This window comes from Salibaculum halophilum (genome assembly GCF_002094885.1).
Lineage (GTDB): Bacteria > Pseudomonadota > Alphaproteobacteria > Rhodobacterales > Rhodobacteraceae > Salibaculum > Salibaculum halophilum.
Map to the genome: position 1 here is coordinate 1 of NZ_MSIT01000012.1, position 56,310 is coordinate 56,310.

Annotated in this window: 52 protein-coding genes (1 of these 52 only partly in view); 20 read left to right on the top strand and 32 right to left on the bottom strand. The window is 68.7% G+C overall.

All coding sequences use genetic code 11. The annotated features are described in order from the left end of the window. Positions 1-220 precede the first annotated feature (220 nt). From BU124_RS09415 to accC, 3 genes are all read left to right on the top strand, one after another. Positions 221-460 carry a hypothetical protein gene (locus tag BU124_RS09415; RefSeq protein ID WP_143529941.1) on the top strand — a complete coding sequence of 80 codons (240 nt, stop codon included), beginning with the start codon at positions 221-223 and terminating at the stop codon, positions 458-460. 127 nt (positions 461-587) lie between these two features. Beyond that, positions 588-1,103 carry an acetyl-CoA carboxylase biotin carboxyl carrier protein gene (gene accB, locus BU124_RS09420; RefSeq protein ID WP_084863247.1) on the top strand — a complete coding sequence of 172 codons (516 nt, stop codon included), beginning with the start codon at positions 588-590 and terminating at the stop codon, positions 1,101-1,103. A 10-nt stretch (positions 1,104-1,113) separates the two neighbouring features. Beyond that, positions 1,114-2,463 (top strand): acetyl-CoA carboxylase biotin carboxylase subunit, encoded by a 1,350-nt coding sequence (gene accC / locus BU124_RS09425; protein ID WP_084863069.1) that lies wholly within the window; start codon positions 1,114-1,116, stop codon positions 2,461-2,463. Here the strand turns inward: accC and BU124_RS09430 are convergent. Next, on the bottom strand, positions 2,421-3,164 hold the full coding sequence (locus tag BU124_RS09430) for a methyltransferase domain-containing protein (protein WP_084863071.1): 744 nt from the start codon (positions 3,162-3,164) through the stop codon (positions 2,421-2,423). The genes accC and BU124_RS09430 overlap by 43 nt on opposite strands. Positions 3,165-3,248: 84 nt before the next feature. On the opposite strand from BU124_RS09430, the gene aat reads away from it, so the two are divergent. Beyond that, positions 3,249-3,893, top strand: a complete 645-nt coding sequence (aat, locus tag BU124_RS09435; protein ID WP_084863073.1) for a leucyl/phenylalanyl-tRNA--protein transferase — start codon at positions 3,249-3,251, stop codon at positions 3,891-3,893. Here aat and BU124_RS15155 read toward each other — a convergent pair. The 5 genes from BU124_RS15155 to BU124_RS09460 form a co-directional block, all read right to left on the bottom strand. Further along, on the bottom strand, positions 3,857-4,354 hold the full coding sequence (locus BU124_RS15155; RefSeq protein ID WP_342743736.1) for a DUF2155 domain-containing protein: 498 nt from the start codon (positions 4,352-4,354) through the stop codon (positions 3,857-3,859). The genes aat and BU124_RS15155 overlap by 37 nt on opposite strands. Then, positions 4,351-4,800: an outer membrane lipid asymmetry maintenance protein MlaD gene (gene mlaD, locus BU124_RS09445; RefSeq protein ID WP_084863075.1), complete on the bottom strand. Its 450-nt coding sequence runs from the start codon at positions 4,798-4,800 to the stop codon at positions 4,351-4,353. The genes BU124_RS15155 and mlaD overlap by 4 nt, the downstream gene beginning before the upstream one ends. A 5-nt stretch (positions 4,801-4,805) precedes the next feature. Then, the gene (locus BU124_RS09450; protein WP_084863077.1) at positions 4,806-5,189 is read right to left on the bottom strand and encodes an NADH:ubiquinone oxidoreductase subunit NDUFA12; all 384 of its coding nucleotides are present in this window, start codon (positions 5,187-5,189) and stop codon (positions 4,806-4,808) included. 275 nt (positions 5,190-5,464) lie between these two features. After that, the gene (gene clpX, locus BU124_RS09455; protein ID WP_084863079.1) at positions 5,465-6,727 is read right to left on the bottom strand and encodes an ATP-dependent Clp protease ATP-binding subunit ClpX; all 1,263 of its coding nucleotides are present in this window, start codon (positions 6,725-6,727) and stop codon (positions 5,465-5,467) included. A 130-nt stretch (positions 6,728-6,857) separates the two neighbouring features. Next, the gene (locus tag BU124_RS09460; protein WP_084863081.1) at positions 6,858-7,493 is read right to left on the bottom strand and encodes an ATP-dependent Clp protease proteolytic subunit; all 636 of its coding nucleotides are present in this window, start codon (positions 7,491-7,493) and stop codon (positions 6,858-6,860) included. Positions 7,494-7,664: 171 nt separating this feature from the next. Between BU124_RS09460 and BU124_RS09465 the strand changes: the two genes are divergently transcribed. After that, the gene (locus BU124_RS09465; RefSeq protein ID WP_084863083.1) at positions 7,665-8,843 is read left to right on the top strand and encodes an FAD-binding domain-containing protein; all 1,179 of its coding nucleotides are present in this window, start codon (positions 7,665-7,667) and stop codon (positions 8,841-8,843) included. Between the two features lie 18 nt (positions 8,844-8,861). On the opposite strand, the gene BU124_RS09470 is transcribed toward BU124_RS09465, so the two are convergent. Both BU124_RS09470 and BU124_RS09475 read right to left on the bottom strand, forming a co-directional pair. After that, entirely contained in the window at positions 8,862-9,701 is an 840-nt protein-coding gene (locus tag BU124_RS09470; protein WP_084863085.1) for a YihY/virulence factor BrkB family protein, read from the bottom strand. Further along, positions 9,701-10,219 (bottom strand): hypothetical protein, encoded by a 519-nt coding sequence (locus BU124_RS09475; protein ID WP_084863087.1) that lies wholly within the window; start codon positions 10,217-10,219, stop codon positions 9,701-9,703. The genes BU124_RS09470 and BU124_RS09475 overlap by 1 nt, the downstream gene beginning before the upstream one ends. An 85-nt stretch (positions 10,220-10,304) precedes the next feature. Between BU124_RS09475 and moaA the strand changes: the two genes are divergently transcribed. After that, positions 10,305-11,309, top strand: a complete 1,005-nt coding sequence (moaA, locus tag BU124_RS09480) for a GTP 3',8-cyclase MoaA (protein ID WP_084863251.1) — start codon at positions 10,305-10,307, stop codon at positions 11,307-11,309. 7 nt (positions 11,310-11,316) lie between these two features. Here the strand turns inward: moaA and BU124_RS09485 are convergent, their stop codons facing one another. Genes BU124_RS09485 through BU124_RS09495 form a run of 3 tightly spaced genes read right to left on the bottom strand, consistent with a single transcriptional unit; the run spans position 11,317 to position 14,380 of the window. After that, positions 11,317-12,561 (bottom strand): META domain-containing protein, encoded by a 1,245-nt coding sequence (locus BU124_RS09485; protein ID WP_084863090.1) that lies wholly within the window; start codon positions 12,559-12,561, stop codon positions 11,317-11,319. Between the two features lie 59 nt (positions 12,562-12,620). Next, entirely contained in the window at positions 12,621-13,217 is a 597-nt protein-coding gene (locus BU124_RS09490) for an SAM-dependent methyltransferase (protein WP_084863092.1), read from the bottom strand. Beyond that, positions 13,217-14,380, bottom strand: a complete 1,164-nt coding sequence (locus BU124_RS09495) for a M20 aminoacylase family protein (protein ID WP_084863094.1) — start codon at positions 14,378-14,380, stop codon at positions 13,217-13,219. Before BU124_RS09495 ends, BU124_RS09490 begins: the two co-directional genes overlap by 1 nt. Before the next feature lie 482 nt (positions 14,381-14,862). Here BU124_RS09495 and BU124_RS09500 point away from each other — a divergent pair, with 482 nt between their 5' ends. Continuing rightward, positions 14,863-15,942 (top strand): YeeE/YedE family protein, encoded by a 1,080-nt coding sequence (locus BU124_RS09500; protein WP_084863096.1) that lies wholly within the window; start codon positions 14,863-14,865, stop codon positions 15,940-15,942. On the opposite strand, the gene BU124_RS09505 is transcribed toward BU124_RS09500, so the two are convergent. Continuing rightward, positions 15,878-17,161: a DUF3422 family protein gene (locus tag BU124_RS09505; RefSeq protein ID WP_084863098.1), complete on the bottom strand. Its 1,284-nt coding sequence runs from the start codon at positions 17,159-17,161 to the stop codon at positions 15,878-15,880. The genes BU124_RS09500 and BU124_RS09505 overlap by 65 nt on opposite strands. A 249-nt stretch (positions 17,162-17,410) precedes the next feature. Between BU124_RS09505 and BU124_RS09510 the strand changes: the two genes are divergently transcribed. Beyond that, entirely contained in the window at positions 17,411-17,965 is a 555-nt protein-coding gene (locus BU124_RS09510; RefSeq protein WP_084863101.1) for a pseudouridine synthase, read from the top strand. Positions 17,966-18,049: 84 nt separating this feature from the next. Here the strand turns inward: BU124_RS09510 and BU124_RS09515 are convergent, their stop codons facing one another. The 3 genes from BU124_RS09515 to BU124_RS09525 form a co-directional block, all read right to left on the bottom strand. After that, a complete protein-coding gene (locus BU124_RS09515) occupies positions 18,050-19,540 on the bottom strand; it encodes an NAD(P)(+) transhydrogenase (Re/Si-specific) subunit beta (RefSeq protein WP_084863103.1) in 1,491 nt (496 codons plus the stop codon). A gap of 13 nt (positions 19,541-19,553) precedes the next feature. Continuing rightward, positions 19,554-21,125 (bottom strand): Re/Si-specific NAD(P)(+) transhydrogenase subunit alpha, encoded by a 1,572-nt coding sequence (locus BU124_RS09520; RefSeq protein ID WP_084863105.1) that lies wholly within the window; start codon positions 21,123-21,125, stop codon positions 19,554-19,556. A 111-nt stretch (positions 21,126-21,236) separates the two neighbouring features. After that, on the bottom strand, positions 21,237-21,686 hold the full coding sequence (locus BU124_RS09525; protein ID WP_084863254.1) for a methyltransferase family protein: 450 nt from the start codon (positions 21,684-21,686) through the stop codon (positions 21,237-21,239). Between the two features lie 407 nt (positions 21,687-22,093). Between BU124_RS09525 and BU124_RS09530 the strand changes: the two genes are divergently transcribed. Then, the gene (locus tag BU124_RS09530; protein ID WP_084863107.1) at positions 22,094-25,525 is read left to right on the top strand and encodes a Hint domain-containing protein; all 3,432 of its coding nucleotides are present in this window, start codon (positions 22,094-22,096) and stop codon (positions 25,523-25,525) included. A gap of 138 nt (positions 25,526-25,663) precedes the next feature. On the opposite strand, the gene BU124_RS09535 is transcribed toward BU124_RS09530, so the two are convergent. The 3 genes from BU124_RS09535 to BU124_RS09545 all read right to left on the bottom strand — a co-directional run bounded on the left by BU124_RS09535 (position 25,664) and on the right by BU124_RS09545 (position 28,490). After that, a complete protein-coding gene (locus BU124_RS09535) occupies positions 25,664-27,178 on the bottom strand; it encodes an autotransporter outer membrane beta-barrel domain-containing protein (RefSeq protein WP_084863110.1) in 1,515 nt (504 codons plus the stop codon). Between the two features lie 30 nt (positions 27,179-27,208). Beyond that, positions 27,209-27,451 carry a hypothetical protein gene (locus BU124_RS09540; RefSeq protein ID WP_084863112.1) on the bottom strand — a complete coding sequence of 81 codons (243 nt, stop codon included), beginning with the start codon at positions 27,449-27,451 and terminating at the stop codon, positions 27,209-27,211. A gap of 265 nt (positions 27,452-27,716) precedes the next feature. Beyond that, entirely contained in the window at positions 27,717-28,490 is a 774-nt protein-coding gene (locus BU124_RS09545; RefSeq protein WP_084863115.1) for a gamma-glutamyl-gamma-aminobutyrate hydrolase family protein, read from the bottom strand. A 130-nt stretch (positions 28,491-28,620) separates the two neighbouring features. Between BU124_RS09545 and BU124_RS09550 the strand changes: the two genes are divergently transcribed. Then, on the top strand, positions 28,621-29,835 hold the full coding sequence (locus BU124_RS09550) for a cytochrome P450 (RefSeq protein ID WP_084863117.1): 1,215 nt from the start codon (positions 28,621-28,623) through the stop codon (positions 29,833-29,835). Here the strand turns inward: BU124_RS09550 and BU124_RS09555 are convergent. Next, on the bottom strand, positions 29,819-29,977 hold the full coding sequence (locus BU124_RS09555; RefSeq protein ID WP_084863119.1) for a DUF2256 domain-containing protein: 159 nt from the start codon (positions 29,975-29,977) through the stop codon (positions 29,819-29,821). The genes BU124_RS09550 and BU124_RS09555 overlap by 17 nt on opposite strands. Further along, positions 29,977-31,491 carry an FAD-binding domain-containing protein gene (locus BU124_RS09560; RefSeq protein ID WP_084863121.1) on the bottom strand — a complete coding sequence of 505 codons (1,515 nt, stop codon included), beginning with the start codon at positions 31,489-31,491 and terminating at the stop codon, positions 29,977-29,979. Before BU124_RS09560 ends, BU124_RS09555 begins: the two co-directional genes overlap by 1 nt. Positions 31,492-31,584: 93 nt before the next feature. Here BU124_RS09560 and pepN point away from each other — a divergent pair, with 93 nt between their 5' ends. The 4 genes from pepN (at position 31,585) to gatB (ending at position 37,169) form a co-directional block, all read left to right on the top strand. Further along, complete coding sequence (gene pepN / locus BU124_RS09565) at positions 31,585-34,149, top strand: aminopeptidase N (RefSeq protein WP_084863124.1); 2,565 nt, start codon at positions 31,585-31,587, stop codon at positions 34,147-34,149. After that, positions 34,146-34,595: a hypothetical protein gene (locus BU124_RS09570; protein ID WP_084863126.1), complete on the top strand. Its 450-nt coding sequence runs from the start codon at positions 34,146-34,148 to the stop codon at positions 34,593-34,595. The genes pepN and BU124_RS09570 overlap by 4 nt, the downstream gene beginning before the upstream one ends. 81 nt (positions 34,596-34,676) lie before the next feature. Further along, positions 34,677-35,537, top strand: a complete 861-nt coding sequence (locus tag BU124_RS09575) for a 1-acyl-sn-glycerol-3-phosphate acyltransferase (protein WP_084863128.1) — start codon at positions 34,677-34,679, stop codon at positions 35,535-35,537. A 108-nt stretch (positions 35,538-35,645) separates the two neighbouring features. After that, complete coding sequence (gene gatB / locus BU124_RS09580; RefSeq protein WP_084863130.1) at positions 35,646-37,169, top strand: Asp-tRNA(Asn)/Glu-tRNA(Gln) amidotransferase subunit GatB; 1,524 nt, start codon at positions 35,646-35,648, stop codon at positions 37,167-37,169. 86 nt (positions 37,170-37,255) lie between these two features. Here the strand turns inward: gatB and BU124_RS09585 are convergent, their stop codons facing one another. Beyond that, positions 37,256-37,510 (bottom strand): BolA family protein, encoded by a 255-nt coding sequence (locus BU124_RS09585; RefSeq protein WP_084863132.1) that lies wholly within the window; start codon positions 37,508-37,510, stop codon positions 37,256-37,258. Positions 37,511-37,584: 74 nt separating this feature from the next. Between BU124_RS09585 and BU124_RS09590 the strand changes: the two genes are divergently transcribed. Further along, on the top strand, positions 37,585-38,214 hold the full coding sequence (locus BU124_RS09590; protein WP_084863134.1) for a J domain-containing protein: 630 nt from the start codon (positions 37,585-37,587) through the stop codon (positions 38,212-38,214). 27 nt (positions 38,215-38,241) lie between these two features. On the opposite strand, the gene BU124_RS09595 is transcribed toward BU124_RS09590, so the two are convergent. The 5 genes from BU124_RS09595 to BU124_RS09615 all read right to left on the bottom strand — a co-directional run bounded on the left by BU124_RS09595 (position 38,242) and on the right by BU124_RS09615 (position 41,414). After that, a complete protein-coding gene (locus BU124_RS09595) occupies positions 38,242-38,721 on the bottom strand; it encodes a hypothetical protein (RefSeq protein WP_084863136.1) in 480 nt (159 codons plus the stop codon). 166 nt (positions 38,722-38,887) lie between these two features. Further along, complete coding sequence (msrB, locus tag BU124_RS09600) at positions 38,888-39,355, bottom strand: peptide-methionine (R)-S-oxide reductase MsrB (RefSeq protein WP_084863138.1); 468 nt, start codon at positions 39,353-39,355, stop codon at positions 38,888-38,890. 122 nt (positions 39,356-39,477) lie between these two features. After that, complete coding sequence (locus BU124_RS09605; RefSeq protein WP_084863140.1) at positions 39,478-40,050, bottom strand: fasciclin domain-containing protein; 573 nt, start codon at positions 40,048-40,050, stop codon at positions 39,478-39,480. A 114-nt stretch (positions 40,051-40,164) separates the two neighbouring features. Beyond that, the gene (locus BU124_RS09610) at positions 40,165-40,857 is read right to left on the bottom strand and encodes an anti-sigma factor (RefSeq protein WP_084863142.1); all 693 of its coding nucleotides are present in this window, start codon (positions 40,855-40,857) and stop codon (positions 40,165-40,167) included. Then, positions 40,854-41,414 (bottom strand): sigma-70 family RNA polymerase sigma factor, encoded by a 561-nt coding sequence (locus BU124_RS09615; RefSeq protein ID WP_084863145.1) that lies wholly within the window; start codon positions 41,412-41,414, stop codon positions 40,854-40,856. The genes BU124_RS09610 and BU124_RS09615 overlap by 4 nt, the downstream gene beginning before the upstream one ends. A 140-nt stretch (positions 41,415-41,554) precedes the next feature. Here BU124_RS09615 and cobS point away from each other — a divergent pair, with 140 nt between their 5' ends. From cobS to BU124_RS09635, 4 genes are all read left to right on the top strand, one after another. Continuing rightward, complete coding sequence (gene cobS, locus BU124_RS09620) at positions 41,555-42,541, top strand: cobaltochelatase subunit CobS (protein ID WP_084863147.1); 987 nt, start codon at positions 41,555-41,557, stop codon at positions 42,539-42,541. A 58-nt stretch (positions 42,542-42,599) separates the two neighbouring features. Further along, on the top strand, positions 42,600-44,477 hold the full coding sequence (gene cobT, locus BU124_RS09625) for a cobaltochelatase subunit CobT (protein ID WP_084863149.1): 1,878 nt from the start codon (positions 42,600-42,602) through the stop codon (positions 44,475-44,477). An 80-nt stretch (positions 44,478-44,557) separates the two neighbouring features. Continuing rightward, positions 44,558-46,357 carry an aminopeptidase P family protein gene (locus tag BU124_RS09630; protein WP_084863151.1) on the top strand — a complete coding sequence of 600 codons (1,800 nt, stop codon included), beginning with the start codon at positions 44,558-44,560 and terminating at the stop codon, positions 46,355-46,357. A gap of 96 nt (positions 46,358-46,453) precedes the next feature. Continuing rightward, complete coding sequence (locus tag BU124_RS09635) at positions 46,454-46,795, top strand: DUF427 domain-containing protein (protein WP_084863153.1); 342 nt, start codon at positions 46,454-46,456, stop codon at positions 46,793-46,795. Between the two features lie 7 nt (positions 46,796-46,802). Here the strand turns inward: BU124_RS09635 and BU124_RS09640 are convergent, their stop codons facing one another. After that, complete coding sequence (locus BU124_RS09640) at positions 46,803-48,491, bottom strand: chloride channel protein (RefSeq protein WP_084863155.1); 1,689 nt, start codon at positions 48,489-48,491, stop codon at positions 46,803-46,805. Positions 48,492-48,555: 64 nt separating this feature from the next. Here BU124_RS09640 and BU124_RS09645 point away from each other — a divergent pair, with 64 nt between their 5' ends. After that, entirely contained in the window at positions 48,556-49,929 is a 1,374-nt protein-coding gene (locus BU124_RS09645) for an FAD-binding oxidoreductase (protein WP_084863157.1), read from the top strand. Positions 49,930-49,993: 64 nt separating this feature from the next. Here the strand turns inward: BU124_RS09645 and recN are convergent, their stop codons facing one another. From recN to ftsA, 5 genes are all read right to left on the bottom strand, one after another. Continuing rightward, positions 49,994-51,646, bottom strand: a complete 1,653-nt coding sequence (gene recN / locus BU124_RS09650) for a DNA repair protein RecN (RefSeq protein WP_084863159.1) — start codon at positions 51,644-51,646, stop codon at positions 49,994-49,996. Positions 51,647-51,655: 9 nt separating this feature from the next. Continuing rightward, positions 51,656-52,510, bottom strand: a complete 855-nt coding sequence (locus BU124_RS09655) for an outer membrane protein assembly factor BamD (RefSeq protein WP_084863161.1) — start codon at positions 52,508-52,510, stop codon at positions 51,656-51,658. Positions 52,511-52,603: 93 nt separating this feature from the next. Next, entirely contained in the window at positions 52,604-53,521 is a 918-nt protein-coding gene (lpxC, locus tag BU124_RS09660; protein ID WP_084863163.1) for a UDP-3-O-acyl-N-acetylglucosamine deacetylase, read from the bottom strand. Positions 53,522-53,737: 216 nt separating this feature from the next. Further along, a complete protein-coding gene (ftsZ, locus tag BU124_RS09665; RefSeq protein ID WP_084863165.1) occupies positions 53,738-55,363 on the bottom strand; it encodes a cell division protein FtsZ in 1,626 nt (541 codons plus the stop codon). A gap of 178 nt (positions 55,364-55,541) precedes the next feature. Continuing rightward, positions 55,542-56,310: the 3' portion of a cell division protein FtsA gene (ftsA, locus tag BU124_RS09670; RefSeq protein ID WP_084863168.1), read on the bottom strand. The gene runs 566 nt beyond the window's last position; 769 of the gene's 1,335 nt are visible here — the last part of the coding sequence; the start codon falls outside the window, past its right edge; it ends in the stop codon at positions 55,542-55,544.

Consider the following 56,310-nt stretch of genomic DNA (forward strand, 5'->3'; position numbering starts at 1 on the left):
GCTGATCGCGACAAACCGATCGGCACAAGAGGGGCCGCCCCGGCCGGCGGGCGGCCCCTTTTATTTGCCTAAAATGCCATGCAGTTTACACCGGGCCGGGTGCATCATGTTGCGGATTTCGGCACGCGACTCTGGCGCAATACCTGTCGTGGGGGCTTCGTGACTAGAGCCCGAGATGGAAATCATCGCACCTCCCGGTTTTGCGCCGGCACCGCAACTTGTGCCCGATACCCGCCCGAGCGCCGATGCCGCCGCCCTGGCCCGCGACGCCACGCCCGACACCCCGCTGCCTGTCCCGCCGACGCCGACCCAGCAGGCCCTGGTCGGCCAGGCCGCCCTTGGCGCCGCCGGCCCCGCCCCGGCCGGCAACAGCGATGCGGCCGGCGCAGCGGTCGAGCGCCGGCTCAAGCCCTACGGGATCGCCATGCTGCCCGTGCGCGGCGAGGACCCGGCCCCCTGACATCGGCGCCTGCGCCAAATTCCGCGGCCCCGCTTTCCACCGCCCGTGCCATGGTGTATGGGCTATGCACTCGGGTGCGTGGGGGTGTCCCCCGGCACGCGGCGACAGGCAACCGGCTGAGGACATGATGACCAAGACCACGCAGCACGAGTCCGACGTGAGCTTCATCCAGGCGCTGGCGGAACTCCTGCGCGAGAACGACCTGACCGAACTTCAGGTCAAGCGCGACTACGGCGAGAACGACAGCCTGAACGTGCGGGTCAGCCGCCAGCCCCCCGACATGACCGCGCCCGCCCAGCAGGTCGCGGTCAACCCTACGGCCCCGGCCGCTCCGGCCCCTGCCGCCGCCCCGGCCCCGGACCCGGTCCCGGCGACCGAACCGGCAGCCGATCCGGACCCGGCCAACCACCCGGGCGCCGTCACCTCGCCCATGGTGGGCACCGCCTATCTGCAGCCCGAACCGGGGGCGCCCGCCTTCATCGCCATCGGCAGCACCGTGTCCGAGGGCGACACGCTTCTGATCGTCGAGGCCATGAAGACCATGAACCACATCCCGGCCCCGGCCTCGGGCACGGTCACCCGCATCCTCGTCACTGATGGCGACCCGGTCGAATTCGGCACCCCCCTCGTCGTGGTCGAGTGAGGGGTAGCGCATGTTCGACAAGATCCTGATCGCCAACCGGGGCGAGATCGCGTTGCGGGTCATCCGCGCCTGCCGCGAGATGGGCATATCCAGCGTCGCCGTGCATTCCACCGCCGACGCCAATGCCATGCACGTGCGCATGGCCGACGAAAGCGTCTGCATCGGCCCCGCGCCCAGCCCGCAAAGCTATCTGAACTACCCCGCGGTGATCTCGGCCGCCGAGGTGACGGGCGCGCAGGCGATCCACCCGGGCTACGGCTTTCTGTCGGAAAACGCGCAATTCGTGCAGATCGTCGAGGACCACGACCTCACCTTCATCGGCCCCACGGCCGAGCACATCCGCGTGATGGGCGACAAGATCACCGCCAAGGACACGATGAAGGCGCTGGGCGTGCCCTGCGTGCCCGGCTCCGAGGGGGGTGTCGACAGCCTCGAGGACGCGCTGCGCCTTGGCGAGGAGATCGGCTATCCGGTGATCGTCAAGGCCACCGCGGGCGGCGGCGGGCGCGGCATGAAGGTCGCGCAGAATGCCGAGGAGATGAAGAGCGCCTTTCAGACCGCACGTGCCGAGGGCAAGTCGAACTTCGGCAACGCCGATGTCTACATCGAGAAGTACCTGACCACCCCGCGGCACATCGAGGTCCAGGTCTTCGGCGACGGCAAGGGCAACGCGGTGCACCTTGGCGAGCGCGACTGTTCGTTGCAGCGCCGCCACCAGAAGGTCTTCGAGGAAGCACCCGGCCCCGCGATCAGCGCCAAGGAACGCGCCCGCATCGGCAAGATTTGCGCCGATGCCGTGGCGCGCATCAACTACATTGGCGCCGGCACGATCGAGTTTCTCTACGAGAACGGCGAGTTTTTCTTCATCGAGATGAACACCCGCCTGCAGGTCGAACACCCGGTGACCGAGGCGATCTTCCGCCAGGACCTGGTGCGCGAACAGATCCGCGTGGCCGCGGGCTTGCCGCTGTCCTTTGCCCAGGATGACTTACGCATCGACGGCCATGCCATCGAGGTGCGCATCAACGCCGAGAAACTGCCGAATTTCGCGCCCTGCCCGGGCCGGATCACCCAGTTCCATCAGCCCGGTGGGCTGGGCGTGCGCATGGACAGCGCGCTCTACGACGGCTATGCGATCCCGCCCTATTACGACAGCCTGATCGGCAAGCTGATCGTGCACGGCCGCGACCGTCCCGAGGCGCTGGCGCGTCTGGCCCGTGCCCTTGGCGAGCTGATCGTGGATGGCGTCGATACCACGGTGCCGCTGTTCCATGCCCTTCTGGAGGAGGAGGCCGTGCAGACCGGCGCCTACAACATTCACTGGCTGGAGCACTGGCTGGAGACGAACCTGTCGGGCTGAACGCCGCGCGGGCGCAGCACGCAGCTGCCGCGACGCGCGCCCTTCTGGCGAAAGTAGTCCACCACCCCGCTGCGGTCTTCCAGCGCCTCCCAGTCCGACCAGGCCAGGTCGAAGGCCAGACAGTCGGCAATAACGTCCATGGCGCGGAAACTAAGGATACCCTTGACCGCCTCCTCCTGCCCCGCGACCTGCGGCAGGGCGTTCATGGGCTTGTCCGTGCGTTCCCGCGACAACTGGATGACGGCCCCGGGGCGCTGCAGGAAGTCGCCGTCAACGATGATCAGCTTCGGTTGCAGCCGGCGCAGCTGGGTGAACAGGCGCATGTGGTCCATGATATGATAGAGCACGCCGAAAACCGCCACGACGTCGTAACACTCGCCCGCGCCGACGGCCCTGTCGACCTCGGCGTGGATGTCGCCGATGCGCATCTCGATCCGGCCGCGCAAGTCCGGGTCGGGATAGGCGGCCAGCCCGGCCGCGGACTCGGCCCGGCCCTCGATGCCGACCACATGCGCCGCCCCCGCCCCGGCAAAGGCATAGGCCCAGCGCCCGTCATGCGCGCCGAGATCCAGCACCCGGGCGCCCGCGATTTCCCGTGCGTGGGGCGCGACCAGAACCGCATGCCGCTTGTTGAGCCGCAGCGCCGCCTTGGGTGTGTCCACATAGGCATCGAGGTCGGAAACGAAGTCGAAGAATGCCATCCGGGCGGTCTCCTTGTGGTGGGGTCAGGTTTGCCGATATGGTCCGGCGGAACAAGACAGCGTGACAAGACAGTTGCCTGAGTGATGCGGCAAGGACTCTCTGCGGATACCCTCCTGGCCGCCTATGCCAGCGGTGTCTTTCCCATGGCCGAACACGAGGACGACCCCGAGCTGTTCTGGGTCGACCCGCGCCAGCGCGGAGTGCTGCCCCTGGGCGGGTTCCACATCTCGCGCTCGCTGGCGCGCAGGCTGCGGCGGAACACCTTCGCGGTGACATTCGACGCGGACTTCCCGGGCGTCGTGGCGGGCTGCGCCGATCGCGCGGAAACCTGGATCAACGCGACCCTCCGCGCGCTCTATGCCGAGTTGGCCGCGCGCGGGCACGCCCATTCCTGCGAGGTCCGCGACGAGACCGGCGCGCTGGTCGGCGGCGTCTTCGGGGTGGCCATCGGCGGGGCCTTCTTCGGCGAGAGCATGTTCTCGCACCGCACCGATGCCTCCAAGGTCGCGCTGGCCTACCTCGTCGATCGGCTGCGCGCGGGGGGCTTCATCCTCTTCGACACGCAGTTCATCACGCCGCACCTGCGCCGCCTCGGCGGTCGCGAAATCCCGCGCGCGGTCTATCGCCAAAGGCTGGCCGCGGCCCTGGAGACGCGGGCCCGCTTTGACAGCGACACCCCGGCCCCCCCGGGTCAGGAGGTGGTGCAGCGCAACGCCCAGACGTCGTAGCGCTGGTGATCAAGCGCGTTCAACGCCGGCGCGCTGGCAATCATCCAGCCGCGAAAGATCGGCTCGGGCGCGTTGTTGTAATGGATCGTGAGCAGGGCATAGGCATCCCCCGCGGGGTTGCCGCTGGGAAAGCGGCACTCGCCCAGCCGCACCGACAGGTTGCCGATCTGCGCCTTGGCCCCGTTGTCCAGCGTCAGGTCGCGGACCTCGCCGGTAATCTTGTCGAGCACGCGCAAGGTGCCGCCGGGCGCGGTCGTGGCCGCGGGCGCAAGGTCGGACTCGGTGGTCGTCCCCCGGGCCGTGCCATCGGGCCCGGGGCCAAGATCGTCGGGAACCGGCAGCATCTGGTCGGGTCCCAGGAAATCGGGATCGCCGAGGTCCAGGCCGGGCAGCTCGCCCGCGTCCTGTGCGGCGGCGGCCCCGGCCGCCAGCACGGCGGCGAGGGCGAGGGCGCGGATCATTCCGACTCCCCGCCCGAGACGAACTTGGTCAGAAGCTGGATCACGCTCACCGCGCCCTGGGTGCTCTGGAACAGCTGGCCCTCTTCGAGATAAGTGAACGACCCGCCGGGCACGATCTCGACGAAGGTACCGCCCAGCAGCCCTTCCGAGGCGACGACCGCCGAGCTGTCGTCGGGAACCCTGATGCCCCTCTCGATGCTCAACTCCGCCTCGGCGCGGTAGGTCTCGGGGTTGAGCGACAGCGCCGTGACCGCCCCGACCGACACCCCGGCCAAGCGGATGTCCGTGCCCACCGAAACGCCCTCGGCCGAGCGGAAATTCGCCGCCAGGTCATAGCTGGCCGGGCGTCCGCCGCTGCCCGTGGCCTGCGTGGCATACCACAGAAAGCCCCCGGCCACGGCCAGCACGAGGGCGCCGACAATCACCTCGGTGACGGATTCGCGCATGTCGTTTACTCCGGCGTCCAGGCCTCGTAATCCGCCCGCGGCATCGGCTCGGCCCGGCGGATCGAGCCCTTGGGCGCATAGGCCTGCGGCGTGCCCGTCAGGTTGGGCATGTGCGGCTTTTCCCAGTCCTTGTGGGCCAGCGGGCGGTCGGCGGGCGTCTCGTCCCAGGTGCGATGCAGCCAGCCGTGCCAGTCGGGGGCGACACGGCTGCCCTCGACCTCACCGTTGTAGATGACCCAGCGCCGGGTATCGTCGGCATTGCGGTAATAGACGTTGCCCTGTTCATCCTCGCCGACCCGCTCGCCGCGGCGCCAGGTGAACAGCTGCGTGCCCAGCGTCTGGCCGTCCCACCAGACGAAGATGCGCTTGATGATGTTGAGGACGCCCATGGTGCTCTCCTGACTGTTGCGCCGGGTATGCCGAAATGGCGCGCGACAGTCCAGTGTCCGCGTGCCTGGCCGGCAGGATTTCACCCGGGCGGGCGAGACACGCTTCCGCTCGGCAAATTCAATTCCCGAATCGCACAGGCGGCCGGAGGTCAGGCCGCCTTGTTCCGGGCCCGAATGATTGCCATCGCAAGCAACTGCCAATGTGTTGCGAGCCGTTGCGCGACCGGCACGGCGATGTCGCGCGTCCTGTAACGCAAATCGCGCACTGGCACGGATCACCCGGCGCTGACGTTTTCCTTGCGCGCGTCGTCATGGATCATCAGCGGCGCCGCATCGGGGCCGACCGACTCCTCGTTGACCACCACCTCGGTCACGGTCTCCATGCCGGGCAGGTCGAACATGGTGTCCAGCAGGATATCCTCCATGATCGATCGCAGACCGCGGGCGCCGGTCTTGCGGGCGATGGCCCGCTGGGCAATGGCGCGCAGGGCGTCGTCGGTGAAGGTCAGCTGCGCCTCTTCCAGTTCGAACAGGCGCTGATACTGCTTGACCAGGGCGTTCTTGGGCTCGGTCAGGATGGTGATGAGCGCGTCCTCGTCCAGGTCTTCCAGCGTCGCGACAACTGGCAGGCGACCGACGAATTCCGGGATCAGGCCAAATTTCAGCAGGTCCTCGGGTTCGAGATCGTGCAGCACCTCGCCGATGCCCTTGTCGGCCTCGTCGCGCACGTCCGCGCCAAAGCCCATGGCACTGCCCTTGCCGCGCTGGCTGATGATCTTGTCGAGCCCCGCGAAGGCCCCGCCGCAGATGAACAGGATGTTCGTGGTGTCCACCTGCAGGAATTCCTGCTGGGGATGCTTGCGCCCGCCCTGCGGCGGCACAGAAGCCACTGTGCCTTCCATCAGCTTGAGCAAGGCCTGCTGCACCCCCTCGCCCGAAACGTCGCGGGTGATGCTGGGGTTGTCGGACTTGCGGGTGATCTTGTCGACCTCGTCGATGTAGACGATGCCGCGCTGCGCCCGCTCGACGTTGTATTCGCTGGCCTGCAACAGCTTCAGGATGATGTTTTCGACATCCTCGCCGACGTACCCGGCCTCGGTCAGGGTTGTGGCGTCGGCCATGGTAAAGGGCACATCGAGGATCCGCGCCAGCGTCTGCGCCAGCAGCGTCTTACCGCAGCCCGTGGGGCCGATCAGCAGGATGTTGGACTTGTTGAGCTCGATGTCCGTCTTGTCGGCATGGTTGAGACGCTTGTAGTGATTGTGCACCGCGACCGAGAGCACGCGCTTGGCCATGGCCTGCCCGATGACGTAATCGTCCAGAACCGTGCTGATCTCCTGCGGGGTGGGCACCCCTTCGGAAGATTTCAGCGCCGAGGATTTCGTCTCTTCGCGGATGATGTCCATGCACAGCTCGACACACTCGTCGCAGATGAACACGGTGGGCCCCGCGATCAGTTTGCGCACTTCGTGCTGGCTCTTGCCGCAGAAGCTGCAGTAGAGGGTGTTCTTGCTGTCTCCGCCGGACGTGTCCGCCATGTCGTCTTTCCCTGGCCCAAGGCCGTTTTGAGTGGTTCCGGGCTGACCCGTTCTACCAACACTAGGGCAGCCCAGAGGTGTTCACAATGCCGAATCCCGGGCCGCTCGCGGCTCGGTCACCGCGGCGGCGTCACCCCTCGCCATCGCCCTCACCGGGCTTGATGCGGCTTTCGACGATGTCGTCGACCAGGCCCCAGTCCTTACTTTCCTGCGGGTCCATGAAGTTGTCGCGGTCCAGCGCCGCCTCGACCTTCTTGAGGGTCTGGCCGGTGTGCTTGACGTAGATTTCGTTGAGGCGCTTCTTGAGCTTCATCGTCTCTTCGGCGTGGATCATGATGTCCGACGCCTGGCCCTGGTAGCCGCCCGAGGGCTGGTGTACCATGATGCGGCTGTTGGGAAGCGAAAACCGCATGCCCGCCTCGCCCGCCGTCAGCAGCAGCGACCCCATCGAGGCGGCCTGCCCGACCACCAGCGTCGAGACGGCCGGCCGGATGTACTGCATCGTGTCGTAGATCGACAGGCCGGATGTCACAACGCCGCCGGGGCTGTTGATGTACATGCTGATCTCTTTTTTCGGGTTCTCGGCCTCCAGGTGGAGCAACTGGGCGACGACAAGCTGGCTCATGCCGTCGTGGACGGGGCCGTTGACGAAGATGATCCGCTCTTTCAGCAGGCGCGAGAAAATGTCGTAGGCCCGTTCGCCACGGCTGGTCTGTTCCACCACCATGGGAACGAGGTTCATGTAGGTCTCGACGGGGTCTTGCATGGGTGTCTGCCTCGGGGCTCTGGACGCGGGGGTCGTTTAAACTGATTTCCTTGCCGGAGTCTTAGTAGCGCGGCAGGGGGGCTTCAAGGGCAAGCGGCCGCGCATCCCGGCCAGAGGGCGCCGGACCGCCGCGCGCTTGAAGGCGCAGGCGCGCCCGCTACCCTACCTCCCATGGACTTTGCACCGACACGACAGGCCGGGCTTGATCGGCTCCGCGCCTTCGTGCCCCGCGCCGGGCGCGCTTATGCCGCAGGACGCAATTTTGATAAGCCCGACGCCGTGTCGGGCCTGTCGCCCTACCTGCGCCACCGGCTGGTGAGCGAGCCAGAGGTGCTGGAGGCCGTGCTGGCCCGGCATTCGCCCAGCGCGGCCGAGAAGTTCATTCAAGAGGTTTACTGGCGCACCTACTGGAAGGGCTGGCTGGAAATGCGCCCCTCGGTCTGGATGCAGTATCGCGCCAGGGTGCAAGCCGCGCTGAACCGCGTGCAGACCGAGGCCGGACTGCGCCGAGATTGGGAGGCCGCCTGCGCCGGCGAGACCGGGATCGACGCCTTCGACCACTGGGCGCGCCAGCTTGGCGAAACCGGCTATCTGCACAACCACGCGCGGATGTGGGTCGCCTCGATCTGGGTCTTCACCCTGCGCCTGCCCTGGGAACTGGGGGCGGATTTCTTCCTGCGGCACCTGCTGGACGGCGACCCGGCCTCGAACACGCTGGGCTGGCGCTGGGTGGCCGGGCTGCAGACGCCGGGCAAGACCTACCTGGCGCGGCCCGACAATATCGCGCGGTACACGCGCGGGCGCTTCCGCCCCGATGGCCTGGCAACCACGGCCCCGCCAATCGACGGGCCGCCCCCACCACCACCCATGGCGGCCCCCGTGGGCGACACCCCGCCGGTCGGGCGCGTGGGCCTGCTTTTGACCGAGGACGACCTGACGCCCGAGTGGCTGCTCGACCGGGTCGACCCGGCCGAGGTCGCCGTCTTCGACGCCACCGCGCTGCGCAGCCCGCTGCACATTAGCCCGCGGGTGCTGGGGTTCGCCGCCGGCGCGGTGCAGGACCTGGAGGCGCGCCTCGGCCCCGTCACGCGCCTGGCCACCGCCGAGGACGTGGCCGACTGGGCCGCGGGGTTTGAGGCCGTCGCCCTGCCTCACCCGCCCGTGGGGCCGGCCGCCGAGGCTCTGGCCCCCGTCTTGCCGGAGGGTCGCACGCACAAACTGCTGCGCCCGCATGACCGCCGCGCGTGGCCGCATGCGACCGCCGGATTCTTCAAGTTCAAGCCGAAGATACCGGAGCTTCTGAAGGCGCATGACAGCCAAACCGACCTGTTCGGCCCGCAAACGGCATAACGCCCGCCGGCGCCGGCGTCAGCCTGCCGCGCCATCGGCGCCGCGGAACCGCCGCAGCGCCATGTTCAGCGCCGCGCCCAGCAACACCAGGTAGGACGACAGGTAGAACCACATCAACAGCGCGATCACCGCCCCGATCGAGCCGTAGACCTCGTTGTAATTCGAGAAATTGGCCACATAGGTCGAAAACAGTGCCGACATGGCGAACCAGCAGGTGACCACGACCCCTGCCCCCGGCGTGAACCAAGCCAGACGGTCGCCGCGCATGTTTGGCCCGTAGCGATAGAGCAGCCCCAGCCCGAGGACCAGCACCGCAACGGCCACCGCCCAGCGCAGGGTGCCGAGGACCCAGGCCCAGGCCCCTATGAAGGGCAGCAATTGCAGCACGATCGGCGTGACCACCACCAGCAGAAGCGCAAGGATGGCGATCCCCACCAGCGCGGCGGTCAGCATCAGCGCCACGGCGACATGGGCCAGCCCGCCCCGGTTGGGGCGCCCGAAAATGGCATTGAGCCCGCGCATCAGGGCCGCCACCCCGGCGCGGGCCGACCACAGCGCCACGCCGATGGACAGGCCGGTGGTCCAGCCCAGGGTCTGGCCGCCCGCCGCCAGCAGCCGGTCGATCTGCGCCTCGAAGAGGGCAAAGGCCCCCGGCGGGATGAAATCGCGCATCAGCTCCAGCTGGCCCTCGACAACCTCCGGATCGGCCAGCAGACCGAAGAGAGAGATCGTCGCGGCGATGCCGGGAAAGATCGCGAAGAGCGCGTAAAACGCCACCCCGGCCGAGATCAGGCTGGCGTTCTTCTCGTCGGCATAGGCCAGCCCCTGCCGCAGCTCCGAGAGGCCCGGCCGCACCATCAGTCGGCAAACAGGATCAGCTCGGGCAGGCCGGTCAGCGGCGCCTCGAGCAGGCGCATGGCCGCCAGGCTGACCTGGCTGCCCGCGCCGGGGGCGCCACCGGCCGGGCGCAGTTCCACCGCGATGCTGGTGCCCGCCGCCGGATAGTCGGCACGGCCCTGTGTCAGGCTGTCCACCAGCGGGGTCTTGATCCAGATGCCCGGCTCGGAGGCCGCCCCGAGAGAGGCGACCGTCCGGCCCAGCCGCCGCGCCCCGGCCTCGGCCGCATCGGCCACGGCGGCGCTGCGCGCGGCGTCATCCGTGGTGTCGAAGTCCTCGACGGTGCGGGCACCAGCGGGCGGGGCCGCCGCGGCGCCGGGGGTCAGCCCCGGGGGCCGCGCAGGCGGTCGGGGCATCCCCTGGGGGGCGGGGGAAAGGGCCACCTGCCCGTCGGCCTCGGCGCCAGCGCCGGTCAGCTGCTCGACCACCGCGCAGCCCGAAAGCAGGGCCGCGCCCATCAAAAGGACGATCCGTCTCATGCCCGAACGCTACGGCCTGCGGCCACGCCGCGTCCAGCGGGAATCGCCCTTGCGCGCCCCCCCGCCGAACCCTAAGTTTCGTGGAATGACCGCGCCGCTGATCGACCCCTTCGACCGTGCCATCCGATACCTGCGGGTCTCGGTGACCGACCGCTGCGATTTCCGCTGCGTCTACTGCATGTCGGAAAATATGACCTTCCTGCCCAAGAAAGAGCTTCTCACGCTCGAGGAGCTCGACCGGCTGTGTTCCACCTTCGTCGGGCTGGGGGTGGAAAAGCTGCGCATCACCGGGGGCGAACCGCTGGTGCGGCGTGATATCATGACGTTCTTCAACGCCATGGGCCGGCACCTGGAAACCGGCGCGCTCAAGGAGTTGACGCTGACGACCAACGGCAGCCAGCTGGGCCGCTTCGCGCGCGATCTGTATTCCTCCGGGGTGCGCCGGGTGAACGTCTCGCTCGACACGCTGGACGAGGCGAAATTCGCCGAGGTGACGCGCTGGGGCCGCCTGCCGCAGGTCCTCAAGGGACTGGACGCGGCGCAAGAGGCCGGCCTGCGCGTCAAGCTCAACGCCGTCGCCCTCAAGGGTTTCAACGAGGATGAGCTTTTCGACCTGCAGGCCTTCTGCGCCGCCCGCGACATGGATCTGACCTTCATCGAGGTCATGCCCATGGGCGACATCGGCAACGAGGACAGGCTGGGGCAGTACTGGTCGCTCAAGGACCTGCGCGCGCGTCTGGAAGAGCGCTTCACCGTCACTGACCTTGCCGAACGCTCGGGCGGGCCGGCGCGCTACGTCCGGTTGGAGGAAACCGGCCAGAAGATCGGCTTCATCACGCCACTGTCGCACAATTTCTGCGAAAGCTGCAATCGCGTGCGCATCACCTGCACCGGCGAGATCTACACCTGCCTCGGGCAAGAGGGGCATTCGGACCTGCGCGCGCCCCTGCGGGCCAGCCCCGACGACGCGGTGCTAGAAGACGCGATCCGCAAGGCCATCGCGCTCAAACCCCGCGGCCACGATTTCGATTACTCGCGCCAGGGCGTCGACGGCCAGGTCAGCCGCCACATGAGCCACACCGGCGGCTGAGGCGGCCTCACTGCCCCGGCGTCGCGATAATGCGCGCGGTGTCCCCAGCCAGCAGCACCAGCGCACCCTGGTCGGTCAGGTCGAACCGGGTCACCGCCGGCAGGGCGTCAAGGAATTGGCGTTCCTGGGCCAAGACGGGCTCTGCGCAGGCCATCATGGTGCCGGCCGCGGCCCCGAAGGACAGACCCTCGCCCGTCAGGTCATACTGCCCGCGAAAGCGGTTGCAGGACCCGCTGCCGTGATAGGACCCCTCGCGGCCGAAGGTCAGCGTCGCGTCTGCGCTGTCGATCACCGCACGGCCGTCGATCCGCTGCACCTGCCAGGGCCCGCCGATCAGAAGGTGGCGCGGATCGCCGCCGCATCCGGTGTGGGTGTCGTTGTCTACGGTCAGCGTCACGGTCTCGGGGTGGGGCATCCCGGTCATGCTGTCGCGACACAGCTCGGCCCGCCGGATCACTGTCACCCTGTCGTCGCCTGCGGCCCCGCCGGCCCGCAGGACGATATCGCCGGTGTCGGTCAGCGCGGTGTCGCGCACCCGCAGGGTCACCTCCGCGGCCCCCGGGCGCGAGAGGATCATATCGCCGCCGGTCAGGGTGACGGACCAGAACGGTTCATTCCCGCGCGCCGCATAAGCCGCATCGCCGACGGGAAACACCATGCGGCAGTCGGGCAGCACCTCGCCCGCGAGGGTCACCCGCGCCGATGACCCCGTGATGTCGACGCGGGTTGCCGGATCGGCCGCGGCAACATAGCGCTGACCGGTCCCGCCTAATACGGGGCGCAGGGTCCACCGGCGCCCATCGGCGTCCAGCACGGCCCCGTCATCCACGACCCCCAGGCGAAGCTGGCGCGGCCCGCACCGAAAGGCCGAGGCGTAGCCAAGAGGCTGATGGCGCGAGAGAACCACCTCGCCCAGGTCGGCCGGGGTCGCGGGCGTGATCGTGATCGCCTTGCTCAGCCAGAGGATGCGGCCTTGCACCGCGATCCCTGCCCGCAACGTCGCCCGGTCTGCATCGGGCCGGGCGATGGCGAACGGGATCGGCACCTGACGCCCCGCCGTGGCGATCCGGGTCTCGGCCAGAACCGCGCGATCCGGGGCGCGCAGACGCACCAGAAGCTCTGCCCCCTCGGGCAGGGCCATGCGGGCCGCATAGGTCACATGGCCCGTCAAACGGCCGCTGTCCTGTGCCGCGACAGTGCCGCACATGAGGCCCGCCCAGGCCAGCGTAACGATCAGAACCAGACGAATCATGCGTCCCTCCGAGACCAGCCCGCCAAGCGTATCGCCCGGCCCGAAAGGCGCAACACCGGCTACCCCGGCTTGCGTGCCACGAAGTCGATCAGGGCCGACCGCCCCGAATGCCCGCGCCCCTCGTCGACGTCCCGGTCATAACCGGCGAGCCGCTCCACCTGCCAGCCCGGAAAGGCGTCGCGCAGCAGGCCTTCGGTATACATGTTCGCGCGGCTGGGCGGCCCGCCGGTGCCGTAGTCCACCTGCTCGGGCCGGTAGCCATGCAGCACCAACCGCCCGCCGGGCCGGACCGCTCGGGCCATGTCGGCGAACTGACCGGGTCGGTCGTCGGGGCCCACGAACTGCACGAAGATGGCGACCACCATGTCCACCTGCCGGTCCCAGTCATACCCGGCCCAGTCGCTGACCCGCGTGTCCACCGGCACGCCGGCCTGCGCCGCCAGCGCCTCGGCCCGGGCCACCGCCGTGGGCGAAAGGTCGAAGGCCGCGACCTCCAGCCCTTGCCCGGCCAGGAAGACCGCGTTGCGCCCCTCGCCGTCGGCGACACAGAGCGCGCTGCCCATCCCCTGCCAGAGCCACGGGTTCTCGGCCAGAACCGCCGCCGGCGCGCGGCCGAACAGGTAATCGCCCTCGGCGCTGTACCGCTCCTCCCACATCAGGCCACCGGCATCCGCTTTTCGGCGATCCCGGCCCACCAGGAACACCCCGCCGGGATCGTCTCGTCGTTGAAGTCGTATTCGGGGTGATGCACCATAGCCGTGTCACCGTTGCCGACAAGGATATAAGCGCCGGGGCGTTCCTGCAACATGTAGGCGAAATCCTCGCCCCCCATGACCAGCGGCGCCCGGTCACACTGCCCGGACACCCCGCGCGCCACATCCGCGGCAAACTCCGTCTGGTCCTCGGCATTGACCATCACCGGATAGCCCTTGCGATAGTCCACCTCGGCCACGGCCCCGAAGGCCTGCGCGGTTCCCTCGGCGAGCTCGATCAGCCGCGGCTCGACCAGGGCGCGCACATCGCTGTCGAGCGTGCGGACAGTCCCGCGCAGGCGCACCGACTGGGGGATCACGTTGTAGGCCGTGCTCGAGGTTTCCATCGCGGTGACCGAGACCACCGCCTGGTCCACCGGATCGACGCTGCGCGCCACGATGCTCTGCAGCGCCAGGACCGTCTGCGCGGCCACCACCGACGGATCGACCGTGTCATGCGGCTTGGCCGCGTGTCCGCCCTTGCCGGTAATGGTGATGTCGAACTCGTCGGTCGCGGCGAAAAAGCCCCCCGCCCGGATCGCGAAGCGGCCCACGGGCAGGCCCGGCCAGTTGTGCATGCCGTAGACCTCCTGAATGCCCCAGCGCTCCATCAGCCCGTCGTCGCACATCACCTTGCCGCCACCGCCGCCCTCCTCGGCGGGCTGGAAAATCACCACCACCGTGCCGTCGAAATTGCGCGTCTCGGCCAGGTAACGCGCCGCGCCCAGCAGCATCGCGGTGTGCCCGTCATGGCCGCAGGCATGCATCGTGCCGGCCACCGTGGAGGCATGCGCCGCCGCCGTCGCCTCGTCGATGGGCAGGGCGTCCATGTCGGCCCGCAGCCCCACAACGCGTCCCGACCCTGTCTCGCGGCCCCGGATCACGCCGACGACCCCGGTCCGGCCCACCCCTTCGGCTACCTCGTCACAGCCGAAGGCGCGCAGCTTGTCGGCCACGATGCCGGCGGTGCGATGGGTGTCGAACATCAGTTCGGGATTGGCGTGCAAATCGCGCCGCCAGGCGGTAATCTCGGGCAGCATCTCGGCAAAACGGTTTTTAACGGGCATCGGGCCTCTCCTTTTTCACCCGAAACCTGATGCGACCCCGGCCCGAAAACAAGCCCGGGGCCTCTTCTGGCCGAAAATATCCCGGGGTGAATGCCGCAAGGCAGAGGGGCAGCGCCCCTGACCCGCAGGCGGCGCCAGAGGCGACGCCGAGACACACCTGCGTGGCGCAGCCACCCCGCATCGTCACGCCCGGGCGCGCCCGACCAGCGATGTCCCGGCCACACCGCGACCACGGCTCGGCCGCGCACCCCGTGCTCGGTTCGGTGACCAGCCCGGTCACGCGGTGCCGAAAACGACAAGATAAGGAAACCCGTTTGCCGCGACCGCGGCGCGCGAAACCGGCGGTCCACGCGCGCCGTGCCACGCGAACAGCGCAGCCGAACACCCGCCACGCCCCGAACGCGCATTCCGGGCCTCTGCTTTGATCGAGACCGCCGAGGCGCATATTTGCGGACCCAGCCCCAACAGACCGGAGATGCCCCATGTTCGCCGACCTCGGGTTCACGACCCTCACCGCCCCGCAGGCCGCCCTCTGGTTCGGCGCGGCCCTCGGCCTGGTTTTCGGCCTCCTGGCCCAGCGCACGCGGTTCTGCCTGCGCCGCGCCATCGCCGGCGCGCCCGGCGAGCGCGGCCCCGCCGCCGGGGTCTGGCTGACAGCCCTCGCCGTGGCCCTTGCAGGTACCCAGGCCGCCGTTGCGCAGGGCTGGATAAGCTTCGCCGGCCACCGCTTTCTTGCCGCCGACCTGCCCTGGCTGGCGATCCTCGCCGGCGGGCTGCTCTTCGGCATCGGCATGGTCCTGGCCCGCGGCTGCGCCTCGCGGCTTACCGTGCTGACGGGCCAGGGCAACCTGCGCGCGCTCACGGTCCTGCTGCTCTTTGCCGTGGTGGCGCATGCCACGCTCAAGGGCGTTCTGGCCCCGCTGCGCACGGCGCTGGGCAGCGTGACCGCCCCGCTGGGCGAGGTCACCTCGCTGGCCGCCCTGCCCGGCGGCGGGCTGGTCTGGGCCGGGGCCATCGCCCTTGCCGCCCTCGCCGCGGCCCTGCGCTCGGGCGCCACGCGCCGGGCGCTTGCCGGGGCGGCGCTGTTGGGTGCGCTGGTGCCCCTGGGCTGGGTCGGCACGGGGTGGGTGCTGCAGGATGACTTCGACCCGATCGCGATGGAAAGCCTCGCCTTCACCGCGACCTGGGCGGACAGCCTCTTCTTTGCCATCGCCTCCAGCTCGATCCCGGCCAATTTCGGCGTCGGCCTCGTGGGCGGCACCATCGGCGGCGCGCTGGCCGCCGCGCTGGTCTTCCGCGAGTTCCGCTGGGAGAGCTTCACCACGCCCGCGCAGACGGGCCGCGCGCTCGCCGGCGGCGCGCTCATGGGGCTGGGTGGCGTGCTGGCGGGCGGCTGCACCGTCGGCGCGGGGCTGTCGGGCCTGCCGACCCTCGGCCTCGCGGCGATACTGGCACTGGCCGCCATCGGCGCGGGCGGGCTTCTCGGCCGGCGGCTGCTCACTCCACCGTCTTGCGAATCCGCCGCACGAGGGCCCAGACCCCGAGCAGCACCGGCGGCGTGACGGCCGCCGCCTGCAGCGGCTTGTCGAGGCCCAGCTGCAGGCCCACCGGGCCGGTCAGGTTCAACACCAGGTTCACGGCGTAATAGCTGATCGCGACGACCGACAGCCCCTCGACCGTCTGCTGCAGGCGCAGTTGCAGGTCGGCGCGCCGGTCCATGCTTTCCAGCAAGACCTTGTTCTCGCGCGACAGCTGCACGTCCACGCGGGTGCGCAGCAGGTCCGAGGCGCGCAGCGCGCGGGCCGACATCGCCTCCAGCCGGTCCTTGGTCGAGGCCACGGTGCGCATCGCCGGGTCGAACCGGCGCATCATGAATTCCGCGAAGGTCTGGCGGCCGTTGAACCGCGCCTCGCGCAGGACCTGCAGGCGCTGGTTGACGATTGTCTCGTAGGCACCGGTGGCCCCGAAGCGGAAGGCGACGCCGGTGGACAGATCCTCCAACTCGCCCGAGACCTGCAGCAGCTGGCGCAGGGTGCTTTCGGTATCGTTCGATCCCGCCCCGCTCAACTCGCTTGTCAGGGCGCTGAGCCGCTCGTCCATCCCGACCAGCTTGCCCGACAGCTCCTTCGAGCTGAAAAAACCCAGCATCGCCATGGCCTTGTAGGTCTCGATCTCGCACAGCCGCTGGATCACGCGGCCCACGCGCCGCGCTCCCGTGCCCGGCCGCGCGAAGACGGCAAAGCGCATGTGCCCGCCGGGATCGATCCGGAAATCCGCGGCCGTGACGGCGGCATCGTCCAGAACCCGGCTCACCGCCAGGCTGTCGGCGACGAACCAGTCGGCCAGTTTCTCGGGGATGCCCGCGTCGCCCTCCTGCACCTCGACCCGGATCAGGGCCGAGGTCACGCGCATACCCGGGGCAGCCGCCAGCCAGTCTTCGGGGAACACGGCGAAGGTGCGCGCATCAAAGGGCGTATCCGACACCCCGTCGCCGAAGATCGTGTAGGTGACAAACTCGGTGTGGCTTTCCCACTTGAGGTGATACTTGCCGATCTGGCCGAAGTAATGCGTCGCCCCCTCCTCGGGGTGGGGCGCGGCATACCGATCCAGCAGCGCCTTGAGGTGCGCGAGATCCTCTGCCCGGTCGCGCTGCGCCGCGTTCTTCGCGGGCTTGAGCGCCAGGAAGGCCGCCCGGCACGGCGCCTCGATCTGGGGAAAGGGCCGCGCGTGCAGCTCGTTGGCCACCGCGAAGCGCAAGGGGTGTTCCTGGATGCCGGTCATCGTCCGTCCTGTCCGTGGCCGCAGTTGTCTTTGCACCATAGGCCAGCCCCGCCCCACGGGAAAGGGCGAAATTCCTTCAAGAACAATATGTTATATGGATACAACCGTATACCGCCGGACCGGGGCCGAAGGTCTTGATATCGCCGGGGGTTTTCACGTTGCGCGCGGCCTGCCCGGTGTCAACCGCGCCGCGCGGCCGGCGCAAGGGGGGGGCAGACAGCCCCGCGTCAAGCCGCTATCACCGGGCCCATGCTGATCCTGTTCAACAAGCCGATGGGCGTGCTGTGCCAGTTCACGGATACCAGGTCGCCCACCACGCGGCCGACGCTGTCGGGCTTCGCCTTGCCGGGCGGGGTCTATCCTGCCGGGCGCCTGGATCGCGACAGCGAGGGGCTTTTACTGCTGACCGACGACGGCCGCCAGCAGGCCCGCATCGCCGACTCGCGGTCAAAGACGCCCAAGACCTACCTGGTGCAGGTCGAGGGTGCCCCGACCGAGGCCGATCTGGCGCCGCTGCGCGACGGCGTCACGCTCAAGGACGGGCCAACGCGCCCGGCGCAGGCACGGCTGATCGCCCCGCCCGCGATCTGGGCGCGCGATCCGCCGGTGCGCTTTCGCAAATCGGTGCCGGACCGCTGGATCGAGATCACCCTGACCGAGGGGCGTAACCGGCAGGTGCGGCGCATGACCGCCCATATCGGCTTTCCCACGCTGCGGCTGGTGCGCTGGCGCATCGGCCCCCATGCGGTGGACGCGCTGGCGCCGGGAACTTGGGCGCGGGCCTCCGGCGCGGCAACCGTTTAGACCTGACCCCGGCCCCCGGCGCCCTGTCAAACGAAAAGGGCCGCCCCGCAGGACGGCCCCGAGCCACTCGCGGGTTACACGCCGCTAGTCGATCAGGCCCAGCAGCTTGTCGACCGAGCCCTTGGCGTCGCCGTAGAACATGCGCGTGTTATCCTTGAAGAACAGCGGGTTCTCGATGCCCGAATACCCCGCGCCCTGGCCGCGCTTGGAGACGACAACCTGTTTCGCCTTCCAGACCTCGAGCACCGGCATGCCAGCGATGGGGCTGTTGGGGTCGTCCTGCGCGGCCGGGTTCACGATGTCGTTCGAGCCGATCACGATGACAACGTCCGTCTCCGGGAAGTCCTCGTTGATCTCGTCCATCTCCAGCACGATGTCGTAGGGCACCTTGGCCTCGGCCAGCAGCACGTTCATGTGCCCCGGCAGCCGCCCGGCGACCGGGTGGATGGCGAAACGGACCTCCTTGCCCTTGCCGCGCAGTTTTCGCGTCAGCTCGCTGACGGCGTTCTGCGCCTGCGCCACGGCCATGCCGTAGCCGGGCACGATGATCACGCTGTCGGCCTCGTCCAGGGCCGCGGCAACGCCGTCGGCCTCGATGGCGACCTGTTCGCCCTCGACCTCCATCTGCGCGCCCGCCGGGCCACCGAAGCCGCCGAGGATGACGCTGATGAAGGACCGGTTCATCGCCTTGCACATGATGTAGGACAGGATCGCGCCCGAGGAGCCCACCAGCGCGCCAACCACGATCAGCAGGTCGTTGCCGAGGCTGAAGCCGATCGCCGCCGCCGCCCAGCCGGAATAGCTGTTGAGCATCGAGACGACGACGGGCATGTCCGCGCCGCCGATGCCCATGATCAAATGGTAGCCCACGAAAAGCGCGGCGATTGTCATGATGACCAGCGCCAGAAGCCCGCCGCTGCTGAGATACCACACCAGGCAGGCCAGCGCGACCAGCGCCGCGCCCGCATTCAGGGCATGACCGCCGGGCAGTTTCTCGGCCTTCGAGGAGACCTTTCCGGCCAGCTTGCCGAAGGCCACGACCGAGCCGGTGAAGGTCACCGCCCCGATCAGGATGCCAAGGAACAGCTCGACCCGCAGGATATTGATCTCGACGGCCGTCTTCTTGGCGACGATGGCCGCAAAGCCGCGGAAGCCCTCGGCGGCCTCTTTGGCGGCGCCCGCCAGCGCCCCGTACTCGGGCTGCGGGAAGGGCAGGTCGGCGGCGGCATAGGTGGCGGCGACGCGGCCGATTTCGAGGTGCGCGTTGAACCCCACGAAGACCGCCGCGAGGCCCACCAGCGAGTGCATCGCCGCGACGAGCTGCGGCATCTCGGTCATCTGGACGCGCTGCGCGACATAGACGCCGATCGCGCCGCCCGCGGCAATCAGGACCAGCGACAGCAGCCAGAAGCCCGCCCCGGGCCCGACCAGCGTGGCCAGCACCGCGACGGCCATGCCCGCGATGCCGTACCAGACCGCGCGCTTGGCGCTTTCCTGGCCCGACAGGCCGCCGAGCGACAGGATGAAGAGAACAGCGGCGACCGCATAGGCCGCGATGGTGAATCCGAAGTCCATTGTCCGCTCCCCTTCAGGATTTCTGGAACATGGCGAGCATGCGCCGGGTGACGAGGAAACCGCCGAAGATGTTGATCCCGGCCATGAAGATCGAGACCGCCGCGAGCACGACCACCAGCCAGCTGCCCGCGCCGACCTGCATCAGCGCCCCGAGGATGATGATCGACGAGATCGCGTTGGTCACGGCCATCAGCGGCGTGTGCAGGCTGTGCGCCACGCCCCAGATCACCTGGAAGCCCACGAAGACGGCCAGCACGAAGACGATGAAGTGCTGCATGAAACTGGCCGGCGCATAAAGCCCCGCCAGCAGGATCAGCGCCCCGCCGATGCCCAGCAGCGTGACCTGGTTGCGCGTCTGCGCCTTGAAGGCGGCGACCTCGGCGGCGCGCTTTTCCTCGGCCGTGGGTTCCTTGACCTCGGGCTTCTTCTGCGCCGCGATAGCCTGCACCTTGGGCGGCGGCGGCGGATAGGTGATCTCGCCGCCGTGGGTCACAGTGGCGCCGCGGATCACGTCATCCTCCATGTCGTGCACGAGCTGGCCGTCCTTTTCGGGGGTCAGGTCGGTCAGCATGTGGCGGATGTTGGTGGCATAGAGGTTCGAGCTCTGCCGGGCCATGCGGCTGGGGTAGTCGGTGTAGCCGATGATCGTCACGTCGTTGTCGGTAACGACCTTGTCGTCTTTGACGGTTCCCTCGACGTTGCCGCCCCGCTCGGCCGCCAGGTCGACGATCACAGAGCCGGGCTTCATCGCCTTGACCATGTCCTCGGTCCAGAGCTTGGGCGCCTCGCGGCCCGGGATCAGCGCGGTGGTGATGACGATGTCCATTTGCGGGGCAAGCTCGCGGAACTTGGCCAGTTGTGCCTCGCGAAACTCCGGGCTGGAGGGGGCGGCATAGCCGCCGCTGGAGGCGCCGTCCTGCTGGTCCTCCTCGAAGTCGAGGAAGACGAACTCGGCGCCCATGCTCTCGACCTGTTCGGCCACCTCGGGGCGCACGTCAAAGGCATGCGTGACCGCGCCAAGCGAGGTCGAGGCACCGATGGCCGCGAGGCCCGCGACACCCGCCCCGACGACCAGCACCTGCGCCGGCGGCACCTTGCCGGCGGCGGTGATCTGGCCGGTGAAGAACCGCCCGAAGTTGTTGCCCGCCTCCATCACCGCGCGGTAGCCGGCGACATTGGCCATCGAGGACAGCGCGTCCATCTTCTGCGCGCGGCTGATCCGGGGTACCATTTCCATGGCGATCACGTTCGCGCCCTTGGACTTGGCCAGCTCCAGCCCGTCGGCGTTTTCGGCGGGGTTGAAGAAGGTGATCAGCGTCTGCCCGTCGCGCAGGCGCTTGAGCTCCGTCTCGGTGGGCACGCGGACCTTGGCCACGACATCGGCGGCCTTGTAAAGCGCGGCGCCGGTCTTGATGATCTCGACACCGGCCTCCTTGTAGTCCGCGTCGGAATACCCCGCGGCCGCCCCGGCCCGGGTCTCGATCACGCAGTCATAGCCCAGCTTTTGCAGATCGCGGGCCGAGGCCGGGGTCATCGCAACCCGGTTCTCGCCCTCCATGATTTCCTTCGGTGCACCGATTTTCACGGGCCAGTCCCCCTTTTCGTTTCGGCAGTCACGCGTGCCTATCGCGCGCAACAAAATTTCTCAAGCCGGTGCGACGCCGCCAGCGGCAAATGCGACCGCTCGCCCCGGGTGTCACAGCCAGCGCCGGGTCGCCTCGGTGTAGCGAAAAAAGTCCTGCCGGAACTTGCGGCGCAGGCGCTTTTCCTCGGGCAGGATGAAGCGGCGCTCGATGATCCAGACGAAAACCGGCACCAGCGGCAGCGCAACCGGCACGTCCCAGTAGAGGACCAGCCCCGCCAGCACCAGCGCGTCGCCAAGGTAGATGGGGTTGCGCGTGCGCTTGAAGATGCCCGTGCGGACCAGGTGATCGGCCTCCATGTGGGGGATGACGGTGGTGCGCTGGCGCCGCATCTCGGCCACGGCAAGGGCCATCAGCACCAGTCCCGCCCCCACCAGCAGCCCGCCGGGCAAGCCGATCCAGTCGCCTCCAAAGCTGAGGCCGAAGGGCCGCCACTGGCCCAGCCGCCAGGCCGCGGCCAGCGCCAGCGCCAGCCAGACCGGCGGCACGTCGATCCAGCGCAGCAGACTCATGCTCCGGACTTTCGCGCGGACGCCGGACGGCCCGTCTTCGCTTGGCGATGCGGTACGTTCCTGCAGCCGGGAAATCCCATGCAAACCTGAAAGGGACAAGGGTGTCGCGGCAACGCAATCCTCCTGAAGAGACTGGCAACCCGGCCATGGGCTGCGCGGACTATTCCAGTCGCGTTCTCGAATGTCGAGACTGTATCCGCGAATCGAGCCGCGCAGGGCCGCGCCATTCTGGCAACATTGCGGCGCCCTGCCCCCCGGTGCCGCAAATGCCCTCAAAACGGACCGGCCGCATCGAAATTGTGACGAATTGTTCCCTTAACTCAGTCTGCAAAACCCACCGGTAGACCGGGCGCCGTGCGGCGGCCGGGACGCGCGCGCAAGATTTCAAGGGGCTGGCAATGCCGACGAATGACGTTCTTTTCTATGATGAAGACCCGATGTCGATCCTCCCGACGGGGATCGGGGATACCTTCACCTGGACAGGTCCAGCCACCGCCGAGGGCAGCGCCACGATCACCGACACCGAAGCGGGGATCGAGGGCCAGACGCTCGACGACGATTCCAACGGCAACGAAAGCGCCACCGCCGATGTCACGGTGAACGGGCTGACCTCGATCGGGTCGGACGTCGATGCCGAACGCGCCTGGACCGTTCGCGACCAGACCACCACCGAGGAATTCCAGATCGTCGAATTCGATGTCGAGGACGGCGACGCCAGTGGCACTTACACCCTGTCCGAGAAACCGCTCGACCCGACGACCACCTACGAAGTCGTCGCCTATGACAGCAACCCGGACGTCACCGCAGGCGACCCGGCTTTCAGCTATGCCGATTTCAGCGAAGGTTTCTCGGACGGCACGGTCGAAGGCACCGGCGGAAGCGACACGATCGACGTCGCCTACACGGGCGATCCCGAGGGCGACATGGTCGACGGCTCGGACGGGCTGAACGACGTGATCGAAGCCGGGGCCGGCGACGACTCGATCCAGGGCGGCGCGGGCAACGACACGATCTACGGCGATTTCCAATCCGGCACCAGCGGCACCGCGTCCAGCGAAGTCCTGCGCTGGGCCGCAGAGGCCGCGGACGGTGCGGATCTCTCGGCCGGTTTCACGCAGAACACCGGCGAAACCGACGTGACCGTGTCCTTCAGCGACGACGGCAACAACAACGCAGCGATCGATGTCGAAACGACGGATACGGTCTATACCGAGGCCGGCGATCCTTTCGACAGCAACTCGAACGCGCGGCTTTTCGGCAATGGCGACGGGGCCACCTCGACCACGACGATCGACTTCGCGGCCGCATCGGGCAGCGTGACCGGGGCTGTCGAAAACGTCAGTTTCCGCCTGAACGACATCGACTGGGCAGGCGGAAGCCACACCGACGTCGTGACGGTCAATGCCTTCGACGCAGAAGGCAACGCGATGCCGGTGTCCTTTTCCCTCGGGGGCGGCGACACGCTGTCGGGCAACACGATCACCGCAGAGGAAGTGGTTGAGAATTTCGACGAAGCCGGCGGCTCGGCGTTGGTGGAGATCGCCGGCCCGGTTTCGAGTATCGAGGTCGTTTACGCCAACGATCAGGACAGCACGCAGGCGGTCTGGCTCAGCGACGTGCATTTCGACACCGTGCCCGCCGCCCCCGGGGACGACACGATCTCGGGCGGCGCGGGCGACGACACCATTTATGGCGGCGCCGGCGATGACACGATCGAAGGCGATGGCGCAGGCAGCACGGGCGGGACCACGGACCTGGACGTCGCCAATTCCGGGTTTGAGCAGACCAGCCACGGTGATGGCGATTATTCCGAAGGCATCCCGGGCTGGACGATAACCGACAGCGGCTCCGGTGAAGCCGGCGACTACGACCCGACAAGTTCCGAGGTCGACCCGACGACGGTCGAGGGCGAGAACGTCGCCTACCTCTACTCGGGCGGCAGTGGCGGCAGCGGCGTGACCATCTCGCAGACCCTGGCCGAAACCTATTCCGCCGGCACCACCTACGAGATGAGCGTCGATATCGGCGACGGGTCCTACAGCGACGGAGGCGATCAGCCTTACACGCTCAATATCATGGCCGGCAATACCGTCATCGGCACGGTCAGCGGCAGCACCGGGGACCTCGACACGCTGCAGTCCGTCACCGTTACCTCGACGGTTGACGATGCGGCACTGAACGGCGAGCCGATCAGTATTGAGATCGTCGACCCGGCCGGATCGGGCGAGGGTGAGTTTCTTGTCGACAACGTCTCGGTCACGGCGACCACGCCACCGGCCGCCCCCGGCAACGGCGACGACACGATTTATGGCGGCGCCGGCGATGACACGATCGTAGGCGACGGGACCGGCACCGACGGCCAGTGGACCTACGAGGTCTACGACCGCGATTTCAACTCCTCGGACGGTCAAGCCTTCGACATCGAGTCCGGAACGCTTCGGGGCAGCGGCGAGACCGACACTTTCGACTCGGCCGGGCTGGTCCACGATGCACGCGGGACCACCGGCGACCCGGACGACTTCGGCGTTATCTACACGTCACAACTCGAAGCCACCGACACCGGCACCCATACGTTCTCCACCACCTCGGACGACGGTTCGACAATCCGGATCTTCGACCAGAACGGCGACCCGCTCACCTGGGACCAGGATGGCGCGACCGGCACCTTCATGGACAACGACGGCCATCAGGCCGCGACGACCAGTTCGGGCACGGTGACGCTGCAGGCGGGGCAGGTCTACACCATCGAGGTACGGCACTGGGAAAATGCGGGCAATGAAGTGATTTCGGGCACCGTCACGCCGCCCAGCGGCCCGACAGAGGACCTTGCCGACAGTTCCCTCATCATCGGACCCGAGGCCACCGCCGGCAACGACACCCTTTACGGCGAGGCGGGTGACGACACGATCGGCGGCGGCGCCGGCGATGACGCGCTCGACGGCGGCACGGGGCTGGACGACCTGTCCGGCGGCGCGGGCGACGACACGCTGACCTTTGCCGAGGGCGACACCGTCGCCGGCGGCGGCGGCGACGACACCTTCGTGCTGGAGGACCTTGGCGAAGCCGGCACCGGCGCGGTCACCCTGGACGGCGGCGGCACCGACGAGACCCCGGGCGGCGGCGATACACTGCAACTCGGCGACCTGGCCGATATTTCGTCACTGACCATCGACAACACCTTCACCAACGCCAGCGGCAACACCAGCCAGGACGGCTCGGTCACGCTGGACGATGGCTCGGTCCTGACCTTCTCGGGCATCGAGAACATCATCTGCTTTACCCCCGGAACGCGGATCGCGACGGCACGCGGCGCCGTCCCGGTCGAACAGTTGCAAAAGGGCGACATGGTGATCACGCGCGACCACGGGCTGCAACCGGTCCGCTGGATCGAGGCGCGCACGGTCCCCGCGACGGGCGCGCTGGCGCCGGTGCGCATCGCGCCGCGGGTCCTGCCCGGCCTGCAGACGGAGCTTCTCGTCTCCCCCCAGCACCGGCTGCTTTTCCAGGGCTACCGGGCCGAGCTTCTGTTCGGCCAGTCCGAGGTGCTGGTCGCGGCCACGCACCTTGTCGATGACCTGGCCGTGACCCGGGAGGCGGGCGGCGCGGTCACCTACGTCCACTTCCTGCTGGACCAGCACGAGATCGTCTTTGCCGACGGCACCCCGACCGAGAGTTTTCACCCCGGCAGCCATGGCGTGGACGCCTTGGGCGATCCGGCGCGCGAAGAGCTGTTCACCCTGTTTCCGGCCCTGCGCAGCGACCTGACCCAATACGGCCGAACCGCCCGGCGGTGCCTCAAGGCCCATGAGGCCCGCCTGATCCGCGAGTGACACGCCCCCCGGCGCAGGGTTTTCGGACCTGATCAGCATCGCCCATGAAAAAGGGATGCCCGGCGTTCAATCCGGGGCATCCCTTTTGGACCGGGGCCGCGGGTCTGCCGACCGCGGCCCAATGCCTGGCCCGACCGCTCAGAACTTCATTTCGAAACCGGCGGTCGCGGCGTATTGCTCCGCGTGGTCGGAGTATCCGCCGTCGATGTTCACGAACACGCTGCTGTTGCCGTTGATTTCGGCTCCGGCTTTGAGGCGAACGTCGACGCGGTTGTCGTCGGCCGAGGAGATTAGGGTCGAGTCGACCCCGCCGTTCAGCGGCACGGCCTGCGTGTAGCCGTCGAGGCGATCCGTGGCCGAGATTTCGAGCGCTCCGTAAAAGCGGTTTCCGGCATGGGTGAAATCGATCTCGCTTCTCAGCCCGACCCGGGCATAGAGGGCGTCCTCGTCAAAGTCCGCGACCGTCACGCCGTTGTTGCTTTCGGTGTAGCCATCGACGCTGTGGTGCTCATACCCGATCGCGGCGAAGGGGGTCAGCTGCAGCATCGCTGCCCCCGGGCCGTCGCCGCCAAGCGGGATGGGCTTCATGCCGTAGCCGGCCTCGATTTCGGTGCCGAACGAGCGGCCGTCCGTCGTGCCGACATAAGTCGCGCCTGCGATCCGGGTGTTGGTGAAGTCGTGCCACGCGGCCTGCACGTGCCCGAGGGCATAGAGCCCCTCGTCCTGACTGTAGGCGGCATAGGCCTGCAGCGTGGTGCTCTCGGTCTCCAGTGACCCTTGCGAGGCGTCGAGGGTCGCATCGACCTTGTCGAACCCAAGCGACAGGCCGTAGCGCAGGTGGCCCCCGGCGTAATCGCGGGTCTGATCGGCGCCGAGGATGAACCCGCCGCCATCATACTCCAGCCCGACGTTCGTCGCGAAAGCCTCGAAATCGCCCCGGTATCCGGTGGCGGCAAAGTAGCCGCGCAGCCCGCCCATGTCGAAGGCCGTGCTCTGGTCCCGCGTGCTCATGCTAACCTGCGCGCTTGCGGTGTCGAAATCGACCCCAAGGCCATAGGCCATGCGCCGCACCTGCGCCCGGTGGTTGTCCATGACGGTCCTGGTGGTGTCGCGATACTGGTTGAGCGGAACGGTCTGGGTTCCGCCACCGCCGGTCGCGGCGATGGTCAGGCATTGCCGCAGCACGGCCGAAAATGCCGTTGCCGTGTCATCCCCGGCGCGCAGTTGGTTGAGGTCGGCGGTGCAGCCGTTGGGCGTGGCAAAGGCCAGGTCGATGTAGTCCGCCTCGGTGTTGCCGGCGGCGCTGGTCACACTGCCGAACGGCGCCGTGGTGAAGCCGGTGCCGTCCTGCAAGTAGGCGGTGTTGCCGTCGGTTGCGATGGCCGTTGTGTTGCTGCTGTCTTCAAGAGTCGCATTCACGACCGACACGAGGTTGACCCCGGCGTCGTTCAGGTCCTGCGAAATGCTGCCGAATGTCAGCGACGTGTCCGTATTGTCGCGGTCCTCGTCCGTGACAAGGATGATCGTCGTGCTTTCGCCGGCCGGGATATTATAGGTGTTCAGCACGAAGTCGATGGCGGCAAACCCATCCTCCGTGCCGCCGCTCAGCGAGAGGTTGCTCGTGGCCGTGCCGAAGTCCGCCGCGCTGCCCAAAAGCGCCCCGCCGACGCTGAAATCGCGTCCCTAGCCACCGACGGAGTATCCGGTCAGGCCGAAGTTCACGTCCGAAAAGCCCGCCCCGGCAAGCGCGGTGTCGACGTCGGTGGCAAAGCCGGGCAGGAAGTTGTGCTCACTCCCCATGGACCCGGATACGTCGACCGCGAAGATCAGGTTTGCAGTGGAGGCTTGCTGTGCCGCTGCACCGGTGACCAGCACACCAAGCGTGAGAGCCGACGATGTAATGAGAAGTCGTGCGAAGTTCGTCATGGTTTTTCCCCAACAAATGGACCTGTACCAATCTTTCGGGGTGGACGGAAAGGCGATCCGGGCCACCGGCGCCGGACCTGTTCAATGACGGAATCACCCCATATTACGTAGCGTCAACCATCTGCCCGCATAGCGGCCCGATCAACTGATCCGCCAACGGGGCGCCTGAAAGCAGGCCGGGTTGATGCGCTCAGGACACAGTCGGCCAGGAAAAGGGCGCCGGCCCGGTTCCCGGCTGCACCGCAGGCCAACGGCCCGCGCCCTCTCAGGCGCTTTGCACGACCGCGCGCGGCCGAACCGCCCAGCGTCGGCAGGCGGCGCCGAAGGCTGCGAAAAGCGGCTGCGAGACCGCGTCCTGATCGGCATTCCATTCCGGGTGCCACTGTACCGCCAGCGCGAAGCCGGGCGCATCGCGCACGTAGAGCGCCTCGGGCGTGCCGTCGGGGGCGTGCCCGTCGATGACGACCCTGTCGCCAGCCGCCTTGATGCCCTGCCCGTGCAGCGTGTTGGTCAGCACCTGCCGCGCGCCGAACAGCCGCGCGAAGGGGCCGGCGTCCGACAGCGTTACCGTGTGGCGCAGGGCGAATTTTTCCTCCAGCGTTCCGTCGGGGGGCATCCGGTGGTTGTCGCGCCCGGGCAGGTCGCGGATTTCGGGGTGCAGCGTGCCGCCCATGGCCACGTTGACCTCCTGAAAGCCGCGGCACAGGCCGAGGAGGGGCTGGCCCCGGTCGACGCAGGCGCGCACCAGCGGCAAGGTGATGGCGTCGCGGCCGCGGTCGAAGGGGCCATGGGCCTCGGTCTCGGGCTCGCCGTATTCCGCCGGGTGGACATTGGGCCGCCCCCCGGTCAGCAGGAAGCCGTCGCAGGCCGCGAGCAGCTCGTCCACCTGCACCAATTCGGGGTCGGGCGGGATGATCACTGGCAGGCAGTCGGCCACCCGCGACACGGCAGCCGAATTCATCGATCCGCCCGCGTGGGCCGGATATTCGTCGTTGATCAGATGCGCGTTGCCGATGATGCCGACGACCGGTCGAGCCATGTCTTTTTCCCCGTTTTCCTTTCCCCTAAATATGGAACATGCAGTAGATTGCAAAGCGGGCCGTCCCCTGCGCCTGCGCACATGTGCCTGGCCGGTGACGGGCACCCCGCGACACGAGGACGCCACGACCATGGGACCCGATCTTCACGCGCAGGAGGTTCTCAAGGACCCGGCCCCGCTGATCGAGGGGCTGCGGCAAAAGGGCCGGCTGGTGCGCCTGCGGCTGCCCATCCTCGGCCGGGTCTGGGCCACCACGACCCACGCCGACAGCCACCGGGTGCTGGGCGACGCCGAAACCTTCTGCCGCAACCCCGTCACCGCCGGCAACCCGCCGCCCGAGCGGTTCTTCTGGTGGGCGCCACGCTTCGTCCACCCGCTGTTTCGCAATGTCACCATGCTGGATGGCGCGCAACACGCCCGCCTGCGGCGGCTGGCGGCGCCGGGGTTTTCGACCATCGGCATCGACCGGGTGCGCCCGCGGCTGGAGGAGATCGTCGCCCGCCTGCTGGACGATCTGCCCCCCGACCGGCCCGTCGATCTGGTGGCGCAATACAACCGCCGCCTGCCGCTGCTGGCCATCTGCGAGGTGCTGGGTATCCCCGAGGCCGACCGCGCGCGGGTGATCCGCTGGGTCACGCCGGTGGGATCGGTGGCCAGCGTGCCCGGGTTCTTCCGCGCGGTTCCGGGGCTGTGGCGGCTGTCGCGCCACTTTCGCGCCGATTTCGAGGCGGTGCGCCGCGCGGGCGGCCGCACCGGGCTGATCGGCGATCTGGTGCGGGTCCACGACGGCGACCCCGGGACGCTGTCGGATGACGAATTGCTGGCCATGGTCGTGGCGCTGTTCATCGGCGGCTTCGACACCACCACGCATCTGATCGGCAACGCCATTTCCACCCTGCTGCAAGCGCCCGAGCTGCGCGAGGAATTGCAGGCCCGCCCCGAGGCCTGGCCGCTGTTCATCGAGGAGGTTCTGCGCTTTCATTCTCCGGTGATGTTCACCAACGCCTTTCACGTCACCCGGCCCGTCACCCTGGGCGGCCAGCCCTTGCAGCGCGGCGACCGGGTGGTGCCGCTGCTGATCGCGGCCAACCGCGACGGCGCCCAGGCCCCCTGCCCGCATGCCTTCCGGGCCGAGCGCCGGCCCAACCGGCACCTGGGCTTCGGCTATGGCACGCATGTCTGCATGGGCATGCAGCTGGCCCGCACCGAGGCGCTGATCGCCACGCGCGCGCTGTTCGACCGCTACCCCGGCGCGCGACTGGCCGAACCGGCCGCGGATCTGCCGATGCTCAAGCGGCTGGGCCTGCGCGGCAAGGCGCGCCTGCCCGTCAGGCTTGCCCCTTGACCTTGCCCGCGCGGCGGCAGCGTTGCGAGCAATAGCGCACGTTCTCCCAGTCCTTCGCCCACTTGCGCCGCCACGTGAAGGGCCGCCCGCAGCTGGCGCAGGTCTTTTGCGGCAAGTCGGACTTGCGGCGCATCCGGGCCATCACAGGTCCAGTTTCATTTGGCGAGTGTCGCCCTGCGCGCCTTTGCGCCGCGGGGCGCGGTCGTTGACGAAGCGCCCGGCGCGGTCCTTGCGGCTGGCGTGCTTGTCGACCACGCGCGCCGCCTCGTCGCGAAAACCCGCGCCACGTCGCACCGCCCAGACCTTTTCGCGCGCGGCGCGCGCCGCGGCCGCGACATCGACCACCGGGGCGGGATAGGCCAGACCGGCCGCACCGTCCCAGCGCCAGGGCTCCTGCAACAGCGCGTCGGGCACCGGGGCCAGTTCCGGCACCCAGGCCCGCGTGAAGGCGCCGGTCGGGTCCTGGTCGTGGCCCTGTTTGACGGGGTTGTAAATGCGCACCGTGTTCATGCCGGTGGTGCCGGACTGCATCTGCACCTGAGACCAGTGGATGCCCGGCTCGTAATCGGTGAACAGCCGCGCCAGGTGTTCGCCCGTCGCCCGCCAATCGAGCCAGAGGTGGTAGGAGGCGACCGCCATCACCATGGACCGCATGCGAAAATTCAGCCAGCCGGTGTGGATCAGCGACCGCATGCAGGCATCGACGAAGGGCAGGCCGGTGCGCCCCTCGGCCCAGGCGGCGCGCACCTCGGGATCATCGCCGCGCAGGCCTTCGTAGGCGGAGTGCAGGCAGTGCCACTCCAGCGCCGGTTCATCTTCGAGCTTCTGCATGAAGTGGTCGCGCCAGGCCAGCCGGCTCTGGAAGGACTTCAGCGAGCCGGCCCAGCCATCACGGCGTCCGGCCTCGCGGACCTGCGCTTGCCGCCCCGCGGTGGCCTGCACTGCCTCGCGCACACTCAGCGTGCCCAGCGCGAAATGCGGCGAGAGGCGAGAACAGGCCTCGGCCCCGTCCAGGGGTGAGGACATGGCCCGCCGATAGTCCTGCCCGCGGGTGGTCAGGAAACTGTCCAGAAGGTCCAACGCGGCCGGCCGGCCGCCCGCCTGACGCCCCGGGCAGGGATCGGGCGGCAGGCCGAGGTCGGCCGCCGTCGGCAGCGGGTCCGAGGGCATCGCGACCCCTGAGAGCTGCGTGGGCGCGGGGATCACATCGGCCCGCATCACCGCCTCGCGGCGCGCAGCCCAGCGGTCGCGCGTGTCCAGCCGCCGCACCACCGCCGAGTGCGGGAACTCGCGCCAGGGCACGCCCGCGCCGCGCGCCCAGTCGGCCACCCGGCGGTCGCGCGCAAAGGTCCATCCGTTGCCGGTTTCCTCGTGGCTGAGCAGCGCCGTGATCGGGCGCTGGCGGTGCATCTCTTCCAGCACCTTGACCACGTCGCCGGTTCGCACGCAAAGCGGCGCGCCCAGCCGCTCCAGATCGGCCCCGAGCGCGGCCAGGCATTCGGCGGTGAACTCCCATTGCCGCCCCGAGGTATCCAGCCCCGCCCAGTACTCCGGCTCGACCACGTAGAGCGGCAGCACCGGCGCCCCCGCGGGCACCGCCGCGAGCGCCGCGTGATCCTGAACGCGCAGATCCCGTTTGAACCAGGCCACATACATGGCGCGCGATATAACGCGGCAGGCCGCCCCGCCAAGGCTTGCCGCCCCGCCCCGGCGGGCCTAGGCTGCGCCCTGCCCCGAACAGGAGAGACCATGAAGGACGCCGCCCCGCAGGCCATCCGCCTGCACGACTATCGCCCCTTCGGCTATCACGTCGACGAGGTTCACCTGACCTTTCGGCTGGACCCGCACGCGACGCGGGTGATCTCGCGCATGCGGTTCCGCCCGAATCGCGACGTGCCCGGCCCCTTCTGGCTGGATGGCGAGGGGCTGGACCTGAAATGGGCGCGCATCGACGGGGCCGCGGTCCGCCCCGAGGTGACGGACACCGGGCTGAGCTGTGCCGTGCCCGACGCGCCCTTCACCTGGGAGGCCGAGGTCGAGATCGCCCCGGCCGCCAACACCGCGCTCGAAGGGCTCTACCTGTCGAACGCGATGTTCTGCACCCAGTGCGAGGCCGAAGGCTTCCGCCGCATCACCTATTACCCCGACCGGCCCGACGTCATGGCCCCCTTCACGGTGCGCATCGAAGGGTCGCCAGAGGCGACGCCGGTGCTGCTGTCCAACGGCAACCCGCAGGCGCAAGGGCCGGGCTTTGCCGAGTGGCACGACCCCTGGCCGAAGCCGGCCTATCTCTTCGCGCTGGTCGCGGGCGATCTGGTGGCGCAGTCCGACAGCTTCACGACCCGGTCGGGCCGCGACGTGGCGCTCAACCTGTGGGTCCGGCCGGGCGATGAGGGCAAATGCGACTGGGGGATGGCGGCGCTCAAGGCCGCGATGGCCTGGGATGAAACGACCTATGGCCGCGAGTATGATCTCGACGTGTTCAACATCGTCGCCGTGGACGATTTCAACATGGGCGCGATGGAAAACAAGGGGCTGAACATCTTCAATTCCTCCTGCGTTCTGGCCAGCCCCGACACCAGCACCGACGCCGATTTCGAGCGGATCGAGGCGATCATCGCGCACGAGTATTTCCACAACTGGACGGGCAACCGCATCACCTGCCGCGACTGGTTTCAGTTGTGCCTGAAAGAGGGTTTGACGGTGTTCCGCGACCAGCAGTTCACCGGCGACATGCGCTCCCACGCCGTCAAGCGGATCGACGACGTGATCGCCCTGCGCGCGCGCCAGTTCCGCGAGGATACCGGCCCGCTGGCCCACCCGGTGCGGCCCGAAAGCTATATCGAGATCAACAACTTCTACACCGCCACCGTCTATGAAAAGGGCGCCGAGGTGATCGGCATGCTCAAGCGGCTGGTCAGGGACACGGCCTACTACCACGCGCTCGACCTCTATTTCGAACGCCACGACGGGCAGGCCTGCACGATCGAGGATTGGCTGGCCGTCTTCGAGGATGCCACGGGCCGCGAACTGGCGCAGTTCAAGCGCTGGTACACGCAGGCGGGCACACCACGCCTGTCGGTGACCGAGGACTGGCGCGACGGCGTCTTTCACCTGAATTTCACCCAACACACGCCGCCGACCCCCGGCCAGCCCGACAAGGCGCCGCAGGTCATCCCCATCGCCGTGGGCCTGCTGACGCCCGAGGGCGACGAGGTTCTGCCCACCCGGGTGCTGGAGATGACTCAGGCACAGCAGAGCTTCGCCTTCGAGGGGCTCTCGGGCCGGCCCGTCGCCTCGATCCTGCGGGATTTCTCGGCCCCGGTGATCCTGTCGCAGGAGACCGACAATGCCACACGCGCCCTGCTGATGGCGCATGACACCGACCCCTTCAACAAGTGGGAGGCCGGGCGCGCCTTCGCGCGCGACCTGCTGTGCCGCATGGTCACCGAAGCGGCTGCCCCCGACACCGCCTACCTCGACGCGGTGGCGGCCATGCTGCGCGACGCCGCGCTGGATCCCGCATTCCGCGCGCTGGTGCTGGACCTGCCCAGCCAGGACGACCTGGCGCAGACCCTGTTCGACCGGGGCCGGACCCCCGACCCGATGGCCATCCACGACGCCGTCGAGACCCTGACCGGGGCCATGGCCCGGCACATGCAGGACGACCTGCCGCGCCTGCTGGCCGACACGGCCGGAACCGACCCCGACAGCGCCGATGCCGAAAACGCCGGCAAACGCAGCCTTGGCAATTCCGTGCTCGCCCTGGTCAGCCGGCTCGACGGGGGCAAAGCGGCGGCGGCGCAATTCGCCCAGGCCGACAACATGACCCGGCAGCTGGCGGCGCTGGCCTGTCTCCTGACGATCGGCAAGGGCGCGGATCAGCTGGAAACCTTCCGCGGCCAGTGGCAGCAGGACCGCTTGGTGATGAACAAGTGGTTCGGGCTACAGGTGGCCCGCGCCGCCCCCGACCGCGCCGCCTACGTGGCCGAGGCCCTGACGCGCAACCCGGATTTCACATGGCGCAATCCCAACCGGTTTCGCGCCGTTTTCGGCAGCCTGGCGGCCAATGCGGCCGGATTTCATCACCCCTCGGGCAAGGGCTACCGACTGCTGGGCGACTGGCTGGCCCGGCTCGACGCGGTCAACCCGCAGACCGCCGCGCGGATGAGCACGGCCTTCGAGACCTGGCGGCGCTATGACGCCGACCGGCAGGCGCGGATCAAGGCCGTGCTGCAGGACCTCGCCGCCAAGCCCGACCTGTCGCGCGACAGCGCCGAGATGGTTCAACGGATGCTCTCGGGGTCCGATTGACGGCCGGCGCCCCGCCCCTGGCCCGGTTCGAACGCCGCGGGCGCCGCCCGGTAAACCTTGCGCTCGCGCTGGCGATCTGGGGCGGGCTGGCGCTGGCCGTGCGGGTCATCGACCTGTCGCTTGTCTGGGCCGGGCTGATCGGGCTCTTCGCCCTGCCCGCCCTTGTCGACTGGATCACCGACCGGCCGGTGTGGCTGGCCATTTACCCGGACCGCCTGACCTGGCTGTCCGGGCGCCGAGACGGGGCAATGCCGGCCGCCGAGATCGCGCACCTGCGCCTCGACCGGCGGATGGACGCGGGGTATCGCCTGACGATCGTCGACACCGCCGGGCGACCGCACCCCCTGCCGCCGGAGCTGCCCGCCCCGGCCGACGCCCTCACGGAGGCGCTGGATCGGGCCGGGATCGCGCACGAGCGGCACCCATTTTCCTTGCGCCCCGGTTGAAATCGGGCGAAAGCGCGCCGAATTGCCGCGATATGATAGTATGTCGTGGAATCGTCACCCGTTCGTGATGAAGGTGGGGCCATGAAAGACCGTATCGACCCGCTGATCGAGGACCGCGCGCCCTGGCTATTCGCCGACCGGCCCGGCACGGCGCTGGCGCGCAAGGCGCTCGACCGCGCGCTGTCGTACCAGCGCACCGTGGATATCGCCACGGCCCTGCGCGACGCCCCCAGCGCCACCATCATGGACGAGATGTTCCACCTGCTGGGCGAGAATGTCACCGCCCGCGGCCTCGACAACATCCCCGCCAAGGGCCCGGCGCTGGTGGTGGCCAATCACCCCACGGGCATCGCGGACGGCATCATCCTGCACGGGCTGCTGTCGCGTGTGCGCCCCGACGCCTTCTATTTCGCCAACAAGGACATCCTGTCGGTCATGCCCCAGATGGAGGACATGATCGCCCCGGTCGAATGGCGCAAGGACCGCCGCAGCCACGGCAAGACGCGCGAGACCATGGCCTACATGCGCCGCGCGGTGCGCGAGGAACGGCTGGGCGTCATGTTCCCCTCGGGCCGGCTGGCCCAGCGGCGCGGGCTGCAGTTGCACGAACGCCCATGGATGCCCTCGGCGGCGATGCTGGCGCGCAAGTTCGACCTGCCGGTCATCCCGGTGAACATGCGCGCGCGCAACTCGGTGCTGTTCTACCTTTTCGACGTGCTGCATTCGTCGCTCAAGGACATCACGCTGTTCCACGAGACGCTGAACAAGGCCGACCAGCCCTACGTCGTCACCGTGGGCGAACCCATCGCCGCCAGCGCCCTGCCCGAAACCTCGGAAGAGGGCATCGAGGTGTTGCGCCGCGCGACGCTGGCGCTGGGCGAGGAAGGCAGCCAGACCGTCAGCCTGATCAAGGCGACGCGCCGGCCGCTGCTGCGATTCTAGAGCGGGCCGTGCCGCACGCGGCGCCCCCGGTCCGGGCGTCGTGCCCCTTGCCAGCCTGTCGCGGCTGACCTAAACGGACTGCGCAGCAGCTTGAAGAGGCCACCCGCGATGCTCGACCTGACCCATGACGCCCCCCGGCCCAAGACGCTCTCCGGTGCCACCGGCGACTGGGAGCTGGTGATCGGCATGGAGGTGCACGCCCAGGTCGCCACGCAGGCCAAGCTGTTCTCCGGCGCCTCGACGCAATTCGGGGCCGAACCCAATTCAAATGTCGCCTTCGTGGATGCGGGCATGCCGGGCATGCTGCCCGTCATCAACGAGGGCTGCGTCGCCCAGGCCGTGCGCACCGGGCTTGGCCTGCGCGCCGAGATCAACCTGTCCTCGGCCTTCGACCGCAAGAACTACTTCTATCCCGACCTGCCCCAGGGCTACCAGATCTCGCAGCTTTACCACCCGCTGGTGGGCGAGGGCGAGGTGCTGGTCGAAATGGGCGACGACACCGCGCGCCGGGTGCGCATCGAACGCATCCACCTGGAACAGGACGCAGGCAAGTCGATCCACGACATGGACCCGCACATGTCCTTCGTCGACCTCAACCGGACCGGCGTTGCCCTGATGGAAATCGTCAGCCGCCCCGATATTCGCGGCCCCGAGGAGGCCGCCGCCTATATCGTCAAGTTGCGCCAGATCATGCGCTATCTCGGCACCTGCGAGGGCAACATGCAGTCAGGCAACCTGCGCGCCGACGTCAACGTGTCGGTCTGCCGGCCCGGCGATTACGAGCGCTACATGGAAAGCCAGGATTTCTCGCATCTGGGCACGCGCTGCGAGATCAAGAACATGAATTCCATGCGCTTCATCCAGCAGGCGATCGACCACGAGGCGCGGCGCCAGATCGCCCTGATCGAGGACGGCCAGGAGGTCGTGCAGGAAACCCGACTTTTCGATCCCGACAAGGGCGAGACGCGCTCCATGCGCTCCAAGGAAGAGGCGCATGATTACCGCTATTTCCCCGACCCCGACCTGCTGCCGCTGGAGATTGAGCAGGCCTGGGTGGACGATATCGCCGCCCACCTACCCGAACTGCCCGACGCCAAGAAGGCGCGTTTCATCACCGATTTCGGGCTGAGCGACTACGACGCCGCCGTGCTGACCGCCGAACACGAGAACGCCGCGTATTTCGAGGCCGTGGTGGACGGCGGCGCCGGCAGCCGCGACGGCAAACTGGCCGCCAACTGGGTCATCAACGAACTCTTCGGCCGCCTCAAGAAGGACGAGCGCGCCATCACCGACAGCCCTGTCAGCCCCGCCCAGCTCGGCGGCATACTCGACCTGATCGGCAAGGGCGACATTTCCGGCAAGATCGCCAAGGACCTCTTCGAGATCGTCTACACCGAGGGCGGCGATCCCGCGCAGATCGTCGCGGACCGCGGCATGAAACAGGTCACTGACACCGGCGCGATCGAGGCGGCGGTCGACGAGGTCATCGCCGCCAACCCCGCCCAGGTGGAAAAGGCCAAGGAAAACCCCAAGCTCGCGGGCTGGTTCGTCGGCCAGGTGATGAAGGCCACGGGCGGCAAGGCCAACCCCAAGGCCGTCAACGAGATCGTCTCGGCCCGGCTCGGCCTCTGAGCCCCGCCCCCGGGGACGGCGGGCGGGGCGATCCTGCGGGCTTGCCTGGCAAGCGCGCAGGGAGCGGCGCACGACGGTCCGGCGGCTCAGCGGATGTCCAGCGACAGCGCGTGAATGCGCCCCAGGATGCCCGGCCCCAGCGCCGCGTGCACCGCCCGGTGCCGGGCCAGTCGGGGCATTTCGGCCAGGGCGGGCGCCGCGATCTCGACGCGCCAGTGGCTTTCGCCGCTGCCGTCGTCCCCGGCGTGACCCGCGTGCAGGTGGCTTTCGTTGACCACCTCCAGCCGCTCGGGATCGAACGCCTCTTGCAGGCTGCGCCGAATCTCGCCTTCAAGTGCCATAATTTTTTCCGCCCCCCTTCAATATACAGTCGTGTGGATTACACTCACCGCTCCGAGTCGGAAAGGTGGATGGTATGCGCAAGGATGATCCCTTCGGTTTCGACATCTCGGTGTCGGCGTCCAAGAAGAAGAAGCCGCGCGGCCGGCGGGGCATGTCCGGGGCTTTCGAGACCTCGACCCGGGTCTGCGAGCATCCCGGTTGCGAAGAGGCTGGCAAGTACCGCGCGCCCAAGAACCCCGACACGCTCGACGACTACTACTGGTTCTGCAAGACGCACGTGCGCGAATACAATCTGAAGTGGAACTTCTTCGAGACCTCCACCGAGGAGGACATGGAGGAACAGACCCAGAAAGACCGGGTCTGGGAACGCGGCACCCAGTCGTTCAAGAAATCCGCCGAGGAACGCGCCTGGGCCCGCCTTGGCATCGAGGACCCCCACCAGGTGCTGGGCGAAAAGGCCACTCAGAACCCCGGCAAGTCGGTGGACGGCAGCCGCCGCCTGCCTCCGACCGAACGCAAGGCGATCGAGATCCTCGAGGCCAAGGACCACTGGACGAAATCCGAGATCCGCAAGGTCTACAAGAAGCTGATCAAGGTACTACACCCGGACATGAACGGCGGCGACCGCAGCCAGGAGGAACAGCTGGCTGAAGTGGTCTGGGCCTGGGATCAGATCAAGGCCAGCCGCAGCTTCAAGGAATAGTCCGGCGCGGCGCGCCCGCGGCGCGACTCAGCCGAAACGGCCGCGTACCCGGATCGGCAGGCTATCGGGGCAGTCGGGTTGGGTGAGGCGCTTCGGCGTGAAGACCGAATCCCGCTCGCTGCGGTAGGTGACCATGCAAAGGTGCACGGCTGCCATGCAAGCCGTCCAGAACAGGACAAGCAGGGGTGAGGTCAGCAGCGTCACCACCAAGGTGAACGGCGCGAACATGGTGCCGTAGACGGGCAGCGCGAGCGTTCCCGCGATGATCGCCCCGACCAGGCTGACCCAGATCATGCCTGCGACGACCCGCGGCGTCGCCCAGGGGCCATGCTGGCCCACGCGATCGCCCGCCAGCCAAAGCGCCGAGACCCCCCCGACCCCGGCGGCAATGACAATCCATGTCTCGTACCAGTTCAGGCCTTGCGCCAGCTGCGCGCCATCGTCGAACCGCAACACCGCGAGATAGCCCATGATCATGCCGAACAGCCCGGTGATCAGAAAGGCCAACAGCCGCGCGCGTTGTCCTTCGGTCGGACCGGTCCGGATGCGTGTTCGTGCCGTCATGTGGTCGACGTCCTCGGGCTTTTCGGGCGTTTCACCCGATCATTGTGGCACCACAAGGGCGGACCGGCTCCGCGGTTGGAAAAGATCTGTTTACCGATCGGAACCGGCGTCAGGCCGGCTTGAAAACGAGGCTCACGCCGTTGAGGCAGTGCCGCTTTCCGGTCGGGTCCGGGCCGTCGTCGAAGATATGGCCGAGGTGGCTACCGCAGCGGTCGCAATGGCATTCGGTGCGCACGAACAACAGTTTGCGGTCTGGCTTGGTCGCGATGGCATCCGGCAGGGCCTGCCAGAAACTCGGCCAGCCGGTACCGCTGTCATACTTGTGCTCGCTCGAATAGAGCGCCTGGTCACAGCCGCGGCAGTGGTAGAGGCCCGGCTCGTAGACCTTGTCCAGCGGGCTGGAATAAGCCGGTTCCGTACCATCCTCGCGCATGACGCGGTATTCCATGTCGGACAGCATCGCGCGCCATTCGGCCTCGGTGCGGGTCACCTCGAAGTCGCCCTCGGCCGCCCGGGCCGAACGCGCGCCGAACAGGGCAGTGCTCAGCGCCAGGATCGAAAAGTCGCGGCGGTTCATGTCGATGCCTCCTTTAAGGGGTTTTGCACAGGATAGGGGATGCGCCACGCCGAGGGGACCTTTGATCGGCGTGGCGCACGGGGTTGTGACCGGGCGAGAGTCCGGGCCCGGCCACCGCCCCGTTACTGCTGAGGCAGCATCACGCGGTCGATGACGTGAATGACGCCGTTGGACTGGTCCACGTCGGCGATGGTCACGGTCGCCTCGCGGCCGTTTTCGTCGGTCAGGGTGATGTCACCACCCGACATTTCGGCCGTCAGCGTGCAGCCGCCCAGCGTTTCCACGGGATGGGCGCCGCCGTCGTCGGCGATCATGCCGCCGATGGCATCCGAGAAGGCCTCGGCACCGACGACGTGACAGGTCAGGATCTGCGTCAGCTGGTCCTTGGCCTCGGGCTGCAGCAGAGCGTTGAGCGACTCGTCGGTGATCATGTCGAAGGCCGCGTCGGTGGGCGCGAAGACCGTGAACGGCCCGGGCCCCTGCAGCGTCTCGACAAGGTCGGCGGCCTGCACGGCAGCGACCAGCGTCGTGTGGATCGGCGAGTTCACCGCGTTCTCGATGATGTTCATGTCGGCCATCATCGGCGCGCCGCCGACGGTCGGGTTGTCGCCCATGTCATCGGATTGAGCCCATGCCATCGGCGCAGAGGCCAGCATCAGGGCAGCGGCGGTGGAAAGAATGGATGTGTTGGACATTGTCGGTCCTCCTCGTGATGTTTTGACCCGGCAGGATCGCCGGATGTATGGCAAGCCACGCGAGGACCCGGCGACAAGTTTCAGCGATTTCGCAAAAAAGGTGCCGCGGCGCGGTCACATGGCCGTGATCGGCCCCACGGCCAGAACGTCGCCGGTGGGCGCGCCGGTGGGCGATCCACCGGGCGGTTCGTCCGAGATCGCCAGCGCCGCGCCCTCGGCCAGCTTGGGCCGCGCGGGTTGCGGCACCGACAGCGCCGCCTGGCGCTCCTCGGGCAAAACCCCCAGCGAGATCGGCGCCTCGCCTTCGGGGATCAGCCACACCTCGAGCGCCCGGTCCGGGCGCGCGCCCCCGGCGCGCCGATCGACGAGGAGTTCGCCGCGCGCGTCCAGGTAGGCGGCGGCCACGACCAGATCGCTGTCCTCGCCGACAAGATCGGCCCGGTAGTCGGGCACGGGCGGCGCCCCGGTGTCGAGGACGCCAAATTCCACCGCGATCAGCACCAGCATCGCGGCGGCCGCGGCCCCGACGATCGAGGGGATCAGGCCGATCTTCTGCCACCAGCGGCGGTCCTGCTGGCCGAAGATGTCACGGCGCAGGGCGGCGAGGACCCGCGGCGGCGGCTCGACCGGGGCGACCTCTTCGGCGATGCCCGCCAGTTCGGCCTCCCAGGCCCGGACGAGGTCGACGAACGCCTGGTCCTCGGCCATCCGGGCCTGCGCCAATTGCGCCTCGGCCCCCTCGAGCAGACCCAGCGCGTATTCCGCCGCCAGGACGGAATCGTCGTCGTATGGGGTCTGCTCACTCATCGCGACAGGCAGTCTCTCAGTTTCATCAGGCTGCGGCGCAGCCAGGTTCGCATCGTGTTGAGCGGCACGTCGAAATGGCGGGCCAGCTCGGCATAGGTGTCGCCGTCCAGATAGGCGCGGCGGACGGCAATCGCCCGGTCCTCGGGCAGTTCCTCGAAGCACCGTAGCACCTGCGCCCGCGTTTCGGCAGCCAAGGCGCTGCGCTCGGGCCCCGGCGCATCGTCAGCCAGGTCCGCCAGCAGGTCGGTGCCATCGGCACGTTGCGTGCTTTCGGTGCCGGGCTTGCGTGCCCGCAGCCTGTCGATGGCACGGTTGCGGGCGATCGTGATCATCCAGCTCATCGGGCTGGCTTGGCCGGGGCGAAAGCCCACGGCGGCATCCCAGATGCGCAGATAGACCTCCTGCAGGGTGTCCTCGGCTTCGGCTCTGTTCTTCAAGACACGCAGGCAGACGCCGAAGAGTTTCGCCGAGGTCGCATGATAGAGCGACTCGAAGGCGCCGCGGTCTCCCAGCCCAACACGCGAGAGCATGGCTTCAAGATCGGCGTGCTCCGTCATGGGCACATCAAGACCGAGCCCGCGGCCCGGTGCAACCCGTTTTCGCCGGTCGCCTGCGCGCAGACGCCGCCACCCGCGCCCCTTGCAGGCCCCGGCGATATGGTGCATCCCGCCCCCGAGTTTGGAAGGGAGACCACCCCATGGCAGACGGCACGCTCGATCCCATGAGCAAACCGACCGAGGAGGTCTCGGTCCGCGATGTGTTCGGCATCGACAGCGACATGAAGGTGCGGGGCTTCGCCGAGGGTGGCGACCGCGTGCCCGAGATCGATTCGACCTACAAGTTCGACCCCGACACCACGCTCGCGATCCTGGCGGGCTTCGGCTACAACCGCCGGGTGATGATCCAGGGCTATCACGGCACCGGCAAATCCACGCATATCGAGCAGGTTGCCGCGCGGCTGAACTGGCCCTGCGTGCGCGTGAACCTGGACAGTCACATCAGCCGGATCGACCTGATCGGCAAGGACGCCATCAAGCTGCGCGACGGCAAGCAGGTGACCGAGTTCCACGAGGGCATCCTGCCCTGGGCGCTGCGCAACCCCGTCGCCATCGTCTTCGACGAATACGACGCGGGCCGGGCCGACGTGATGTTCGTGATCCAGCGGGTGCTGGAACACGACGGCAAGCTGACCCTGCTGGACCAGAACGAGATCATCACGCCGAACCCCAATTTCCGCCTCTTCGCGACGGCCAATACCGTGGGGCTGGGCGACACCACCGGGCTTTACCACGGCACCCAGCAGATCAACCAGGCCCAGATGGACCGTTGGTCGCTGGTGGCCACGCTCAACTACCTGTCCCACGATGCCGAGGCGGCCATCGTGCTGGGCAAGTCGCCGCATTACAATTCCGAGAAGGGCCGCAAGATCGTCGGCCAGATGGTCACCGTGGCGGACCTGTCGCGCACCGCCTTCATGAACGGCGACCTGTCCACGGTCATGAGCCCGCGCACGGTGCTCAACTGGGCCGAGAACGCGCGCATCTTCGGCGATGTGGGCTACGCCTTCCGGGTGTCCTTCATGAACAAGTGCGACGAGCTGGAGCGCCAGACCGTGGCCGAGTTCTATCAGCGCTGTTTCGACGAGGAACTGCCCGAAAGCGCGGCCAGCCTGAGCCTGGGGTGAGGCCCGCGCGGAAGAATTTTCTGGAAAATTCTTGCCGCTGGCCGCACAAGGGAGCGAGATGTCCAGACCCTCCGACAACCCCGCCGACCCGTTCAAGAAGGCCCTGGCCGAGACAACCAAGGTCATGGCCGAGGACCCCGACCTGGCGGTCAGCTTCTCCGTGGACCCGCCGGGCGCCACGCGCGAGACCGTGCGCCTGCCCCAGGTCAGCCGCCGGCTGACCCGCGACGAGGTGCTTCTGGCACGCGGAACCTCGGACGCCTACGCGCTGCATCACAAGTTCCACGACCCGTCGGTCGCCGCCCGCTACATGCCGCAGGGCCAGATGGCGCGCGACCTCTACAGCGCGATGGAGAAGGCCCGGGTCGAGGCCGTGGGCGCGCACCACATGCCGGGCACCGCCGGCAACATCGACGCCTCGATCGGGCATGAGGCCGAGCGCAAGGGCTATGACCAGATCACCGACAAGGGCGAGGCGCCGCTGCCGGCCGCCGCGGGTTACCTGATCCGGCACCTTGCGACCGGGCGCGACCTGCCCGGGGGCGCGGCCAATGTGATGGACCTCTGGCGCGGCTATATCGAGGACCATTGCGGCGGCACGCTGGCGGATCTTGGGTCCTGCCTGTCCGACCAGCAGGCCTTTGCCCGGCTCGCCCGCCAGCTGATCGACGACATGGGCTATGGCGACCAGCTGGGCGAGGATCCCGACGACATCCCCCAGGATGACGAGGACGAGGAAACCGGCGAAGAGGACCAGGACCAGCCCGACAGCGCCGGCGACGAGGACAGCGACGAGCCCGACGAGGCCGAGGCCCAGCCAGAACAAAGCCAAGAGGAGACCCAGGACGCCTCGGAGGCGCAGGTCAGCCTGGACGAGGACGCCAGCGAGGAGCTGGAAGAGGACATGGAGCGCCCCGAGGGCGAGGCCCCGCTGGACCCGCCCGCGCCGCAGCCCGTGTCCGACGCCGACCCGGCCTACACCGTCTTCAGCACCGATCATGACGAGGAAATCGGCGCCGAGGACCTGGCCGAGGCGGCCGAGCTGGAGCGCCTGCGCGCCTATCTCGACCAGCAGCTCGAACCGCTCAAGGGCGCGGTGGGGCGGCTGGCCAACAAGCTGCAGCGCCGCCTGCAGGCGCAACAGAACCGGTCCTGGTCCTTCGACCAGGAGGAAGGCATCCTCGATGCCGGGCGGCTGGCGCGCGTTGTGGCCAACCCCACGACGCCGCTGTCCTTCAAGGTTGAACAGGACACCGAGTTCCGCGATACGGTGGTCACGCTGCTGCTGGACAATTCCGGCTCCATGCGGGGGCGGCCCATCTCGATCGCGGCGATCTGCGCCGACGTGCTGGCGCGCACGCTGGAACGCTGCCAGGTCAAGGTCGAGATCCTCGGGTTCACCACCCGCGCCTGGAAGGGCGGCGCCTCGCGCGAGGGCTGGCTGGCCGAGGGGCGCCCGCAGGGGCCGGGGCGGCTCAACGACCTGCGCCACATCGTCTACAAACGGGCCGACGCGCCCTGGCGGCGCACGCGCGAGAACCTCGGGCTGATGATGAAAGAGGGCCTGCTGAAGGAGAATATCGACGGCGAGGCCCTGGAATGGGCGCACCGGCGGCTGGACCGCCGCGCCGAAGCGCGCAAGATCCTGATGGTGATCTCCGACGGTGCGCCGGTGGATGACAGCACCCTGTCGGTCAATCCGGCCAACTACTTGGAAAAGCACCTGCGCGACGTCATAGCCATGGTCGAAAAGCGCCGCGCGGTGGAACTCACCGCGATCGGCATCGGCCATGACGTGACCCGCTATTACGATCGGGCCGTCACGATCACCGACGTGGAACAACTGGCCGGGGCCATGACCGAACAGCTGGCCGGGCTTTTCGACAACGACCCGCGCAAGCGCGCCCGGGTGCTGGGGATGCGCCGCGTCGCCTGAGGGCGCGCCCCGCCCCGCCGCCGGGCCCGTTTGCCGGTGGTGCGCCGACGCGCTTATTTGCCAAGATGAAGGAAAAACCGATGTTCCAGACATTCGAGGCGGCATCAACGCCCGAGCAGGGGCCGCCCAGGCTGGCCGCCCTGCGCGAGGCCATGGCCGCGCGCGGGCTGGACGGCTTTCTGGTGCCGCGCGCCGACGCGCATCAGGGCGAATATGTCGCCGACTGCGACGCGCGGCTGGCCTGGCTGACCGGCTTCACCGGCTCGGCCGGGTTCTGCGCGGTGCTGGCCGGGGTGGCCGGGGTTTTCGTCGATGGCCGCTACCGCGTGCAGGTGCGCGACCAGGTCGCGGCGGCGTTCACGCCGGTGGACTGGCCGGAAACGCGGCTGGGGCCGTGGCTCTGCGATCACCTGTCCGAGGGCACGGTGGGTTTTGACCCTTGGGTGCACACGGTGCAGGAGGTTGCCGATCTGCGCGACACCCTGCGCGGCAGCGGGCTGGCACTGACCGCGACCGACAACCTTGTCGATGCCGTCTGGACGGACCGCCCGGCGCCGCCGGACGCGGCTTTTTTCGCCCATGACGCGGACCGCTCCGGCGAGACGGCCGCCGCCAAGCGCACGCGGCTGGCCGCGGACCTGCGCGACGCGGGGCATCGCGTGGCGGTGCTGACCCTGCCCGATTCCATTGCCTGGCTGCTCAACATCCGCGGGGCGGACATCCCCCGCAACCCGGTGCCTCAGGGCTTTGCGCTGCTGATGGACGATGGCACCTGCCAGCTTTTCGCGCGCCGGGGCAAGGCTGACGCGATTGCCGACCACCTCGGGCCGGATGTGACCGTGCTGGCGCAAGAGGCGTTTCTTGCCGCACTGACCGACCTTGACGGGCCTGCGCGGATCGATCCGGCCAGCTGTCCGCAAGCCGTGGCCGATGTCCTGGCCGAGCATGATATTGAGGTCGTCCATGCCGCGGACCCCTGCGTGCAGCCCAAGGCACTCAAGACCCGGGCCGAGATCGCCGGTACCACCGAGGCGCATCTGCGCGACGGGGCGGCCATGTGCCGCTTCCTGCACTGGCTCGACGAAACCGTCCCGGCCGGGGGGCTGACCGAGATCGACGCGGTCCGCGCGCTGGAAGGGTTCCGCCGCGACACCGGGGCGCTGCGCGACATCGCCTTCGACACGATCTGTGGCGCCGGCCCGCACGGGGCGATCGTGCACTACCGGGTGACCGAGGCCACCAACAGCCCGATTACCCCCGGCGAACTTCTGCTGGTGGACTCGGGCGGGCAATACGCCGACGGGACGACCGACATCACCCGCACCCTGGCCACCGGCCCGGTAGGCGCGGAGGAGAAAGCCTGTTTTACCCGCGTGTTGCAGGGCATGATCGCCCTGAGCCGGGCGCGCTTTCCGAAGGGCGTCGCCGGGCGCGACCTGGACAGCATCGCGCGCTATCCGCTCTGGCAGGCGGGGCTGGACTACGGCCATGGCACCGGGCACGGCGTGGGGGTTTACCTGTGCGTGCACGAGGGGCCGCAGGGGTTCACCCGTGCGCCCAGCCGCGGCCACGTGCCGCTGGAGCCGGGGATGATCCTGTCCGTCGAGCCGGGCTATTACCGCGAGGGCGCCTTCGGCATCCGGCTCGAGAACCTCGTGGTCGTGCAAGAGGCCCCCGCGATGGGCGACAACCGCCCGATGCTGTGCCTGCATACCCTGACCTGGGTGCCGATCGACCGCCGCCTGATCGATGTCGACGCCCTGACGCCGGCCGAACGGGACTGGATTGATCGCTATCACGCCGATACGTTGGCGCAGATCGGCTCGCGGCTGGATGGGCCGGCGCGGGATTGGCTGGCGGCCGCCTGCGCACCGCTGTGACACGCGGGGGCCCGTAGGGCTGGCCGGCGACCGACCTCTCGGGCAGGGTAGGCCTGCGCGAACCGAGACACCAACGCGCCAACAGGGAGAGCGAGAATGGCAGACCATATCAAGATCCGGCCGGCAACGGGCACATGGGTGGTGCGCGCCGGTGGCGCCGTTCTGGGCGAGAGCACCCGGGCGCTGGAACTGACCGAAGTAAATTACCCGCCGGTCATCTACTTCCCGCCCGACGACCTTTCGATGGTCTTTCTCGACCCCTCCGAGATCAGCACCACCTGCCCACACAAGGGCGCGGCACGCTACTACGACATCGTCGCCAAGTCGGGCACGCTCAAGGACGCCGCCTGGTCCTACGAGGACCCCAAGCCGGAGGTGTCGCAGATCGCCGGCCATATCGCCTTCTACACCGCGCAGGTGACGGTCGAGCAGGTCTGAGCACGGCTCAGCTGTGCTCTTCGGCCGCCGTGGCCGAGAGCGCGCGGTTGAAGGCCCGCAGGGCATCCACCTGGAACAGCGCGCCGCGCAGCTCGGGCGGTCCCGTGCCCTTCGCGGCCCGGACCACAGGGATGAAGTTGTGGTTGGTCGCTTCGAGCATCGGCATGGCCTGGTCCAGGGTCTTGCCCTCGGCGACATAGGTGCCTTCGCGGATCAGCCGGGCGCAGGCCTCGGGATCGGCGGCACGGGGGTGGTCCGTCGACCGCATGACGGACGTCACCCGGACCGTGGACAGCAGGTAGGCCTGCGGCCCCGCGGCCAGGTGCACGCCGCGCTGTTCCAGCTGGGTCAGGAAGAACGAGTGATCCACGAGCCGCGAGGCCACCGCCGAGGCCAGCGAGACCGTCACCATGACCGCCAGCCCGGTCTGCCAGTCGCCGGTCAGTTCGAACACGATCAGCGTGGTCGAGATCGGCGCGCCCAGCACCGCCGCGGCCACGCCGCCCATGCCCGCCAGCGCATAGAGCGCGGCCGCGCCCGACACGTCGGGAAAGAGGCTCGTGGCCACCATGCCGAAGGCCAGCCCGGTCATCGCCCCCACCATGAGCGAGGGCGAGAAGACCCCGCCGCCCATGCGCCCGCCGAAGGTCAAGGCGACGGCAACGATCTTGACAAGCGTGAAGACAACGGCCTCGTGAAACAGCAGCCGCCCCGTCAGCGCGTCCGAGGTCGTCTCGTAGCCGACGCCGATGATATGCGGAAAGGGGATCGCGATCAGCCCCAGCAGCAGCCCGGCCACCGCCGGGCGCAGCACCGGGTGCAGCCCGGCCCGCGCCTGGTAGTGGCTGGCGACCCGGTCGGCCCAGAACAGCCCGCGCATGAAGATCACCGCGACCAGCCCGCACAGCAGCCCCAGCAGCAGGTAGGCGGGCAGTTCCGCGTAGAAGGCCAGCGCGGTCTGGCCGGGGATGTAGAATTCGGTGACATCGCCATAGGCCAGGCGGCTGATGACCGTGCCCGCCACCGAGGCGATGACGATGGGCGCGAAGGCATGCAGCGCGAAGTGGCGCAGCACCACCTCCAGCGCGAAGAGCGCCCCGGCGATGGGGGCGTTGAAACTGGCCGAGACGGCGGCGGCCACGGCGCAGCCCAGCAGGTCGCGCCCGGTGATCCCGTCGGCCTTGATGCGCGTGTTCACCGCCGTGGCAATCAGCGCCGCGATGTGGACGACCGGCCCCTCGCGGCCCGTGGAGCCGCCGCTCGACAGCGTGATGAGCGAGGCCAGCGCCGAACCCAGCCCGCGGCGCACCTTGAGCCGCCCGTCGTAGAGCGCCGCGCCCTCGATCACGTCCGAGACCGAATGCACCCGGTGGTCGCTGGTGGTGTAGTGCAGGATCACGCCCACCGCCAATCCGCCAAGCACGGGGATTAGAACAAGCCAGTACCAGTCCAGCCCCGCCGCGACGCTGTGCAATTGCGCGACATCCTCGGTGCCGTAGAGCGCGGCCTGCAGCCGCTCGATCCCGAAGCGGAAGGCGACGGCGGCCAGGCCCGAGGCGATGCCCACGGCCAGCGCGATGAACCAGAACCGGACCTGCCCGCCGCCCGAGGTGCGCAGCACGCCCCACCCGCGCCGGCAGGCGGCAAGGGCGTCGATGATCCCCTGCCTCAGCGGCGATGTCGGTGGCTCGGCCATCGGATATCCCGGCTTTTCCCCTGCCCGCGGCTGGCCTAGGTTGGCGCCGAGGAGGACACCAAACATGCCCCACGACGCCGCCCTGGCCGCCCTTGAAACCGTCTTAGGCGATCGGCTGTCCCGCTCCAAGCCCGATCTGGAGGCACACGGGACCTCGGAAACCCATTTTCCGCCGACCCCGCCCGACGCGGTGGCCTACCCCGAAACCACCGAGGAGGTCTCGCGGATCATGGCCATCTGCACCGACCACGGCCTGCCGGTGGTCGGCTGGGGGGCGGGAACCTCGCTCGAAGGGCACGCGCTCGCCGTCCAAGGCGGGCTCTGCGTGGATTTCGCGCGCATGGCCCGGGTGGTCGAGGTGCGCGACACCGACATGGTCGCCCGGGTGCAGCCCGGCCTGACGCGCGAGGGGTTGAACGCGGAACTGCGCGCGACGGGGCTGTTCTTTCCGGTCGATCCCGGGGCCAATGCCAGCCTAGGCGGCATGGCGTCCACCCGCGCCTCGGGGACGACGGCGGTGCGCTACGGCACCATGCGCGACGCCGTGCTGGCGCTGGAGGTGGTGCTGGCCGACGGGCGCGTGATCCGCACCGGCAGCGCGGCGCCCAAATCCAGCGCGGGCTACGACCTGACCGCGCTGATGATCGGGTCCGAGGGCACGCTGGGCCTGATCACCGAGCTGACGCTGCGCCTGCAGGGCCAGCCCGAGGCCATCGGCGCGGCCACCTGCGCCTTCGAGACGATCGATACGGCGGTCGAGGCGGTGACCGAGACGATCCAGACCGGCCTGCCGATGGCCCGGATCGAGTTCGTCGACGCGGCCACGGTCGCGGCCGTCAACGCGCATTCAAAGGCCGATTTCCCGGCCCGGCCCCACCTGATGGTGGAATTTCACGGCACCCCGGCGGGCGTGGCCGAACAGGCCGAGCGTTTCGGCGAGATCGTGGCCGAGCACGGCGGCACCGGCTTTGCCTGGGCCGACCGCCCCGAGGACCGCAGCCGCCTGTGGCGGATGCGCCACCAGGCCTACTGGGCGATCCTGGCCGCGCGCCCGGGCACCACGGCCATCGTCACGGATGTCTGCGTGCCGATCTCGGCGCTGGCCCGGGCCGTGGCCGAGACCCAAGCCGACATCGCCGCCGCGCCGATCCCGGCGCCCATCCTCGGCCATGTCGGCGACGGCAATTTCCACGCCATCCTGCTGATGGACCCCGACGCCCCGGCCGAACGCGCCGCCGCCGAGGAGCTGTCGCGCCGCATGGCCGAACGCGCCCTGCGCCTGGGTGGCACAGTAACCGGCGAACACGGCATCGGCATGGGCAAGCTGCGCTACATGGCCGCCGAACACGGCGCCGGCTGGGAGGTCATGGGCACGCTCAAGCAGGCGCTGGACCCGCAGGGCATCCTCAACCCAGGCAAGATGCTGCAGCAGGATTGACATTTCCTGCGCTCGCTCTCGTAAAACTGGGCCTTTATGCGCCCAAATTTTTCTTTTTCGAACCTCAGCCCGGCACAGCCGCCAATAGCGCCCGGGCCGCGGCGCGGGCCTCCTCCGTAACCGTCCCGCCCGCGAGCATCCGGGCGACCTCGCCCTCGCGCGCGGCCCGGTCAAGCGGCGTGACCGTCGTCAGCGTGGTCTCCTCGGCCTGGCGCTTTTCCACGCGCCAGTGATGATCACCGAGGGCCGCGACCTGCGGCGAATGGGTGACCACCAGAACCTGCCCGCCCCGCGACAGATCGGCCAGCCGGCGGCCCACGGCATCGGCCGTGGCCCCGCCGACGCCGCGGTCGATTTCGTCGAAGATCAGGGTCAGCCCTTCGGCATGGCGCGTCAGGCAGACCTTGAGCGCCAGCAGGAAGCGCGACAGTTCCCCGCCCGAGGCGATCTTGTTGAGCGGCCCGGCAGGCGCACCGGGGTTGGTGGCGACCTCGAAGGCCACGGCATCCCGGCCCTCGGGGCCGGGCTCGGCCTCGGCCAGGTTCGTGGCGAAGACCGCGCGCTCCATCTTCAGCGGGGCCAGCTCGTCGGCCATGGCCGCGTCCAACGCCTCGGCGGCCTGCGCGCGCGCCGCGCTAAGGTCCGCGGCGGCGTTGTCATAGGTGGCTTGCGCCGTGTCCACGGCCTGCTCCATCGCGGCCAGATCCCCGGCCCCCCGATCCAGTGCGGCGAGCCGGTCCCGCAGGGTGTCGGCAAAGCCGCCCAGGTCGTCGGGGGCCACGCCGTGCTTGCGCGCCAGCGCGCGGATGGCGAAGAGCCGTTCCTCGACCTCTTCCAGTTCGGCGGGGTTGAATGACAGCGCCTCAAGGCAGGTTTCGACCCCGGCCTGCGCCTCGCTCAGCTCGGTCATGGCGCGGTCCAGCGCGGCCATGGGATCATCCAGCCGCCCCTCGGCCGTGTCGGCGGCCCCGTCCAGCCAGCGCAGGGCATCGCCCATCATGCCCTCGGCGCCCTGCGGGCCGAGGGCCTCGAGCGCCCGGGAAATGTCGGCGCCGATCTTTTCGGCGGCCTGCATCAGGCGGCGGCGGGCATCCAGCGCCTCGTCCTCGCCCGCTTCGGGGGCCAGCGCATCGAGTTCGGCCACGGCATGGCGCAGGTAATCCTCTTCCTCGGACAGGGCGTCAATCCGGGCGCGCGCCTCTTGCAGGGATGTCTCGGCGGCGCGCAGATCGCGCCAGGCCCGGCGCACCGGACCCAGGTCATGCCCGCCGTGCGCATCCAGCAGGTCGCGATGGCCCCGGGGGTTCAGCAGACCCCTGTCGTCATGCTGGCCGTGCAGTTCAACCAGCGTGTCCGAGACGCGGCGCAGCACCTCGCCAGAGGCGCGGCGATCGTTGATCCAGGCGGTCTTGCGCCCGTCGCGGGTGTTGAGACGGCGCAGGATCAATTCGCCCTCGTGGGTGATCCCGGCCTCGTCGAGCACGGCGCGCGCCGGATGGCCCGCGGGCAGGTCGAAAACGGCCGTCACCTCGCCCTGTTCGGCCCCCTGGCGCACCAGATCGGCCCGCCCGCGCCAGCCCAGCACGAAGCCGAGGCTGTCCAGCAGGATGGACTTGCCGGCCCCGGTCTCGCCGGTCAGCACGTTCAGGCCCGGCTGGAACTCGAGCTCCAGCCGGTCGATGATCAGAATGTCGCGAATGTCGAGATGCCGGAGCATGCGTGGCCCCTAGAGCCACGCGCCGCGGATCATCTGGCGGTAGATGGCCGAAAGCCAGTTGTCCCCGATCGAGGCCGGTTCCAGCCCCTGCCCCGTCAGCAAGGCGTGGCTGTCCTCGTACCACTGGGTCGATTGGTAGTTGTGGCCGAGGATCGCGCCCGCGGTCTGCGCCTCGTCGGTCAGCCCCAGCGACAGGTAGGATTCGACCAGCCGGTGCAGCGCCTCGGGGGTGTGGCTGGTGGTCTGGAAATCCTCGACCACGACGCGGAAGCGGTTGATCGCGGCCGAGAAATGATCGCGCTTGAGGTAGTAGCGCCCCACTTCCATTTCCTTGGCCGCCAGGTGGTCGAAGGCCAGGTCGAACTTGAGCGTGGCCGAACGGGCGTAGTCGCTGTCGGGGTAACGCTCGATGACCTTGCGCAGCTCCTGCAGGGCATTCGTCGTCAGGCCCTGGTCACGGCCGATCTCGTCGATCTGATCGTAGTAGCTCAGCGCGAGAAGATACTGGGCATAGGCCGCGTCGCCATCCGACGGGTAGAAGTCGATGAACCGCTGGGCGCTGGCACGGGCATTCGCGTAATCGCCGTCCCGGTGATAGGCGAAGGCCTGCATGATGAGCCCGCGCTTGGCCCACTCCGAGTAGGGATAGAGGCGTTCGATTTCGCCGAAGTAATAGGCGGCGTCATCCTCGCGCCCGCGCTCGAGATCGTATTCGCCGCGCTGGAAGATTTCCTCGGGGCCGTATTGCTCCAGCGCGCCGGGCTGGCGCGGGTCAAAGCCGCCACAGCCGCCAAGAAGCGCCAGGGAAAGCACCCCGGGCACGATAACAGACCTTAGGTTGACAGCTCTGCCGCGGCCCGACATCAGGCGCCCCCGCTCACGTTTCTTCGGCCGGACCCCCGGCGCTTGGATGTGGGTCTAGCACATAAAAACCGGGGGCAAAACGCCAATTTGCCTTCAGGCCACGGCCGGCAGATCGGCCAGCGTCAGGCCGACGCCCGGCAGGTGCGCGCCGATGTCCGCGTCGCAGGTCCGCCAGGCCCAGGCGTCCGGGCGCGCAAAAAGCGCCTGCAAGAGGGCGTTGGTCACCGCGTGGCCGGCGCGCTGCCCGCTGTAGGCGCCCAGGATCGGCGCCCCGGCGGTATAGAGGTCGCCCAGGGCATCCAGCATCTTGTGGCGTACGGCCTCGTCGGCCCGGCGCAGCCCGCCCGGCGACAGGACCTGCGCACCGTCCACCACGACGGCGTTGTCGTAGCTGCCGCCAAGGGCCAGGCCCCGTTCGCGCATGGCCGTCACGTCATCCGCGCGACAGAAGGTCCGGCAATCGCAGAGTTCGCGCGCGAAGGTGCCGTTGGCGAGGTTCAGGGTCTTGCGCTGATGGCCGATCGCGGCGTCCGCGAAGGCGATCTCGAACGAGATGCTCAGGATGGGCGCGGGGTCCAGCCGCGCCTGCGCGTCGCCCATCTGCACCGTCACCGGCGCCAGAACCTCGATGACGCGCAGCGGCGCGTCGAGCCGCTGGATGCCGGTCCGCAACAGGCCGGTGACAAACCGCGCGGCCGACCCGTCGAGGATCGGCACCTCGGGGCCGTCGACATCGACCAGCAGGTTGTGAACACCGCACCCCGCCAGTGCGGCCATCAGGTGTTCGATCGTCGAGACGCTGACGCCGGCCTCGGACTGGATGCGGGTGTTGAGCGGGGCCGCGATGACACTGTCCCAGCGGGCGGGCACCCGCGGGCGGCCCGGCAGGTCCACCCGACGGAAAACGATCCCGTGATCGGCGGGGGCCGGGCGCAGGGTCACGCGGGCAGCTTGCCCGAGGTGAAGGCCGATCCCGTCGAACGTCAGGTCTGATCTCAGGGTCGTCTGCACGGGGCACCCGTCTTCGTTAACTTCCGGTTACTCCTTATGCGCTGCGGCGTCATGGCTCAATTCACTCTTTGCGACCGACTGAAACACAGTCCTCCGCGCTGAGCGGCGGCTTGCCGAGACCGCGGCGTTCAACCGCCAGCCCATTGATCTTCATATGAAAAGGGCCGCCCCGGGGCGGCCCTTTCACGCAAGATGTAATGCGAGGAACGGCGGCTCTCAGTTGGCCTGGCGCCGCAGGAAGGCGGGAATCTCGATACGCTCTTCATCGGGATCGACGTCGTCCTCCGCCGGCGGTTCGCTGTGTTCCGCGGCCTCGGCCCGCTGGCGCGGCATCGACGTGACCTCCGGCTGGGCCCGCTCCCGATGCTCCTCGCCATGGCCGGTCATGCGGTTGATCAACCCGTTGAGCCCGCCCCGCCGGGGCCGGGCCTCGTCCTGTGGCTCGGCGCGCTGCGCGGGATGCTGCGCACCGGGCTCGCCCCCGCGTGCGCGCGAGGCGGCGGCGCGCAGACGATCCAGCGTTTCCGGCGAGGTCGTGCCGGCCGCGGGGCGCTGCGGCGCAACGAAGCCCTCGGGATCGGCGTCGATCTGCGGATCGGGCGCCTCGACGCGCGGCTGATAGGCCGGTTGCGGCAGGTCGTCCTCGGCGGCCGCGGCGGCGGCCGGGGCATCGAAGATGTCCTCGGCCTGCTCGTGGGCCGTCTCGTCGTGGTCCACGCCGGGGCCGTCGAACAGCGTCGGCTCGGCTGCGGCCTCGGCGGCCGCCTGATAGTCGGGCTCCGGGTCGGGCTGGCGCGCGGGCGCCTCGGCCTCGACCTGCTGGGTCAGCGGTGCGGCCATGGACCGGCGCGGCAGCGGCACGTCGCTGGTCTTTTCGGCGGCGTCGATGCCGGTGGCCACCACCGACACGCGCATCTGGCCCTCCATCCCGGTATCCAGGGTAGACCCGACGATGATGTTGGCGTCGGGGTCGACCTTTTCGCGGATCTTGTTGGCCGCCTCGTCCAGTTCGAACAGCGTCAGGTCGTAACCGCCGGTGATATTGATCAGCACGCCCTTGGCGCCTTCGAGACTGATCTCGTCCAGCAGCGGGTTGGCGATGGCCTTCTCGGCGGCCTGCACGGCGCGCTCGGCGCCCTCGGCCTCGCCGGTGCCCATCATGGCCTTGCCCATCTCGTCCATCACCGCGCGCACGTCGGCGAAGTCCAGGTTGATCAGGCCGGGCCGCACCATCAGGTCGGTCACGCCCTTGACGCCCTGATAGAGCACGTCGTCGGCCAGGGCGAAGGCCTCGGTGAAGGTCGTGTTCTCGTTGGCCAGCCGGAACAGGTTCTGGTTGGGGATGATGATGAGCGTGTCCACGACCTTCTGCAGGGCCTCGACGCCCTCTTCGGCCTGGCGCATGCGCTTGCCGCCCTCGAACTGGAAGGGCTTGGTCACGACACCAACGGTCAGTACGCCCAGCTCGCGCGCGGCCTGGGCGATGATCGGGGCCGAGCCGGTGCCCGTGCCGCCGCCCATGCCGGCTGTGATGAAGCACATGTGCGCCCCCGCCAGATGATCGACGATCTGCTCGATGCTCTCCTCGGCGGCGGCGGCGCCGACGGTGGCCCGCGCCCCCGCGCCCAGCCCCTCGGTCACCTTGACGCCCATCTGCACCTTCTGATCCGCGCGGGACTGCTGCAGTGCCTGGGCATCGGTGTTGGCGACGACGAACTCGACGCCCTCGAGCTGTTGCTCGATCATGTTGTTGACGGCATTGCCGCCGGCCCCGCCGACGCCGAAAACGCTGATGCGCGGCTTGAGCTCGTCTTGTCCGGGCATGGAGAGGTTCAAGGTCATGATGTCTGTCCGCCTGTTCTGCTGCGCCCGTCCCACCGGGCATTTTCCGCCTTATTGTGCCCGATCCTAGCCGGATCAGGCCCGATGGTCACGAAAAAACTGGAAAAGCACCGCAAAATATGGGCTATTTCTACCCAACAAACCGCCGCATTTCGGCATCTGGGCAAAATCTTGCGTATCACCAGTTTTCCTTGAACCATCGCACGGCCCGTCGCAACGATCGGGCCGGGTATTTCTCGGCCGGGATGTCGAAGTCCCACCATTCGTCCTGCGGGTGCGCGGCAAAGAGCGACAACCCCACCGAGGCCGAGAAAGCAGCTCCCGTCGCGGCCTGCGGCAGCCCCTGCACGCGCAGGGGGCGGCCCAGGCGCACCTGCTGGCCCAGGATGCGGCTGGCCAGACCGTCAAGGCCCGGGATCTGGCTGGCCCCGCCGGTCAGCACGATCTGCTGGCTGGGCAGGTGCTCGAAGCCGGCCGCATCCAGCCGCATGCGCACCTCTTCGAGGATTTCCTCGACCCGGGGGCGGATGATGCCGATCAGTTCGGCGCGGCTGACGCTGCGCCGGTCGCGTTCCCAGTCGCCGGTCTCGCCGCCGGTGTCGATCATCTCGCGGTCGTCCATGCCGGTGGCCATCACCCCGCCGTAGAAGGTCTTGATCCGCTCGGCCATGGCCAGCGGCACCTGCAGCCCCATGGAAATGTCGCCGGTGACGTGATCGCCGCCCATGCGCACCGTGTCGGCATAGATCATGTGCTTGCGCATGAAGATCGACAGGCTGGTGGTGCCGCCGCCCATGTCGATGCAGGCCGCACCCAGTTCCTGTTCGTCCTCGACCAGCGCCGATATCCCGCTGGCATAGGCCGAGGACGCCAACCCGGCCAGTTCCAGGTCGCAGCGGTTGATGCAGTGCAGCAGGTTGCGGATCGTCGCGGCCTCGACCGTCAGC

Coding starts and splice junctions, on each gene's coding strand:
- accB (WP_084863247.1), top strand. CDS start 588: ATGACCAAGACCACGCAGCACGAGTCCGACGTGAGCTTCATCCAGGCG.
- accC (WP_084863069.1), top strand. CDS start 1,114: ATGTTCGACAAGATCCTGATCGCCAACCGGGGCGAGATCGCGTTGCGG.
- BU124_RS09430 (WP_084863071.1), bottom strand. CDS start 3,164: ATGGCATTCTTCGACTTCGTTTCCGACCTCGATGCCTATGTGGACACA.
- aat (WP_084863073.1), top strand. CDS start 3,249: ATGCGGCAAGGACTCTCTGCGGATACCCTCCTGGCCGCCTATGCCAGC.
- BU124_RS15155 (WP_342743736.1), bottom strand. CDS start 4,354: ATGATCCGCGCCCTCGCCCTCGCCGCCGTGCTGGCGGCCGGGGCCGCC.
- mlaD (WP_084863075.1), bottom strand. CDS start 4,800: ATGCGCGAATCCGTCACCGAGGTGATTGTCGGCGCCCTCGTGCTGGCC.
- BU124_RS09450 (WP_084863077.1), bottom strand. CDS start 5,189: ATGGGCGTCCTCAACATCATCAAGCGCATCTTCGTCTGGTGGGACGGC.
- clpX (WP_084863079.1), bottom strand. CDS start 6,727: ATGGCGGACACGTCCGGCGGAGACAGCAAGAACACCCTCTACTGCAGC.
- BU124_RS09460 (WP_084863081.1), bottom strand. CDS start 7,493: ATGCAAGACCCCGTCGAGACCTACATGAACCTCGTTCCCATGGTGGTG.
- BU124_RS09465 (WP_084863083.1), top strand. CDS start 7,665: ATGGACTTTGCACCGACACGACAGGCCGGGCTTGATCGGCTCCGCGCC.
- BU124_RS09470 (WP_084863085.1), bottom strand. CDS start 9,701: ATGGTGCGGCCGGGCCTCTCGGAGCTGCGGCAGGGGCTGGCCTATGCC.
- BU124_RS09475 (WP_084863087.1), bottom strand. CDS start 10,219: ATGAGACGGATCGTCCTTTTGATGGGCGCGGCCCTGCTTTCGGGCTGC.
- moaA (WP_084863251.1), top strand. CDS start 10,305: ATGACCGCGCCGCTGATCGACCCCTTCGACCGTGCCATCCGATACCTG.
- BU124_RS09485 (WP_084863090.1), bottom strand. CDS start 12,561: ATGATTCGTCTGGTTCTGATCGTTACGCTGGCCTGGGCGGGCCTCATG.
- BU124_RS09490 (WP_084863092.1), bottom strand. CDS start 13,217: ATGTGGGAGGAGCGGTACAGCGCCGAGGGCGATTACCTGTTCGGCCGC.
- BU124_RS09495 (WP_084863094.1), bottom strand. CDS start 14,380: ATGCCCGTTAAAAACCGTTTTGCCGAGATGCTGCCCGAGATTACCGCC.
- BU124_RS09500 (WP_084863096.1), top strand. CDS start 14,863: ATGTTCGCCGACCTCGGGTTCACGACCCTCACCGCCCCGCAGGCCGCC.
- BU124_RS09505 (WP_084863098.1), bottom strand. CDS start 17,161: ATGACCGGCATCCAGGAACACCCCTTGCGCTTCGCGGTGGCCAACGAG.
- BU124_RS09510 (WP_084863101.1), top strand. CDS start 17,411: ATGCTGATCCTGTTCAACAAGCCGATGGGCGTGCTGTGCCAGTTCACG.
- BU124_RS09515 (WP_084863103.1), bottom strand. CDS start 19,540: ATGGACTTCGGATTCACCATCGCGGCCTATGCGGTCGCCGCTGTTCTC.
- BU124_RS09530 (WP_084863107.1), top strand. CDS start 22,094: ATGCCGACGAATGACGTTCTTTTCTATGATGAAGACCCGATGTCGATC.
- BU124_RS09540 (WP_084863112.1), bottom strand. CDS start 27,451: ATGACGAACTTCGCACGACTTCTCATTACATCGTCGGCTCTCACGCTT.
- BU124_RS09545 (WP_084863115.1), bottom strand. CDS start 28,490: ATGGCTCGACCGGTCGTCGGCATCATCGGCAACGCGCATCTGATCAAC.
- BU124_RS09550 (WP_084863117.1), top strand. CDS start 28,621: ATGGGACCCGATCTTCACGCGCAGGAGGTTCTCAAGGACCCGGCCCCG.
- BU124_RS09555 (WP_084863119.1), bottom strand. CDS start 29,977: ATGGCCCGGATGCGCCGCAAGTCCGACTTGCCGCAAAAGACCTGCGCC.
- BU124_RS09560 (WP_084863121.1), bottom strand. CDS start 31,491: ATGTATGTGGCCTGGTTCAAACGGGATCTGCGCGTTCAGGATCACGCG.
- pepN (WP_084863124.1), top strand. CDS start 31,585: ATGAAGGACGCCGCCCCGCAGGCCATCCGCCTGCACGACTATCGCCCC.
- BU124_RS09575 (WP_084863128.1), top strand. CDS start 34,677: ATGAAAGACCGTATCGACCCGCTGATCGAGGACCGCGCGCCCTGGCTA.
- gatB (WP_084863130.1), top strand. CDS start 35,646: ATGCTCGACCTGACCCATGACGCCCCCCGGCCCAAGACGCTCTCCGGT.
- BU124_RS09585 (WP_084863132.1), bottom strand. CDS start 37,510: ATGGCACTTGAAGGCGAGATTCGGCGCAGCCTGCAAGAGGCGTTCGAT.
- BU124_RS09590 (WP_084863134.1), top strand. CDS start 37,585: ATGCGCAAGGATGATCCCTTCGGTTTCGACATCTCGGTGTCGGCGTCC.
- msrB (WP_084863138.1), bottom strand. CDS start 39,355: ATGAACCGCCGCGACTTTTCGATCCTGGCGCTGAGCACTGCCCTGTTC.
- BU124_RS09605 (WP_084863140.1), bottom strand. CDS start 40,050: ATGTCCAACACATCCATTCTTTCCACCGCCGCTGCCCTGATGCTGGCC.
- BU124_RS09610 (WP_084863142.1), bottom strand. CDS start 40,857: ATGAGTGAGCAGACCCCATACGACGACGATTCCGTCCTGGCGGCGGAA.
- BU124_RS09615 (WP_084863145.1), bottom strand. CDS start 41,414: ATGACGGAGCACGCCGATCTTGAAGCCATGCTCTCGCGTGTTGGGCTG.
- cobS (WP_084863147.1), top strand. CDS start 41,555: ATGGCAGACGGCACGCTCGATCCCATGAGCAAACCGACCGAGGAGGTC.
- cobT (WP_084863149.1), top strand. CDS start 42,600: ATGTCCAGACCCTCCGACAACCCCGCCGACCCGTTCAAGAAGGCCCTG.
- BU124_RS09630 (WP_084863151.1), top strand. CDS start 44,558: ATGTTCCAGACATTCGAGGCGGCATCAACGCCCGAGCAGGGGCCGCCC.
- BU124_RS09635 (WP_084863153.1), top strand. CDS start 46,454: ATGGCAGACCATATCAAGATCCGGCCGGCAACGGGCACATGGGTGGTG.
- BU124_RS09640 (WP_084863155.1), bottom strand. CDS start 48,491: ATGGCCGAGCCACCGACATCGCCGCTGAGGCAGGGGATCATCGACGCC.
- BU124_RS09645 (WP_084863157.1), top strand. CDS start 48,556: ATGCCCCACGACGCCGCCCTGGCCGCCCTTGAAACCGTCTTAGGCGAT.
- recN (WP_084863159.1), bottom strand. CDS start 51,646: ATGCTCCGGCATCTCGACATTCGCGACATTCTGATCATCGACCGGCTG.
- BU124_RS09655 (WP_084863161.1), bottom strand. CDS start 52,510: ATGTCGGGCCGCGGCAGAGCTGTCAACCTAAGGTCTGTTATCGTGCCC.
- ftsZ (WP_084863165.1), bottom strand. CDS start 55,363: ATGACCTTGAACCTCTCCATGCCCGGACAAGACGAGCTCAAGCCGCGC.